Here is a 43,306-nt window from a genome sequence, read left to right as displayed (position 1 = left end):
TGACCACACCCGGTGTGGTCAGCCTCCCCAAGTTTTTGTTCAAAAATGAACAATTTCTTATGGGGAGAGGGGCTCAGTCACCGATGTCGGGGATGCTGGCGTCCACTTCGTCCACGCCCGGGATGTCCGTGGGAATCTTCTCCACGAATTCGTCGATGCCGGGCAGGTCCTCCAGGTCGTCGCCCTCCGTCTTGGCAAGCTTGACCTGTTCGCGCAGCCAGACGCGGGCCGCGGGGTTGATGTCCTGGGATTCCAGGTACTGCTGGTAGACGGGGAAGAGGGCATGCAGCCAGGGATACATCAAGTACAGGGTCCGTTCGGACTTGTGCTTGCGCCAATGCTCCGGATGTGCCTCGAAGGTGTTCTTGAAACGTTTCATGTACTTGCGGAAGGACTTGAAGGAGGTGTCCATGCGGCGTGCGGAGATGCCGCAGATCATGCGCTTCGAGTACACCGTCTTCATGCCGCGGCCCAGCAGGTGCAGGGAGACGTCGATGTCCTCGTGCATCACGTCCTCCTTGTCGAGGCACACCTCGTCGGCGATCTCATGCCAGGCGGAGGCGCGCAGGGCCATGTTCGAGCCGAAGAGCAGCACCAGACCGCCGTCCGCACGGTAGGTGTGGCGTCGCACGCGGTCGTCGCCGCGCAGCGCCATCTTGCGTGCGGGCATGTCATAGTAGGTCACGGGGCCGGTCGCGCCCATCGCCTCGGCATCCTCGGTGAAGATGCCGGCCACGACCTCCACCCAGTCGGGCTTGAGCATGCAATCGGCGTCCACGCGGCCGAGCACGTCGCCGGTGGCGGCGTTGAGGCCGAAGTTGCGCGTCGGGATGAGTCCCTGCTCCTTGTCCTGGTGGAACAGGCGGACCGGGGCGTCCGGATGGTCCTTCATGTACTGCTCGACGACGGCCACCGTGTTGTCCGTGGAGCGGTTGTCCACCACGATGACCTCGTACGGCATCACCGTCTGGCGCAGTGCGTTGTCCAGGCAGACGGCGATCCGTTCCTCTTCGTTCCATGCCGGGATGATGATCGAGACATTCAACATAGTTCACAAGGATATGGGCCCTCCCGTACAGTGTCCGTCCTGTTCGCAGGGCGGGAACCCGTGCCTGTTCGCTCAACGCGTGGCGTTTTCGGCGTGGTCGCAGCCAAGTCCGGTCCATGGGTAGGTAGAATGGGCCGCATGAGCAACCAAGCCAAGCAGAAACTCGACGTCTCGTCCCTCTTCCCGATGAAGGGCGACCCCCGCCGACCCCCCGAGTGGTACTCGCGTGCACTGTTCTACGCCGTCATCGCCGTGTTCCTTGGCTGGTTCTGCTTCAAGTCGTGGGGCAAGGTCAGCTTCATTGCGGTGGACATCATCATCGCGCTGTTCCTCGCGCTTGCCGTCGAACCGCTGGTCCTGCGCCTCATCCGCCACGGGTGGCGCCGCGGTGCCGCCTCCGTCACCTGCCTGGTGGGCCTGCTGGTCATCATCGTCGTGCTGCTGGCGCTGTTCGGCAACATGTTCGTACAGCAGATGATCTCGATGGTCAAGGGCCTGCCGGCCCTGTACGACCAGATCGCCACCGACATCGCCTCGCGCACCGATTTCAGGCTGCCCGAGATCAACAGCCTCGGCGGGGAGATCCTCAAGCACGTGCAGACCAGCTGGGTCAGCGACTTCGCCGGCCAGGCCCTGAGCACCACCTTCGGTGTGGTCGGCGGCCTGCTCAACGTCACCACCGCCATCATGGTGGCCTTCTACATCTCCATCGCCGGCCCGCGCCTGCGCCGCAGCCTGTGCCAGTGGGTGGCGCCCCAGTCGCAGCGCAAGTTCCTCATGGTGTGGACCGTCGTGCAGGGCCAGATCTCCAGCTTCCTGTTCTCCCGTTCCATCCTGGCCGCCATCAACGCGGCGTGCACGGGCATCTTCCTCATGTTCATCAAGGTGCCGTATTGGCTGCCGCTGGCCCTGTTCTGCGGCGTGGTCTCCCAGTTCGTGCCCACCATCGGCACCTATCTGGGCGGTGCGCTGCCCGTACTGTTCGCCTGGGGCGAGCGCGGCATCGGCTACGCGATCGGCGTGGTGGTGTTCATCACCGTCTACCAGCAGATCGAGAACCTGCTGCTGGCGCCGAAGATCTCCGAACGCACCATGGACATCAACCCGTGCATGGCCTTCCTGTCCGTGCTCTTCTTCGGTTCCATCTTCGGCGCGATCGGCGCCTTCCTGGCGCTGCCCATCGCCGCCAGCATCCAGGTGCTGCTCAAGGTGTCCATGAGGCAGTACCCGCTGGTGGATTCGCCGCTCATGAACGACCCGAAGGTCAAGAAGAAGTCGAAGATGGTCGAGGCGGCGGACGCCCTCAACGACCATGTGATCAAGCCGGTGAGCGACCACATGCCCATGCCGCGCCAGGCCAAGGGCTCCAGCGCCCATGTCTCCTTCGACGAGGAGATCCAGAAGCTGCAGCAGGCGACCTACGGCACCACGGACGAGGCCGCGTCCGACCCCGAGTCGCCGACCATGGCGATCCCCAAGCATGTGCTCGACGCGAACGTCTCGGGCCGCGGGCTCAACGCCTTGCGCAAGGGCGAGGACTTCGCCATGGAGGATCCCGGCCCCATGCCCGTGTCCCCGGACGGCGACGCCAAGTCGTCGGATGCGTCCGGCGACCCGTCGGCCGAGAACCCCAGGAGCCAGTGGCACTGATGGTCCTGCTCGACATCCTTGACATCCTGCTGACGGTCACCGGCGGGTTGAGCATCGGATACCAGGCGCTCTGCATCGTGGTATCGCTGTTCTCCAAGCCGGTCACCTTCCCCGCGGCGTCCATGGACCGGCGCTATGCCGTACTCATCTCCGCGCGCAACGAGGAGAACGTCATCGGCAACCTCATCCGGGACATCCAGACGCAGACGTACCCTGCGCGCCTCATCGACATCTGGATCGTGGCGGACAACTGCACCGACGACACCGCCGGCGTGGCCCGCGAACTGGGCTGCCACGTGGTCGAACGGCATGACTTGGAACGCATCGGCAAGGGCTACGCCCTGACCTACCTGCTCAACAGGATGCTCGACTCCCATGATGCCGACCGCTACGACGCCTTCTTCGTCTTCGACGCGGACAACCGCCTGGACCGGCATTACTTCGCCGAGATGAACAAGGGCTTCCAGGCGGGGTTCCACATCCTGACGAGCTACCGCAACGCCGTCAACCTCTCCGAGAACTGGGTGTCCTCCGGTGCGGCCCTGTGGTTCATCCGCGAGTCGCGCTTCCTGACCGCCTCCCGGATGGTGCTCGGCAACAGCTGCCACGTGGGAGGCACCGGTTTCATGTTCTCCCAGCAGGTGATGCGCCGCAACCGCGGCTGGAAATTCCACCTGCTCACCGAGGACCTCGAGTTCACCATGGACTCCGTGCTGCACGGCGACCGCATCGGCTACGTGGGCACGGCCATCCTCTACGACGAGCAGCCGGTGACCTTTGCGCAGAGTTGGCGCCAGCGGGTGCGCTGGAGCAAGGGCTATCTGCAGGTGTTCCGGTACTATGGGGCCGCCCTGCTGCGCCGCGGCATCAAGGAACGCGATTTCTCCACCATCGACTTCATGCTGTGGATCTGCCCCTTCATGGTCATCGCCGTGATCCGCATCGCCATGGGCATGCTGTTCGCCGCCTGCGGCTTCGTCAGCTGGGCCAGCCAGATGGCGTCGCTGCTCAACTGGACCACCGGCATCGTCAACTCCGTGATCGTCATGATGGCGCTGGCGGCACTCACCGCCGTCGTGGAACGCAAGAACATCGGCGCCACGAACAAGGAGCTCTTCGCCTACGTGCTGAGCTTCCCGATCTACATGCTCAGCTACGTGCCCATCTCCTTCATGGCCATCTTCGCCAAGGCCGAGTGGAAACCGATCGTGCACCGGGGCGCCCCAGCGGGGGACCCGGCCGCCCTGACAGTGTGATCAACGAGGAATTACGCGGCATCCGTGCATGATGTGTTGCATGGAATGACAACAGTTGCGAAGGATTGCGCGCTTTGTTATCGTTGGGAGGCATGAGCCAACAACCCATGCCGGCGCCGGTTGCGGTGCCATCGCCCGCACCGCCCGCATTGCCCGCACCCAATCCGTCGGCCGCCGTGTCCGTCCGCGGCCTGTTCAAGCGTTTCGGGGACAAGGTGGCCGTCAACGGCCTGTCCCTGGACATTCCCGTCGGTTCCTTCTACGGTCTGGTCGGCCCCAACGGCGCCGGCAAGACCACCACCCTCAACATGGTCACCGGCATGCTGGTGCCCGACGCGGGCATGGCCATGATCCTGGGCCATGACGTCTGGCAGGACGTGGACACGGCCAAGCGCCTCATCGGCCTCATGCCCCAGCCGGACCAGATCTTCCCGACCCTCACCGGCATGCAGATGCTCGTCTATTCGGGCATGCTGCGCGGCATGCCGCGCGCCGAGGCCTCCAAGCGCGCCATGGACCTCATGGGCGCCTTCGACCTGGCCGCCGCCGCGAACACCATGGTGCGCGAATACTCCGCCGGCATGACCAAGAAGGTGTGCCTGGCCTCCGCCATGATCGCCTCGCCACGCATCCTCGTGCTCGACGAACCCTTCGAAGCGGTCGATCCCGTCTCCAGCGCCAACATCAAGGACATCCTTGTCGAATACGTGCGTACCGGCGGCACCGTCATCATCTCCTCCCACGTCATGGCCTTGGTCGAGCGGATGTGCACGCACGTCGCCATCGTCAACCACGGCCAGGTGGCTGCCGCCGGCACGGTTGCCCAGGTCGCCGCCGGCGAGGACCTCGAGGAACGCTTCCTGCAGCTGGTCGGCGGCCGCCACGGCGCCGCCCACCTGGGCTGGCTCGACGGCGGCGCCGAGCCGGACACGGCAGGGGTGGCGCAATGACGGCCGCCGTGAAGCCACCGTCCGCCGTCGGCACGCTCGTACGCCTCAAGTGGGCGCTCACGCTCAGCGGCCTCAAGACCTCCGCCTGGCAGGTGGTCGCCATGGTGCTCGCCGCACTCATGGCGCTCGGCACCGTCGTCGGCACCGTCGTCGGCGCCTTCGCCGTCGGCACGGCCGGCCAAGAGTGGCGCCCCCTCCTGTGGGTCGCGATGGTCGTCGGCGGCACCGTCGCCATCCTCTTCGTCATGCTCATGCAGGCCATGGTCTTCGGCGAGGGATCCACCATGAGCATGGGCAAGTTCGCACCCTTCGGCATCCCCGACCGCAGCCTGCAGCTGGGCATCATCCTCTCCTCGCTGAGCGGCGTCGCCTCGCTGGCCGCCACCGCATGCCTCATGCTGTGGTCCATGGCCTACCGCGGTTACGGCGCCGGCGCAGTCCTCGCACAGATCATCATGGCCCCCTGCATCGTCATCCTCACCGTCTGCTTTTGCAAGGCGGCGCTCGCGCTCATGGACACGCTCATCGGCACCGCCGGCGGCAAGAGCGTGGTCTACGTGGTGGTCATGCTGCTGGTCGTTACCGTGTCCCAGCTGCCCAGCATGCTCATGAACGGCAGCGTCACCATCGGCATCGACGCCCTGCTCGGCCCCACCGAGGTCTTCTCGTGGCTGCCGCTCGGTTGCCTGTTCGCCGTGCCCTTCGACGTGGCCGCCGGCGCCTGGTGGGCGGCCCTGGCGCGCGTCGCCATCGCCGCATTCACCGTCGTCGCCTGCTTCCTGGTCTCCAGCTGGTGCCTGCACCGCCAGCGCCGCACCCTGGGGGAGCAGAACGGGGCGCGTTCCATCAAGGGCATCGGCGCCTTCGCGCGCACGGCCGACTCGCCGGCCGGCGCGATCTGCGCACGCGTGCTCAGCCTGCTGCGCCGTGACGTGCGCCAGACGATGTTCCTGCTGCTGCCCGTCCTGTTCGTTGCCCTGTTCTTCCTGCAGAGCGGGGACGTCGGCCCCTGGTTCCCCTTCCTGGGACTGCTGATCGCCGGCTGGATCATGCTGATGGGCGAGGCCAACGGACTGGCCTACGACGGCATGGGCTTCTCCATGGAAGTCATCGCCGGCGTCGACGGCCGCACCGACCGCCGCGGCCGCGTCATGGCCTACGTGACGCTGTTCGTCGTCTACTTCGTGGTGCTCGGCCTGGTCACCTATGCCGTCACCGGCGTCTGGCGCGATGCCCAGGACTCCCTCCTCGCGCTTGTGTTCACCGTCACCGGCTTCTCCTGGTCGCTGGCCAGCCTGGGTGCCGCCGAGGTGTTCAACTGTGCCATGATCTACCCCGTGCCCTCGATGGACAAGCCCTTCGCGAACCCGCAGGGACGCATGGTCGCCCAGGCCTTCATCCCCTTCCTGTTCATGGGTGCCTCCGCCCTGGTGATGGCCCCGACCATCGGCGGCACGCTCTGGCTGCTGTTCGGCGCGGGACTGGAATACTACCCGTGGATCATGGCGATCGCGCTCGCCAACGGCATCGCCATCTGTGCCCTTGGTGTATGGTTGGGCGCGAAGCTGCTGGACGTGCGCATGCTCAAGGTGCTGCGCACGTTGGAAAGGAATGCAGCCTTGCAGCAATGACGGGAAGGTACCGTGGAGGAACTGACGGACGAACAGCGCGGGCAATGCCGCAGGAGGCACGTGCGCCGCGTGGCGACGGTCATCGTGTCCATGCTCGCCAGCGTGGCCTTGGCGGCCGGCTACGTGGTCGCCGACGGCAACGACTGGGTGGACGGCGCGCTCACCTTCGCCGCCGTCGATGGCACCACCTTCGCGGATGCGCGCACCGTGCGCGCCGGCACGCCGCTGGTGGCGCCGGCGGACCGCGACAAGGCCATCGACGCCGCGGCGGCCGCAAAGCTCGTGGACCGGCTGTGCGCGGACAAGGCCGTCGGCAAGGACGTCTCCGTGGCCGTCATGCAAGCCGACGGCACCGTCGTGTCCTCCCACCAGCCGGACACGGCGCGCGAGCCTGCCTCCACCATGAAGACCCTCACCTCCCTGGCCGCCGCCTCCGTGCTCGACATGGGCTCGACCCTCGAGACGCGTACGCTGCTGGCCACCGGGTCCGACGGCTCCTCGACGGTAATCCTCAGCGGCGAAGGCGACATGCTCCTGGGCGCCGGCGCCAGCGACGCCGCACACGTCAACGGACGCGCCGGCCTGGCGACCCTGGCGCAGGACACCGCCCAGGCGCTGCGCAAGCAAGGCGTGACGAAGGTCACCGTCGACTACGACGACTCGCTTTTCGGCGATGAACGCTACCCGGCGCGCATCAGCGAGAACAACGGCGACCAGCTGTACTACACCGGCGTCTCCTCCATGGCCATCGACGGCGGCCGCCAGCGGGTGCGGCCGCTGGACGACCCCGACACCTTCGAGGACTACCCGCAGCTGTCGCAGACCACCGCGCAGGACACCGCCGCCACCTTCCGCACCCTGCTCGCGGCACAGGGCATCACCGTGCAGGCCGCCGCTCCCGAACAGGTCGCCGTGCCGGAACACCGCACGGCGCTCGCCTCCGTCAGCTCGGCGCCGCTGAGCGCCGTCATGGCCTTCATGCTGCAGCATTCCGACAACACGCTGGCCGAGCTCTTCGGCCGTCTGCTCGCCCTGCACGAAGGCGTCGCCAACTCCCCGCAGGGTGCGACCCAGGCGGTGCTCGCCCAGCTGGACAAGCTCGGCGTGGACACCGACGGCGTGACCATGGCCGACTGCTCCGGGCTCTCGCCGGGTTCGCGGCTGACCGTGTCCACGCTGGCGCAGGTGCAGCAACGCAACCTCGAGATCGGCATCGCGCCGGCCGCCGCCGAGGGGCTGTCGATGGCCGGTCTCGTCGGCACCGCCGCCACGCGGCTCGCCGACGCCGACGCCTCCGGGCTCCTGCGCGTCAAGACGGGCAGCCTGGGCACCGTCACCTCCATGGCCGGCAACGTCTCGCGCGAAGGCGGCGGCGTCGCCGCCTTCGCCGTCATCGTGAACAACCCGTCCGACATGGCGGGGGCTCGCACCGCCGTCAACCGCTTCGTCGCCGCCCTGGCCAGGCTGTGAGGGCGGCCATGGCATACTCCCCGCAGATGAGGCGCGCCGTCGGCGCCATGGGTGCCGCCCTCGATAAGGCGGGACTGGGGCGCCAGGACCGTCGTTTCGCCGCGCACGGCGAGCATGAGCCGATGCCCGGTGCGCCGCTGGTGCTCGTCGCCTGCTCCGGCGGCCGAGACTCCCTGGCCTGCGCCGCCGTCGCGCACATCGCCTGCGGCATGCGCGGCCTGCGCTGTGGCGCCGTCATCGTCGACCACCGTCTGCAGGAGGGCTCCGCGCGGGTCGCACGGCGTGCCGCCGACGATTGCGAGGCGCTGGGACTGGCTCCGGTGTCCGTGCGCGAGGTGGAAGTGGGGTCGGCGCCTGCGGGGCTCGAGGCAGCCGCCCGCACCGCCCGCTACGATGCGCTCGTCGACGCCGCCCGCGAACTGCAGGCCGCCGTGGTGCTGCTGGCACATACCCGCGACGACCAGGCGGAAGGCATCCTCATCGACCTCATGCGCGCGACGGGCACTGATGCCCTGGCCGGCATGCCCGCCATGCAGGTCGTGCACGGCGTGCGCTTCCTGCGGCCCTTCCTGGACCTGTCCCGCGCGGACACCACCGCCATCTGCGGACAGCTGGGCCTCGACTACTGGGACGACCCCACCAACGGTGAGGCATGGCCGGCCGACGAACCGCTGCCCGACGGCTATCCGCTGCGCTCGCGCGTGCGGCATACCCTGCTGCCGCAGTTCTCCCGCTTCGCCGGGACCGACATGGCGTGCCGCCTCGCCCAGGGCGCACGCATCGCCAGGCGCGACGTGGAGTTCCTCGACTCCCTGGCCGCGCAGGCCGAGGCGCGGGCCGTGCAATATGCGGGGGGACGGCGCGCGATTGGATGCGCGCCTGCTCGCCGGCGAACCCGAGGCGATCCGCTGGCGTGTCATCGCGCATGTCCTCGCCCGGTGCGCCCCCGGCAGCGGCGAGCGCCACGTGCGTGCCGTCGAAGCCCTGGTCTCCTCGTGGCGTGGACAGGGGGCCGTGGAACTTCCCAGAAAACATTCAGCGATTCGCAAGAAACACGTCATTGAGGTGTGCGAAGATGTAACGCATGCAAATCGTCGACGTGCAAGAAGAGATTGACCACGAACTCATCAGCCATGACCAGATCATGGCGAAGATCAAGGAAGTGGCGGCACAGGTCAGTGCCGACTATGCAGGCAAGGTCCCGCTGCTGGTCTGCGTGCTCAAGGGTGCGGTGAACACGCTCACCGCCTTCTCGCAGGCCATGTCCATCCACTTGGAGATGGACTTCATGAGCCTGTCGAGCTACGGCTCGGGCACGAGCACCAGCGGCCACGTCACGGTGCGCAGCGACCTGACCACGGACGTGCGCGGCAGGGACGTGCTCATCGTCGAGGACATCGTGGACTCCGGCGTCACCCTCTCCTGGCTGGTGGAGGAGCTCAAGCGCCGTGGGGCGGCCAGCGTCGAGATTTTCGCGCTGTTGGAGAAACCGGCACGCCACCAGGTGCAATTGGATGTGAAATACAAGGGATTCATCATCCCCGATGAGTTCGTCGTCGGTTTCGGACTCGACTTTGACGAGGAGTACCGCAATCTCGACTCGATTGCCGTGCTGAAGCCGGAAGTGTACGAAGGAGCAACAGCATGAGCGTGCCTCAGGGCCCACAACAACCCAAGGGCGGTCCGAACCGGCAGGACAACCCGTTCACGAACCCCTTCGGCGGTTCCGGCAGCCCCAACACTAACAACAACGGCGGCAAGCGCCCGGTCTGGAAGTCCCCATGGCTGTGGGTCGTCGTCATCATCGCCTTCGGCGTGCTGCTGTTCCAGATGTTCAACGCCGGCGGACCGCAGACGATCGACACGAAGGACGGCATGCAGATCCTCGAATCGCGCAGCCCGCAGATCGAGTACGCCACCATCGTCGACAACACGCAGCAGGTGCAGCTCAAGCTGAAGGACGACTACAAGGCCACCGACCCCACGTCGCAGCAGGAACGCAACTACGGCAAGGAAGTGCAGTTCTACTTCACCACCGCGCAGGAGGATGACGTGGTGAAGGCCGTGGAGGACGCGCAGGCCACGAACGGCTGGACCGTGGAGATGAAGCAGTCCAGCACCTTCATGTACCTGCTGAGCTCCTTCCTGCCGCTCGTCATCTTCTTCCTGTTCGCATGGTGGCTGCTCTCGCGCATGGGCAACGGCAGCAACATGCTGGGTATGGGCGGCAAGAAGAACAGCGGCAAGCTCTCCGACGGCCAGATCCCGAAGACGAAGTTCTCGGACGTGGCCGGCGAGGAGGCCGCGGTCCAGGAAGTCGAGGAGATCAAGGACTTTCTGCAGGATCCGTCCAAGTACAAGGCGCTCGGCGCGCGCATCCCGCGCGGCGTACTGCTCTACGGCCCTCCCGGCACCGGCAAGACGCTCCTGGCGCGCGCCATCGCCGGCGAGGCGGGCGTACCCTTCTATTCGATGGCGGGCTCCGACTTCGTGGAGATGTTCGTGGGCCTCGGTGCCTCCCGTGTGCGTGATCTGTTCGACGAGGCGAAGAAGAACGCACCGGCCATCATCTTCATCGACGAGATCGACGCCGTCGGCCGCAAGCGCGGCAACGGCATGGGCGGCGGACACGACGAGCGCGAGCAGACCCTCAACCAGCTGCTCGTGGAGATGGACGGCTTTGACAACGACACGAACCTGATCATCATCGCCGCCACGAACCGTCCCGACGTGCTCGACCCGGCACTGCTGCGCCCGGGCCGTTTCGACCGCCAGGTGGCGGTCGAGGCGCCGGACCTCGAAGGCCGCGAGGCCATCCTCAAGGTGCACGCCAAGGGCAAGCCTTTCGTGCCGGACATCGACCTGCACGCCATCGCCGTGCGCACCCCCGGCTTCACGGGCGCCGATCTGGCGAACGTGCTCAACGAGGCGGCCCTGCTGTGTGCCCGCGTGGGCGCCCAGCTCATCGACAACCGCGCTATCGACGAGGCTATCGACCGTGTGATGTCCGGTCCGCGCCGCCGTTCGAAGGGCATGGCCCTCGACGAACTGCGCAACACCGCCTACCACGAGGGTGGCCACGCCCTGGTGGCCGCGGCCCTCAACAACACCGACCCGGTGACCAAGGTGACGATCCTGCCGCGTGGCCGCGCCCTCGGCTACACGGCCGTCATGCCCACCGAGGACCGCTACTCGCAGACCCGCAACGAGCTGCTCGACCAGATGGCCTACGCCATGGGCGGCCGCACCGCCGAGGAGATCGTCTTCCACGACCCGTCCACCGGCGCATCCAACGACATCGAGAAGGCCACGAAGATCGCGCGCCACATGGTTGGCGAATACGGCTTCACCGACCAGCTCGGCGCCATCAAGTGGCTCGACTCCGACGACGACCAGGGACTCGACGGCCTGCGTCCGCGCGCCTACTCCGACGCGACCGCGCAGATGATGGACGAGCAGGTCATGAACTTCGTGGAGACCGCGCACACCGAGGCCTGGCAGATCATCATGGACAACCGTGAGATCCTCGACGAGCTGGTGCGTCAGCTGCTGGTCAAGCAGACGCTCAACGAGAAGGAACTCAAGGAGATCTTCGCCAACATCAAGAAGGCGCCGCAGCGCGAGGTATGGCTGAGCAACCCGCACCGTCCGGATTCGCAGCTGCCGCCGGTACCGATCCCGGAGTCGCTCAAGAAGTCGGCAGGCATGGACCAGCAGTAAGGCCGGTCGAATATGCAGGGGCCCGTCGCGCGGCATCGCCACGCGGCCGGGCCCCTGTCGTCAAAGGAGGCATCGTGACCAGTCATACCCTGAGCTTCACCGGGGTCGACATCCCCAACACCACCTGGCACGTCGAGGTGACGTGCACCGGGGAGGATCCCATCGACAGCGCACTGGCGGCACAGGTGGTCCGCCAGGTGCTCGCCACCATGCGCGACGCCACGGCCGAACGCATCGCCGCCGACCTCGCCGAGGAAGTCGCGCTGAGGGTTCCCTGCGGACACGTCGAAGTCGTCGTGGACTTCGCGGTGGACGACATGCCCGGACGGTACGCCGTCGCCACGGATCGCGACACCGTCGGCGAGGCGCTGCCGGTGGAACACGTCAGCCGCGGCGCCGTCATCGCCATGGAAAGCGCGGTCCCCAACGCCGAGGACGTCATGCGGGCCGCCATCGTCGCCATCGACGGCATCCCCGGCACGCAGGTCGAAGGCATCTCGCCGCTCTACCATGTGACGGCACCGGACGGCCGTGCATCCCACAGCGCCGTCATCGCCCTGCACACCACCATGAGCCTGCGTCAGCTGAACAACATGCTGCAGGCCCTGCACGGAACCCATGAAGGGGCAGTGGGCCTCGGCGTGGTGGCCATGGACGGCCTGCAGTCGCGCGAACGCGCCGGCCTGGACCTCCAGGGCGCCAAGCGGGCGGCGTTCCTGGCACCTTGGATGGACATGGATCCCGATGCCACCGTGGACGGCGACCCCGTGGCCTTCGCCCTGGCCAATGCGCCCGACGCGCCCTTCGTGGGACTCGCGTCCGACCATTGGATCATCGGGGGAGGGCACTGATGGCACATCGCACCAGGCCATGGGTCTACGTCGTCACCTGCGTGGTGGGCGCCGTCCTCGGCGGCCTGCTCGGCTACGTGGCGCAACGGCGCAACATCGGTTTCCTCGGCACCTCGTGGCTGGTGTCGGCACTCATGGTGGCCGTCGGCGTCGTCGTCACGGTGCTGGCCTGGCAGGTGCACCGCTGGGCGACCGCGGATGCCCGCAAGAAGCTCGAGCTCAGGACCGTCACGCCCGAGCGCGCCCTGCAGACGCTGGTCTACGCCAAGGCGCTCGCCGTGGCGGGCGCCTTCCTCCTGGGCTGGTACGGCGGCCAGATCGTCACGCTCATGCCCAGGTTCGAGGCTTCCTACTATCGCGGCGTCATCGTCGAATGCGCCATCGCCGCCGTGGCCAGCCTCATCGACCTCGTGCTCGGCATCGTCAGCGAGGGACTGTGCAAGCTGCCGCCCACGGACGGCCCCGAGCATCCGACCGCCACGCAACGCAAGCAGCAGGGTCTGGCATAGCTCAGTCGGCCTGCGGGACGCGCACCATCGCCTCCTGCGTCATGGCCGCAGCCAGGACGCCGTCGCGCGTATACACCTTCGCGGTGCTCAGACCGCGGCCATGGCCGGCGGTGGGGGTGTCCTGCACGTAGAGGTGCCACTGGGTGACGTCGATGTCCCGGTACCACCACATGGAGTGGTCGATGGAGGCGAAGGAGATGCCCGGCGTCATGACGGTCAGGCCGGCACGGCGCAGGATCGGTTCGAGCATGATCTGGTCGCATCCCAGCGCCAGCAACGCACGGTGGAGCGTCTGCGGGACGTCCAGTTCGCCGTCGGCGCGCATCCACACCAGCTGCCTGCCGCTGTCGGCGGTGTGGCTCTCCTCGTCGGGGCCCATGAGGATCGGCTTGGAGACGTACCGGATGTCGAAGGGGGACTTCTGCGCATAGAACTCGGCGAAGGCAGACTTGTCGGCGAAGGGGGCCATGAGGTCCTTCGAACTGGGCAGGTCCTCCGGGGCGGGCAGGTCGCCGGGCATCGCATCGGAGTATTCCACGCCATCCTGGCCATGGCTCTGGAAACTGGCGATTGCCGTAAGGATCGGGCCCTGGGACTGCGTGACGTTGACGCGTCGGGCGGAGAAGGAATGGCCGTCGCGCAGGGTCTCCACATCGAAGAGGAGGTCTTGGTGGATGTCGCCCGGGGCGATGAAGTAGCCATGGATCGAATGGGGCAGGCGTCCCTCGGGCACCGTTTTGGAGGCGGCCACCAGCGACTGGGCGATCACCTGTCCTCCGTAGACCCGTCCGGTGGGGAAGTACATGCTTTCCCCGCTGATGTAGGTATGGTCGCGGTAGGAGGAGGGGGTGCCCAGCTGGAGCACCTTCACCAACCGCTGCAGTGGCGTCTCGCTGTCGCTCATGTCTTCGATCCTTTCACCAGGGGGGCAAGCTACCGTGCAGTGTAACCAAGCCGTGTTACGTGCAGCCGACTATGCTGCCGGCGTGGGGTGGAAGGGGATTCGGGTGTGGTTGCATTCACATGCATGGAAATCTTTCGTTTTTTCGTGATATTTCCAGGACGCGGGCTGCACGTGCAGCCCGCGTCCTGGAAATATCACGAAAAAACGAAAGATTTCTCAGGAGCATATGCCCTAGCGCGTCAGCTTGCGGTGCAGGCGGTGCGGACGGGGAGGCCTCCTCGCCCAGGCGGGCGATCTTGTTCTCCTGGTAGGCCTGGAAGTTGCCCTCGAACCAGTACCAGTTCGCGGGGTTCTCGTCCGTGCCCTCCCACGCGAGGATGTGCGTGGCGATGCGGTCGAGGAACCAACGGTCGTGGGAGATCACTACAGCGCAGCCGGGGAACTCGATGAGTGCGTTCTCCAGGGACTCCAGGGTCTCCACGTCCAGGTCGTTCGTCGGTTCGTCGAGCAGCAGCAGGTTGCCGCCCTGCTTGAGCGTCAACGCCAGGTTGAGGCGGTTGCGCTCGCCGCCGGACAGCACGCCGGTGAGCTTCTGCTGGTCGGAACCCTTGAAGCCGAAGCTGGCCACGTAGGCGCGGGTCGGTACCTCGATGCCGCCGACCTCGATGAAGTCGTTGCCGTCCGAGACCGCCTCCCACAGGTTCTTGTTCGGGTCCAGGCCGGCACGGTTCTGGTCGACGTAGCTGATCTTCACCGTCTCGCCGATCTTCAGGTCGCCGCCGGACAGCGGTTCCAAGCCCACGATCGTCTTGAACAGCGTCGACTTGCCCACGCCGTTGGGGCCGATCACGCCCACGATGCCGTTGCGCGGCAACGTGAAGCTCAGGTCGTCGATGAGCACGCGGTCGCCGAAGGCCTTGTGGATGTGCTCGGCCTCGAGCACCGTCGAGCCCAGACGCGGTCCCGGCGGGATCTGGATCTCGGAGAAGTCGAGCTTCTTGGAGTTGCGTGCCTCCTGCTCCATCTGGTCGTAACGCTCCAGACGGGCCTTGTTCTTCGCCTGGCGGGCCTTCGGCGAGGAACGCACCCAGTCCAGCTCGCTCTTGAGGCGCTTGGCCAGTTTGGCGTCCTTCGCGCCCTGGATTTCCATGCGCTTCGCCTTGGTCTCCAGGTACGTGGTGTAGTTGCCCTTGTACGGGTAAAGCTGTCCGCGGTCGACCTCGCAGATCCACTCCGCCACGTTGTCCATGAAGTAACGGTCGTGGGTGACGGCGATCACGGCGCCCGGGTACTGGTGCAGGAACTTCTCCAGCCACAGGATCGACTCGGCGTCCAAATGGTTGGTCGGCTCGTCCAGCAGCAGCAGGTCGGGAGCCTCGAGCAGCAGCTTGCACAGCGCCACGCGGCGGCGCTCGCCACCGGAGCACACGGATACCGGGGTGTCCGGATCGGGGCACTGCAGCGCGTCCATCGCCTGCTCGAGCTGCGAGTCGAGGTCCCAGCCGTTCGCGGCGTCGATCTCGGTCTGCAGCGTGCCCATCTCCTCCATGAGCGCGTCGAAGTCGGCATCCGGGTCGGCCATCTCCTCGCCGATCCGGTTGAAACGCTCCACCTTCGCTGCGATGTCGCCGAAGGCCATCTTGATGTTCTCGCCGACGGTCTTGTCCTCGTCCAGCGGCGGCTCCTGCTGCAGGATACCCACGGTGAAGCCGGGGGTCAGCTGCGCCTCGCCGTTGCTCACGGTGTCCAGGCCGGCCATGATCTTCAGGAGCGTCGACTTGCCCATGCCGTTGGGGCCCACGACGCCGATCTTTGCGCCGGGCAGGAAGCTCAAGGTGACGTTGTCAAGGATGACGCGGTCGCCGTATGCCTTACGGGCGTTGATCATCTGGTAAATAAACTCTGCCAACGATGTTCCATTCTGTCGGAAGGTTGAAAAGTGGTCGAAGTGCGCTGACCATTATTCCAGTCTCAAATGACAATGCCGTCGCAATGGTCGATCTCGTGCTGGATGACCTGCGCGGCATACCCCGTGAAGGTGGCGTGGCGTGCGCGGCCGGTACGGGTCAGGTAGTCAACCTCGATGCGGTCGTGGCGGATCGTGCGGCGCTCGCCGTGCAGGCTCAGGCAGCCCTCGGCAGTGTCGTAGGCGCCGTCGGCGGCCGTGATGCGCGGGTTGAACATCACGCTCACCGCGCCGCCCATCGCCTCGTCCACGAAGACGATGATGCGCCGGTCCTCGCCGATCATGTTCGCCGCCATGCCCACGCAGCGGTCGCGGTTGGCCTTGAGCGTGTCCGCCAGGTCGTGGGCGATGGCGCTGTCGAGCGGGTCGGTCGGATCGGCCGGTTGCGACGGCTTGGACAGGAAGTCGACGGATGTGGTGATGTCGCGGATCATGGTGGTCTTTCTGCTCTTCTCGGTATCGGGACCATCCAGTCTATCCACATTTCCACATTTTCAGAATCCCGATTTGTCATTCGCGCCGGTCCATGGCAGTCTCATGCGCATGGGATCGATGCAATTGCAGGAACTGATGGAAGCCAAGCGCTCCATGGAGGCACGGTGTCTTGCCGCGGCCGGAGAGCTGAAAGGGCCGGTGGCGTTCAGCGGCAGGACTGCAGTGGTGCTGCTGGGAGCCGAGCTGCCCCGGGAGTTGCGGCTGGTACCTGACAGGCTGGAGCGCGTGGTGAACGATGTGCGTAAAAGGAACGACACGGACGCCATTGCGTGCCGCATGTGGAACGGCCTGATAGAGATGAACCGCGTGAAGGCGAACGTATGGCGGGTGACGGCCGAATGTGCCTGGACGATGATGGGGGCCGAAGCCTCCTTGGAGGAATTGGTGGTGCTGGGCGAGTGCCTGATGCGGCGTGACCGGCGTCTCAAGAGGATGACCTTGGAATCCCTGCAGGAGTATCTGCACCGTCTGGAGGAGTGGGGCAGCGAGCATCGCCGTCGGCAGGTCCGCGGCTGGGAAAAATGCCACAAGGCCCTGCGAATCATGCGTGAGGATACGGATTCCTCGCAGGAGAGCCGCATGAGGCTGCTGTTGCTGCGCCGTGGCTTCGGCAACGCTGAGGTGAACGTGAGGGTGGAGAACTCCCTGCGCGGCGGCCACTTTTACTTGGATGCGGCATTCAAGGAGCTGGGGATCGCCCTGGAATATGACGGCAGGCACCATGCCGCACAATGGGCGGCGGATGTGAACCGACGCAAGGACCTCGAGGACATGGGATGGATCGTCATCCAAGTGACGCAAGAAGACCTGGAAAACCCCGAGATGATTGAACGCCTGGTCGATCGCGTGGCGAATGCGGTGCGGGAACGCAGTGGCTGTGATTTTCACCCCGTGCCGCCGCTCACGGATGCCCAGCTGTTCGATGGCCGTCGCTGGCGCCGGCAGCGCGCTTGGTGGTCCTGCTGAGTGAGGTTGGGCATTCGGGGTCGTTGTTCTTGTCGTGGCCTATCTGCCTTAAGTGCGTGTTTCGGGCCCCGCTCGGGACTCTATCTGCCTTAAGTGCGGTTGCGCCTGCGACACCTTACTTACAAAACCAATTATCCTTGCCTATCTGCCATTGTTTTAATTGAAGAAGTGTTTATTTTGCTTATAGATGGCATTTCGTCGTTCATGTGCTCTTCTAGGCAACCGCACTTAAGGCAGATAGAGTCCCGAGCGGGGCCCGAAACACGCACTTAAGGCAGATAGGTCCACCGGGAAGAGGTGGCGCCATCGAGGCAATGGACCGATACAGGGTGCCGCAGCGGCCAACGTCGTCACTCGCAGCACGCGTCAGGGGGTCGCGAGGCCATCCGGCATCGCAACCCCCCTGACGCAGGAAAACACCTACGCCTTCACCGGGCCGAACACGGCGTCCAGTGCCTGCTTGAGGTCGGCGATGATGTCGTCCTGGTTCTCGATGCCGCAGCTCAGCCGCACCAGGTCGATGCCGACGCCGGCCTCCTCGAGCTGCTGCTCGGTCAGCTGGCGGTGGGTGGTGCCGGCAGGGTAGAGCACGCAGCTGCGTGCGTCGGCCACGTGTGTGGCGATGGAGATCATCTTCAGGTGGTCGAGGAAGGCGGAGACCTTCTCGCGGCCGCCGGGCACGCCGAAGGAGATGACGCCGCAGGTGCCGTTCGGCATGTACTTCTCGGCGAGCGCATGGTATTTGTCGCCGGGCAGGCCGGGGAAGTTCACCCAGGAGATGCGCGGGTCCGCCTGGAGCGTCTCGGCCACGGCGAGCGCGTTGGCGCAGTGGCGTTCGATGCGCACGCCGAGCGACTCGAGGTGCATGCCCATGATCCAGGAGTTGACGGGGGAGGGGGTGGAACCGAAGTCGCGCATGAGCTGCGCGGTGGCCTTGGTGATGAAGGCGGCCTTGCCGAAGTCCTTCGCGTAGACGACGCCGTGGTAGGAGTCGTCGGGGGTGGTCATGCCGGGGTACTTCTCGGCATGCGCCATCCAGTCGAAGTTGCCGGAGTCCACGATGGCGCCGCCGACGCAGGAGCCGTGGCCGTCCATGTACTTGGTGGTGGCGTGGGTGACGATGTCGACGCCGAACTCGATGGGTCGGCAGTTGACGGGGGTGGGGAAGGTGTTGTCGACGATGAGCGGCACGCCGTGGCGGTGGGCGGCGTCGGCGAACTTGGCGAAGTCGAGCACGATGAGCGCGGGGTTGGCGATGGATTCGCCGAAGACGGCCTTGGTGTTCGGCTGGAAGGCGGCCTCGAGCTCTGCGTCCGTGCAGTCGGGGCTCACGAAGGTGCAGGCGACACCCATCTTGCGCATGGTGACGTTGATGAGGTTGAAGGTGCCACCGTAGATGGCGGAGGAGGCGACAATGTGGTCGCCCTCGTTGCAGATGTTGAACAGGGCGAAGAAGTTGGCGGCCTGGCCCGAGGAGGTGAGCATGGCCGCGGCGCCGCCCTCCATCTCGCAGATCTTCGCGGCGACGGTGTCGTTGGTGGGGTTCTGCAGGCGCGTGTAGAAGTAGCCGGATTCGGACAGGTCGAACAGGCGGCTCATCTGCTCGCTGGACGTGTACTTGAAGGTGGTCGCCTGGATGATCGGCGGGGTGCGGGATTCGCCGTTGCCCGGCTGGTAGCCGCCCTGTACACAGATGGTGTCCACGTGTTCGCTCATGCGTTGCGCTCCTTGAGATGGCATGCGTTGGTCTGACAGACAGCATTTAAGCATGGCGGCGCCGTGGCAGGGAGGGATGTCCACCTATGTGGACGGGCGGCGTTCAGGAGACCTTGTACTGGCCGGCGTGCACCTGGCGTGCGCCGGTTCGTGGCGGATGTCGGCGGCGTAGTAGGGCGAACGCACGTCGTTGGCGTCCTGGTTGCTGTCGGTGTTCAGGTAGATGACCTGCGGGGTGAGCGGGCAGTAGGCGCCGAAGGTGTTCGGGTCACCCAGCCTGCCGTCCATGGTGCAGTGGCCGTAGATCGACTGGAAGTCGTAGTTCATGGTCGGTCCCACGGATGCCGCCAGCTGTTCGCCGACCTGCGTGTAGGTGCCGTCGGCACTAGGCGTGTCGGGCACGGACGTGATGGCCTGTTCCCATTTCGCGGTCAGTGTGGCGACCGTATCCTGCGTGGCCGGCCGGTCGGGCTGCTGTTCCTGCTGGCTGACTGCGTCCTGGTCATCGGTCTGCAGGATGTTCCAGGTGCCGTCCTCCTGCTTGGCGCGCACGGTGAACCCGAGGTCCTCGCCCTTGAGGAACTGCTGCTCCATGTCATCGAGTGCGGCGATCTGCGCGTCGTAGTATTTCTCGATCTCGTTGGGGTCGCTGGTCACGCGGTCGTCGCCGAAGTACTGGGCGGCGTGCTGGTCGGTCAGCCAGGTGATCCAGACGTGGTAGTAGTCGGCGCCACGTCTGCTTTTCTCGGGCGGGATCTCCAGGATCCGGTCGACGTCCATGTGCAGGTGTTTGTCCCGCATGGCGACCAGCGCGTCGGCGTACCGGCTGAATCCCTCGGACTGGGCGTAGTAGTAGACCTGTTCGTCCTTGACGCGGCCGTCATCGTCGACGTAGTCGTCCGGTTCGTACCCGCGGGCGCGCAGGGAGTCGATGGCGCCTTGGCTGGCGGAGGCCGTACGGGCATGCGACTGCCTGGCCATCACGATGGCGTAGGTGCCCCCGAAGACGAACGCGAACGCGAAGATGCCGATGATGAGCGCCGCGAGTGTGCGGCTGCTCATGGTGCGCGCGGGACGCCGGCGGGTGTACGTGGCCTGTGGCTGCGGCATGGGGGCGACGTACTGCGGATGGCGCGGGGCCTGGTAGGGCGACTGTTGCGTCTGCTGCTGCGGCGCGCCTGCCGCCGGTGCATACGGTTGCTGCCGATATGGCTGCTGGCGGTAGGGCTGCGGGTTGCCGTAAGGATTCGTCACGGTGTTCCCCCGTCGGAAACGATGATGCCAGTGCGCCGTCTCCGCCCCACGGACTGCCGCGACGGCGATTCGCGCCCAGCGCAACGGGGTGCGGCGACGGCGTTACAGTGGAAGCGGGCCTGCTGTGTCGCGGACGGCGGGCGACAGTGAGGCATAGGAGGCACACGATGGCGACTTCGGTCATGGTATTCCACCCGCATATGGAACATTCGCGCGCGAACCGTGCGCTCATGGACGCGGCGGCGCAGGTGCCGGGTACGGTCGTGCGCGACATGTACGCGCAGTATCCCGATTTCCGGATCGACGTGGCGCGCGAACGTGCGATCGCCGCCGACGCCGACCTCATCGTCTTCCAGTTTCCGCTCTACTGGTACAGCGCGCCCGCCCTGCTCAAGGAGTGGGAGGATGCTGTCTTCGAGGTGGATGGCTCCAGCCTCGAGGGCAGGCGCATGCTGTTGGCGGTGACGGCGGGCGGCAAGCTGGAGGACTATGCCGAGGACGGCAAGCAGGGCGCCACCATGGCGCAGGTGCTCCAGCCCTATCGCATGACAGCGAACTACCTGGGCATGCGTTTCGAGGAGCCGCTGCTGCTGCACCACGCGCACCGCATCGCCGACGACGACCTGGCGGCGGTCGCCGGGCGGTACGCCGACCTGCTGCGCTGAGGGCCGATGATGCGATCGGGGCCGGTGACGGACGATGTCCGTCACCGGCCCCGATCGCATTCCCGAGCTTTCCGTCGATGCACGGATGCCTTGGAAACCCTCACGACACGCTCTTAGTTCGACGATTTGACAAATATAGTTTGGCCGTTTTACTATATCGATCAAGACGCAACACAGAACGTCGCCGCAACATCAACACAAAGGAGTGAACCATGGGACTGTGGGACATCGACAAGATCGAGTACGTCGGCCGCAAGGGCGGTGAGAAGGAAGGCCTCGGCTTCCGTTATTACGACGCGGACAAGGTCGTCGCCGGCAAGACGATGAAGGACTGGCTGCGCTTCGGCGTCGCCTGGTGGCACAGTTTCGATGCACGGCTGACCGACCCCTTCGGCGACGGTACCGCCCAGCGTCCGTGGGACGGCAAGTACTCCGACCCGATGGACAACGCCCTGGCCAAGGTCGACTACGCCTTCGAGTTCCTCACCAAGCTCGGCGCCCCCTTCTTCTGCTTCCATGACCGCGACATCGCCCCGGAGGGCGAGACGCTGCGCGAGACCAACGCCAACCTCGACCGCGTGGTCGACAAGATCGAGGAGCAGATGAAGGCCACCGGCATCAAGCTGCTGTGGAACACCTCCTCGCTGTTCACCAACCCCCGCTTCGTGGCCGGCGCCTCCACCTCGCCCTTCGCCGACGTGTACGCCTACGCCGCGGGCCAGCTCAAGCACTCCCTGGAGATCGGCAAGCGCCTCGGCGCCGAGAACTACGTGTTCTGGGGCGGCCGCGAAGGCTACGAGAACCTGTGGGTCACCGACATGAAGCGTGAGCAGGAGCACATGGCGAAGTTCTTCCACATGTGCGCCGACTACGCCAAGGAGATCGGCATGGACGCCCAGTTCCTCATCGAGCCGAAGGCCAAGGAACCGATGACGCACCAGTACGACTTCGATGCCGCCACCGCCGCCAACTTCCTGCGCGCCTACGACCTGATGGACACCTTCAAGCTCAACCTCGAAGGCAACCACGCCAACCTCGCCGGCCACACCTACCAGCACGAGATCCGCGTCGCCCGCGACAACGGCATCCTCGGCTCCCTGGACGCCAACCAGGGCGACATGCTCCTGGGCTGGGACCTCGACGAGTTCCCGACAAACCTGTACGAGACCACCTCCGTGATGTGGGAAGTCCTCGACGCCGGCAGCATCGGCCCGCGCGGCGGCCTGAACTTCGACGCCAAGCCGCGCCGCACTTCCTTCAGCGCCGAAGACCTCTTCCGCGCCCACATCGCCGGCATGGACTCCTTCGCCGCCGGCCTGCTCGTGGCCGCCAAGATGCATGAGGACAAGTACATCGAGGATCTCGTGGCCAACCGCTACGCCTCCTACGACTCCGGCATCGGCAAGACCATCGACGACGGCACCGCCACCCTGGCCTCCCTCAACGACTACGCCATCGACATGCCGCAGTCCGAGATCATCGCCTCCACCAAGCCCGACCACCTCGAGGACGTGAAGGCCACGATCAACAACTACATCGTCGACGCCCTGGCCGAAGCCTGACGCCCGCCCCTCCCGTCCGCCGCGGCGTTCCGCATGGCCGCGGCGGACGGCCCAGCACCTCCGTATCGTGCCCCGATGCGCACACCCCGGTCCTTTCCCTTTCCTTCCACGGGTGGCGCACCTGACGCCCGGTCCCGGTCGCCCATGCCCGAAGCGACCGGGGCCGGGCGTCCCTTTGTATCCGAAGTCTTTCCCCGAGGAGCGCCATGTCCATCACCAACCCCATCCTCACCGGCTTCGCCCCGGATCCCGCCCTCATCCGCGTCGGCGACACCTACGTCCTCGCCAACTCCACCTTCGACTGGTGGCCCGCGGTCAACCTGCACGTCTCCCGGGACCTGGCGAACTGGACCGCCGTGCGCTCGCCGATCCGCGAAGCACGCCAGCTGGACCTGCGCGGCGTCGCCAGCTCCTTCGGCGTCTGGGCGCCGGACATCTCCTACGCCCATGGCCGGTACTGGCTGGTGGCCACGAACGTGAAGAGCGTGCACGCCTCCTTCACCGACCGCACCACCACCTACCTGTGCGGCAGCGTGCCCGTGCCCGAAGGCACGCGCACGGTGCGGCTGCGCACGCGCATACGCACTTCCCGCTACACCTACGACTACGCCTTCGACGACGGACCGTGGCAGGAGACCGGCACATGGCCCGACGCGCGCATCCTCTCCGACGACTACGCGTGGCAGCATGGCCGCGGCTTCTTCACGGGCGCCACCGTGGGCCTGTGCACGGTCGACATGTCCGGCTACCGCGCGTCGGCGACCTTCACCGGCTTCGACTACCGACCCGAGGCGGGGGAGGTGCGCCCATGAGCGGGATCCTCAACCCCGTGCTGCGCGGCATGCATCCCGACCCCAGCTGGATGTGGGACGAAGGGCACGACCGCGTGGCCCTGGTCAACTCCACCTTCGAATACGTGCCCGGCCTGCCGATCCACGTGACCGACGACCTGGCACACTACCGGCTGGTCGGCCACGCCGTCGACGAAGCCATGGCACACGAGCTGCTCCTCGATTACGTGCTCGACTCCGGCGGCCTGTACGCACCGACCCTGCGCATGATCCACGGACGCTACGCCATCGCCTGCACCGTGGCACGCATGGACGACCAGGCGGCCCGCGACGCCGGCGTGGACAGGAAGAAGCTCGACCTCTTCCTGGCAGCCCAAGGCAACTTCGTGCTCGTGGCCGACGACCTGGAAGGCCCCTGGGAGGGGCCGTACTGGATTGCCGGCGCCGAAGGCATCGACCCCGACCTCTTCGAGGACGCCGACGGTATCGTCTACTGGACGCAGACACACGGTGCGCCCGACCCGCGGGTGGAAGGGCAGGGCGAGATCTGGACCCGGCCCATCGACCCGGACGCCTGGACCTTCGTGGCCGGCAGCGCCATGACACCCCTGTGGCAAGGCTACGGACTGGACGCCGTCTGGGCGGAAGGGCCACACCTATACCGGATGGGGGAGTGGACCTACCTCATGACCGCGGAAGGCGGCACCGGATGCGACCACGGCGAGATGGTCATGCGCGCCCACACCCCACACGGCCTAGGCGAGGCCCTGACCGAGGCGCAACCGGGGAGGCTGTTCCGGCCCGACCCCAAGAACCCCTTCCTCACCCACCGCATGCTCGGCAACGGCGAACCCGTCCAATGCGTGGGACACGCCGACCTGCTGCACCACCCGCGCCTCGGCTGGTGGCTGGCATGCCTGGGCACCCGGCAGACACCCACCCAATGGGGACCGGCGCTGAACTTCCTGGGACGCGAGACTTTCATCGCACCCATCAACTGGGAACACGAGCCGACCCCACGGAACGTCGACGTCGATGGCACTCCCGGCTGGCCCGTGCTGTCCGGGGACGTGGGACGGCTGGTCCGCCATCTCGAGGCGGACGGGGAAGGCGTGCGGATCCTGCACGTCCGCTTCGACCGCACGGACACCCAGTTCCTGGACGTGGAGGATCTGCTGGCCGAAGCAGGCGCACTCACGGTGCGCGGACGGGAAGGCATGCGCTACCACCGGATCCAGGAGGAACGGTGTGTCATCACGGTGCCGGCCGAAGGTCACCTCCGCATCCGTCAGGACGATGCCCACCGGCTCGACCTCTTCAGCGGACCGGGGTACCTGCGGTGGTCGATGCACGCCGACGGACGCGTGGACGAGGGGAGCGTGCAGGGAAACGGCCCCTGGAAGGCAATCGTCGCAGGCGGCGTGGTGCGGCTGCACGGCGACGGCACCGCGAAGCCGGCCGCCGAAGTGGACATTCGTGCCCTGAGCACGGAATGGGCGGGCGGCTTCGTCGGCTGCACCGTCGGCATCGAACTGCCGGCCTAGGGCAGCCGCTGCGTGGAATTGCGCACGACGAGCGTGGTCGGCAGGATCACGTGACGCTGCGGGTCGCGGCCGTCCACGGTGTCGATGAGCATCCCGGCGGCCGCGCTCGCCATGTCCTGCAGCGGCTGGCGCACCGTCGTCAGGGCGGGGCCCAGGAAGGCGGCGGTCTGCACGTCGTCGAATCCCACGACCGACAGGTCCTCGGGGATGCGCAGGCCGTTCTGCCGGGCTGCCTCGTAGACGCCCATCGCCTGCAGGTCGCTGCCCGCGAAGATCGCGGTGGGGCGGTCCGGCTGGGCCAGCAGCTCCATGGCCTGCGCGTAGCCGCCGTCCGTGGTGAAGTCGCCTTCGGTCACCAGCGCGGGGTCCAGGGGCAGGCCCTGTTCCGCCAGGGCGGCGCTGTAGCCGTCCAGGCGGGCGCGCGAACACATCATCTCCTCGGGGCCCGTGATGATGCCGATGCGTCGATGCCCCAGCTCCAGCAGGTGTCGGGTGGCGATCACGCCGCCCGTCCAGTTGTCCGCCTGTACGGACATGTCGTCGACCGACGGCTGGCCGGACGGGTCGAAGACCACGTAGGGGATGGTGTTGCGGTCGAGCTTCGCCTTCTCCTCGTCGGTCAGGTTGGAGAAGATCAGGATCACGCCGATCGGCCGGCGCCTCAGGACGCCGTCGACCCACGAGGCGTCCGGGTGCTGGCGGTCGCCGCTTTCCGTGGTGATGACGCTGACGTCGTGCGCCTTCGTCTCGCGCAGCACGCCACGCAGGACCTCCAGGGCCCAGAGCGTCTCGAAGTCCTGGAAGACCACTTCGATCATGCGCTGGGCGCGCGGTGCCCGGGAATGGGCGGTGTAGCCGCTGGCGCGCAGGGCCTGTTCGATCTCGCGGCGCGTCGACGAGGCTACGTCGGTGCGGCCGTTGAGCACCTTGGACACGGTGGCCAGGGAGTAGCCGGTCGCCGCGGCGATGTCGGACAGCCGGACCTTGGGGGCGGAGACGGGGTCGGTCATGGTCAGCTCCTTTGCTGGGAGAACGTAAGGTTTTCGAAGTCCCGTGCATCATGCGGCCGCTGGGCCGTTGCTGCTGACAGTATATCGAAACTTTCGTGATGTTGGCAATCTCTGCGCGTGGCGAAACATACAGCTTTGTTAAGTATTGTGCGAATTGGTGAACAGAAACAAACGAAACGCCGTGAGCGAACTTTAATTTGACAACCGAACTAAGTGGTTTTACGATAGTTTTCACCGAAAACAACGATAGTTTTCGAAAAGTTTCAGTCTTCTCCCCTGGGGCATCGCTGCCCCGGTACCCACCATCCACTGCAATGGTACGGGAGGAACGGATCCAGGCGGCACGCCGACGACGACGTGTCCCGCCGGCAAGGAGGAAACCATGAAGATCAAGCCCATACTGGCAGGAACCCTGGCCCTGGCCACCCTCATCGGCGCATCCGCCTGCGGTGGCGGCGACGGCAAGACGGCGGACGGCAAGACGGAAGTCGTGGTGTGGATGAACTCCACCACCGGCGACGGCAAGAAGTTCTGGGAGGATGCGGCCGCCGCCTTCGAGAAGGAACATGCGGACGTCGACATCAAGATCGAGGCCATCCAGAACGAGGACATGGACGGCAAGCTGCAGACGGCCCTGCAGGATCCCGCCTCCGCGCCCGACATGTTCCTGGCGCGCGGCGGCCAGAAGCTGCGCGACGTGGTGGAGGCCGGCCAGGTCATGGACCTGACCGACAAGATCTCCGACGAGGTCAAGACGCAGATGGCGACGGCCCTGGACACCACGAGCATCGACGGCAAGGTCTACGGCGTGCCCCAGTCCGTGCTGCCCGGTGGCATCTGGTACTCCAAGGACCTGTTCAAGCAGGCCGGCATCACCGACACGCCCAAGACCTGGGACGAGTTCAAGGCCGACGTGGACAAGCTCAAGGCGGCCGGCATCACGCCCATCGCCCTCGGCGGCAAGGACGCGTGGCCGGCGGCTCACTGGTACTACTGGTTCGCGCTGCGCGAGTGCTCCCAGTCCGCCTTCGACGAGGCCTCCAACGACATGAAGTTCACCAACGAGTGCTGGGTGAAGGCCGGCGACGACGTGCAGGACCTGCTCGATCTCGACGGATTCAACGACGGCTTCCTGACCACTTCCGCGCAGCAGGGTGCCAGCTCCTCCGCCGGCCTGCTTGCCAACCACATGGCCGCCATGGAGCTCATGGGCGGCTGGGAGCCGGGCGTCGTGCGCGACCTGACCCCCGACCAGAAGGACATGGCCGACCTGGGCTACTTCACCTTCCCCGAGATGGAGGGCGGCGAAGGCAGCCCGACCGCGATCCTCGCCGGCGCGGACGCCATGTCCATCGGCGCGTGGGCGCCGCAGGAGGCCGTGGACTTCCTCAACTTCATCTCGCAGCAGGAATGGCAGGAGAAATACGCCGAGGCCTTCGTGACCATCCCGGCCGCGAAGAACGCCCAGTCCGCCGTGACCAACGAGGCGCTCAAGCAGGTGCTCGGCGCCTATGACCAGGCTTCCTCCGTCTCCCTGTGGCTCGACACCGTGTTCGGCCAGAACGTGGGCAACGCGCTCAACGAGGGCGTCGTCAACATGATGGCCGGCAAGGGCAACGCCGAGGACATCGTCAAGGGCATCGAGGCGGCGGCCGCCAAGGGCTGACCGGACCGTTGCCCGGTGGAGGGGCGGCGACGCCGCCCCTCCACCGGATCCCATCCATCACACAGACATATCCACGAGGTGCATCAATCATGTCGGAGGCAACCACCAGCAATGCGCGGCCACGCAGCGACCGCGCCCGCAGGCGCTTCGAAGTCGGCGTCCTGTCCGTCCCCGCGCTCGTCATGTTCATCGGATTCGTCATCCTGCCGGTGTTCATGGCCGCGTACTACGGCTTCTACAAGTGGAAGGGATTCGGCAAGCCGAACGTGAACGGCACGTTCGTCGGCCTGGACAACTACAGGGTCATCCTCACCGACCCGAGTTTCCAGCAGGCGCTGGGCCACACGCTGTTCATCGCCGTCATGTCCCTGGTCATCCAGGGGCCGCTCGCCATCCTCTTCGCGCTCCTGCTCAACCAGAAATTCAAGGGCCGCGGCCTGATCCGCACGCTCATCTTCGTGCCCTACGTGGTCTCCGAGGTCATCGTCGGCACCGGCTGGAGCCTTATGCTGCAGCCCACCGGCGCCGTCAACGCGGTCCTGGCCAAGTTCGGGCTGCACGGCGTCGACTGGATCGCCAACCCGAAGATCGCCATCTGGACCCTCATGTTCATCATCTCGTGGAAGTACATCGGCTTCGCCGTCATCCTCATGATCGCCGGCATGCAGGCCATCCCCGAGGAGCTCTACGAGGCGGCGCGCGTCGACGGCGCCGGCTTCTGGCGCCAGCAGTGGAGCATCACCCTGCCGCTACTCGGCCCCACCATCCGCATGTGGGCCTTCATGTCCATCATCGGCTCGCTGCAGCTCTTCGACCTCGTCTACATCATCTGGGGCCAGTACGTGGCCTCCACGGCAGGCACCTCCACCATGGCGACCTACATGGTGCGCGAGGGAAGGCTCGCCAACAACTATGGCTACGGTTCAGCGGTCGCCGTCGTCATCTTCGTCATCTCCCTGGTGATCGCACTGTCCTACCAGAAGTTCGTGCTCAACCGCGACCTCGACGGCGCCGTCGAAGGCAACCGCGGCGGTTCGGGCAGCAAGCCGCGCCGCAAGGCACGCATCCGCGGCGCAGCCGTCGAACGCACCGCGGCGGCCGTCGAAGCGGCCGACACCATGGAACGCACCGCAGTGGAAACCATACGCAAGGGCGCGCGTGCAGCCGCCGCACCCCTCATGGCAAAGGAGCTGGAAGCATGAGCTCGGCAACCAAGGACCCCTACGCACTCAAGCGCTCGGCAAAGACACCCTGGGGCCATCCGATCGTCTACGTCCTGTCCTTCATCCTCGTGCTCATCTGCGTGGTGCCCGTCCTCTACATCATCCTGGGCGGCTTCCGCACCAACTCGCAGATCACGCAGGACCCTGCCGGGCTGCCCAATCCGTGGAACGTGGGCAACTACCTGACCGTCATCGCCTCCGGCACCTTCTGGACCGAGCTCGTCAACTCGCTCATCGTGTCCGTGGGCACCATGGTCGGCGTCGTCATCCTGGCGCTCATGGTCAGCTTCGTCATCGCCCGCTACCGCATGCGCTTCGGCAAGGTGCTGTACACGCTGTTCTCCGCGGGCATAATGTTCCCCATCACCGTGGCCATCACGCCGCTGTATCTGCTGCTGCGCAACCTGCACCTGATCAACAGCCAGCTGGGCATCATCCTGCCGCAAATCGCCTTCGGGCTGCCGCAGGCCATCATCATCATGGTGCCCTTCCTGCAGTCCATCCCCATGGAGCTGGAGGAGGCGGCCGAACTCGATGGCTGCTCGCGCCTCGGCTTCTTCGTGCGCATGGTGCTGCCGCTGAGCGGGCCGGGCGTGGCGACCATCGCCATCCTGTCCTTCGTGGCCAGCTGGAACGCCTACATGCTGCCGCTGTTCCTGCTCAACGACTCCACGAAGTACACGCTGCCGCTGGGCGTGCAAATGTTCAGCTCGCAGCATTCCGTCGACACCGCGCAGGTGCTCGCCTTCACGTCGCTGTCCATGATCCCCGCACTCATCTGCTTCACCATCTTCCAGAAGAAGATCGTGGGCGGCCTGGCCGGTGCAGTCAAGGGCTGAGAAAGGAACACGACCATGAAGATCGTCAACCCCGTGCTCGCGGGTTTCCACGCCGACCCCTCCATGATCCGCGTGGGGGACACCTACTACATCGCCAACTCCACCTTCGAATGGTGGCCCGGCGTGCGTCTGCACGAATCCCGGGACATGGTGCACTGGCGCACGTTGCCCGGCCCGCTGCGGCGCACTTCGCAGCTGGACATGCGCGGCAACCCCTCGTCCGGCGGTGTGTGGGCCCCCGACCTGAGCTACGCCGACGGCAGGTTCTGGCTCGTCTATGCGGACGTCAAGATCGTGGGCGGCGCGTTCAAGGACTGCACCAACTACCTGGTGACCGCCGAGGACATCGAAGGCCCCTGGAGCGAGCCCGTGCGCCTCAACGGCGTGGGTTTCGACGCCAGCCTGTTCCATGACGACGACGGCCGCAAGTACCTCGTGCAGCAGACCTGGGACTTCCGTGAATACCACCATCCCTTCGACGGCATCACCTGCACCGAGTTCGATCCGCAGGCCATGCGCCTGAAGCCCGAGACCACGCGGACGCTGTGGCACGGCACGGATGTGAAGCTCGTGGAGGGGCCGCACCTGTACAAGGTGAACGGACTGTACTACCTGTTCTGCGCCGAAGGCGGCACAGTGTGGACCCACCAGGAAGTCGTGGCGCGTTCGGCCACGCTCGACGCCCTGTCCTTCGAACCCAGCCCCTACAACCCCTTCGTCACGAACTTCGACACCCCGCGCAGCCCGCTGCAGAAGCAGGGGCACGGCGCGCTCGTGGACACGCCGTCGGGGCAGTGGTACTATGCCTCGCTGTCCGCGCGGCCCTGGCACCATCCCGACGAGTCGGTCACCGACCCCCGCGGCTGGTGCACGCTCGGCAGGGAGACCTCCATCCAGCAGGTCGAATGGACCGACGATGGCTGGCCGGTCATCGTCGGAGGTCACGGCGGCCAACTCGTCGTCGACGCGCCCCGGGACGCCATCGAGACGGATGTGCCCATGGGCCACAGCCAACGCGACGACTTCACCGCCCCCGAACTCGGCCTGGACTGGAGCACCCTGCGCGTGCCCTTCGACGATGCGATGGGCAGCGTGGGCGACGGCGCCCTGACCCTGCGCGGCCAGGGATCGCTGTGCAACCTGTTCGACCTGTCGCTGGTGGCACGCCGTTGGCAGGCCTTCGATTTCGACGCGCAGGTCGCCGTGCGGTTCGACCCCTGGAACTACATGCAGATGGCGGGCCTGACCAACTACTACAACGACCTGTGCTGGTCCTGGGCCTTCGTCACGTGGGACGAACGGCGCGGCTGCCGCGTCATCGAGGTCGCGCAGAACGACTTCCATGACTACACCTCGTTCCTCAAGGACGACGCCGTGCCGGTGCCGGACGACGTGGACACCGTGTGGCTGCGCACGAAGGTGCGTACCGACACCTACACGTACGAGTACTCGTTCGATGGCGAGCGCTGGATCGGACTGGGCGTCGAACTGGATGCGCGCATCCTCTCCGACGACTACGTGAACCAGCGGTACGGCGGCTTCTTCACCGGCGCCTTCGTGGGACTGGCTGCCGTGGACCTGTCCGGTTACGATGCGACCGCGAGGTTCTCCGACTTCGAGTACCGGGAACTGGACTAGTCCGGCTCGCGGAACGGCCCCTGCCGTTCGCCGCCGCCTCTGGGATACTGCACGACAAGGCCGGTGCGGGACACCACGTCCCGCACCGGCCTTGTCATGAATGGTGAAGGAGAAGAACGTGACGAATCCCCAGAACGACTACGATCCTCGGCAGTCGTATGGCGAGGTGCCGCCATACGGCCAGCAGTCTTACGGCGAGGCGCAATACGGCCAGCAGCCCTATGCTCCGGCCTATGAAGCGCCGCAATACCAGCGGCCCTACGCGGCGCAGCCCGTGCAGGCATACGCATCCCAGGGGTATGCGATGAGCGACAGCGACCGCACCCTGCGTCTGGTCGCCTTCATCTTCATGCTCATCTCGACCGTGGGCCTCGGCTGGGCGATCATCCCCTTGGCGTGGATGATCCCGATGACCGTGGTGTCGTGGGGCATCTACAAGGGCACCCGTCCCAATTCCGTGGCCTTCGGCGTGTGCTCGCTGATCTTCTGCTCCCTGGTTGCGGGCATCTGCCTGCTGATCTCCACCAAGGAGAAGTAGTGCTTTAGTACCCTATAAGAAATTGTTCATTTTTTTGAACAAAATCTTACAGGAGAGGTGGCGAGGGGGTGTCACCCGCGCGCCTTCACATAGGCCTCGTAGACCTGCGGGGTAGGGGTGCCGGTCTGCACGGCGTCGATCGAGACCTTCCAGTCGGGGGCGTCGTCCACGCCGGACAGGACCCAGGCGGCCTGGCGGGCGGCGCCGATCGCCACGTACTCGTCGGTGGCGGGGCAAGTGACGTCCATGCCCAGGATCGACGGTGCCAAGGTGCGGATGGCCAGGGACTTCGCGCCGCCGCCGATGAGCAGCACGCGGTCGATCGCGGCGCCCAGGGAACGGATGAGTTCCATGCAGTCGCGCTGCGAGCACAGCAGCCCCTCCACGAAGGCGCGGGCGATGTCGCTGCGGTTCGTGTTGCGCAGGGTCATGCCGCTCAGGGTGGCGGTCGCGTCGGGACGGTTGGGGGTGCGTTCGCCCTCGAAGTACGGCACCAGCGTCAGGCCGTCCGCGCCGGGACGGGCATCCAGGGCCAGGTCGGTCAGCTCGTCGTAGTCCACGTCCAGGGCGGCGCGTGCCGCGTCGAGGATGCGCGAGGCGTTGATCGTGCAGGCCAGCGGCAGGAAGTGCCCGGTGCAGTCGGCGAAACCGGAGACCGAGCCGGTCAGGTCGTGGACGGGAGCCTCGCTGACGGCGGCCGCCACGCCCGAGGTGCCCAGGGAGACGGAGACGTCTCCGACGGCCATGCCCAGGCCCAGCGAGGCCATGGCGTTGTCGCCGCCGCCGGGGGCGATGATGCAGCCGCCGTCCACGTCGGCGCCCGCGATCGCGGGGTCGGCCAGGGCAGGTGCGACCTCGTTGGGGCCGAGCACCTTCGGCAGCACGATGCGCTGGGCCATGTCGAAGGACGCGCCGTCGGGCTCCGCGGTGGCGTCGCTTCGCAGGCCGAGCGCGAGCAGTTCGGGGCGGTACTCGTTGCGCGCCGCGTCGAAGTACAGGGTGCCGGAGGCATCGGAACGGTCGGTGACGAGCATGTCCAGGTGGGCGTCCTCGCCTTCGGCCACCGGCCCGTAGCCGGCGATGCGCCAGGTCAGCCAGTCGTGCGGCAGGCAGATCGCCGCGATGCGTGCCGCATGGTCCGGCTCGTGCTCGGCGACCCACTTGACCTTGGTGAGCGTGTAGGAGGCGACGGGGGAGGAACCGACGGCCTTCACCCAGCGCTCCACGCCGCGTGCGCGCACGTCCTGCGCTTCGCCGTCGGCGGCCGGCGCGGCGCCCAGTGCCATGATGAGCTCTTCGGCCTGGGGTGCCGAGCTCGTGTCGTTCCACAGCATGGCGTCGCGGATCACCGCACCCTGCGCGTCGAGCAACACCATGCCGTGCTGCTGTCCGCCCACGGCAATCGCGCTCACGTCGGCCAGGCCGCCTGCCTGTTCGGCGGCCTGGAGGAAGGCGTCCCACCAGGCCTGCGGGTCCACCGTGGACCCGTCGGGATGCTTGGCCTGGCCGAAGCGCACCAATGCGCCGGTCTCGGCGTCCGTGACGCGCACCTTGCATGACTGGGTGGAGGTGTCCACCCCGGCAACGAGTATCCTGTCCATTTCGCGGCTCCTTGGGTTCCGTGCGCGGGCGGCGGCCTGGGCGCCCCATTGCGCGTCCGGCGCTGCCCCGCGTAATATAGTTAGATGATTAAACTATACCACATAGTGTAGCATACCTAGAACCGGACGCCGCCCGAGGATACGCGGATGGTCGGGAACCATACATAAGAAGGTGGGACCATGGCAGCGATGAAACGGATCAACCAGGACGACCTGCGCAACCACAACCTCTCGGTCGTGCTTTCCGTCATGCTCGGCTCCGTCACCCCGCTCAGCCGCGCCGAACTGGCCAAGGCCACCGGATTGACCAAGGCCACCATGTCGCTGCTCGTCTCCCTGCTTCTCGACAGCCACGTCGTCAAGGAAGGCACGCCGGTCGTGCAGTCCGCCTACGGCCGGCCCAGCACCCCGCTGAGCGTCAACGGCGGCGTCATGTGCGGCATCGGCATCCAGGTGAACACCGACGGATACGGCTACCTCGTGCTCGACCTGGACGGCGCCATCGTGGCGGAACGCTGGATCGCCGCCGACCTGCACGACGCCGATGCCCAGGAGATCTTCGCCGGGCTCGACGGACTCCTGCAGGGCCAGGAGCGTCTCCTGCGCGACCATGGCTACACCGTCGCCGGCACGGGCCTGGCGCTGCCCGGCCTGGTCACCGGGGACGGCCACCTCATCATGGCGCGCAACCTCGGCTGGGAGGACCTCGACCTCAATGGCTTCGACCTGGTGCGCAGGCTGGATGTGGCCGCCGGCAACGAATCCGACATGGCCGCCATCGCCCTGCTGCCCGGCTATGCCACCCAACGCGCCGACGAGGGCCTGGTCAGCCCCGGCAGCTCCTTCGTCTACGTCTCTACCGACATCGGCATCGGCGGCGCCGTCGTGCGCGGCGGCCGCGTCTCGCGCGGCGAGCACGGATTCGCCGGCGAACTGGGGCACCTGTCCGTGCAGATGGACGGCCCGCTGTGCGTCTGTGGTCGCCGAGGCTGCGTGGAGGCCTTCGCCGGGCGGCGCTCCATGGTGGAGCTTGCCGGCATCGCCACGGGCGACGCTGCGGCCGGCGTGCCTGCCATCGAGGAATTCATGGACCGCTTCCGCCGGGGTGACCCCCGGGTGGTGGGCGTGGTCGAACAGGCCGAGCGCGCCATGGAGTCCATGATGGTCTCCGTGGTCAACCTGACCGACGTCGACACCATCGTGCTCGGCGGCGGCTGGGCACATGCGGCGACGGACACCCTGCGCGCCATGCGACGGCACGTGCAGGAGCGCATCCTGGCGCGCGACAAGGTCCAGGTGCGCCTGCTGGACGCAGGTACCCAGGCCCGGCACGCGCTGATGGGCGCCGCCGCAGTCGGCCTGCGTCAGTTCATCGACAATCCGCTCGGCTACCTGCAATCCACGGATTGACCGGTCGGGGGAGGGGGTGCCGGGCAGCTGGTAAGCTGTCGTGCGGCATCCCCGCCCGGGCTGCGCAGGTCAGGGGTTGTCCGCGTGCCTCGCACAGCGTCCCCACACTGCGCAGCACCGATCCGAAGGAGGCCGCCATGGCCGACCGCACCACCAACCCCACCGTTTCCGCCCGCCTGCGCTGGCGTCCCGCGGACATCGCCGTCACCGCCGCGCTCGGCATCGCCGCCGGCCTGGTCTTCTGGGGATTCAACTTCGCATACATGGGCGTCAGCCCCATCCTCGGCGGCCTGCTGCCGGGATTCGCCAGCATCCTGCATGGCGTGTGGTACTTCTCGGGCACGCTCGCCGTGCTCATCATCCGCAAGCCCGGGTCCGCCGTCTTCGTCAACCTCGTCGGCTGCGCGGCGGAGATGCTGCTGGGCAACCAGTTCTCCTTCGGCTTCGTCTTCCTGTCCGCCGCCCTCCAGGGCGTTTTTGCGGAACTGCCCTTCGCCGTCACGCGCTATCGCGTCTTCAACCTGCCCATGTCCTTGCTTTCCGGGCTGTGCGTGGGGCTGGAGTACGGCGTCTATCTCATGCTGTTCCGCTACCAGGGCGTGGCGTGGCTCAGCCCGCGCGGCATCGTGCACATGGTGTGCGAGGCCGTCAGCGGCGTCCTCATCGCCGGCCTGCTCAGCTGGCTGCTGTACGTGGCGATTGCGTACACCGGCGTGCTCGACCACTTCGCCTCCGGGCGTGCGGTGCGCCGCCGCGGCTAGCGGCCGCGTGTCGCACTGTCGTTCCAGAACGTAAGACGGCCCCGTCGGCTGGTACCATGGACGCGCCTACACTGGAAGGGCGTGGGAAGCGCCGCGCCGATGACGATGCCGATACCACGGGAGAGAGGCGATCCATGGTCACCGATGACCGTTCCAATGCCGAGGTCGGCACCCAGACGGAGTTCATCAATGCGCAGGAAATCGCGAAGCTGACGGCTGCGCCGCCGCCGGGGCGCGATCCGCAGGGCGACCCCGACCACCGCATGTACGTGCGCATGGTGGTCGCGTCCCTGGCGGCGCTGATCGTGATCGCGCTCGGCATCGGCGCCGTGGCCATGGTGCACCACCGCAGCCAGGAGCAGCTGTCCGCGCACCGTGCGCAGTGCGAGCAGGCCTTGGCGGACCTGCACGGGCGGGCGGCCCAGTACGACCAGCTGGTCGGCGGCGACGCGCTGGAGGCGGCGAAGATCACCGACATCCAGGTGGCGGACACCAAGACGGTGGTCGCCCTCGACGAGCAGCTCCATGCCCAGATGCCCGAAGCGGTGACCTGCTCGGCGGTCTCGATCGACGGTTACGACGACCTCATGGCGCAGATCAGCGACAATGGCGAATGGTACGACGCGCACATCGAGTCCCTGCAGTCGGCCGTGGCCCAGGTGCAGGCCTCCAAACAGGAAAAGGACGTCAAGGATGCCCAGGGCGCCCTGGGCGACAAGATCCGCGAGGCGCGCACCGAGCTCGACTTGGGCCGTGACAAGGTCCTGGACGCTTCCACCTACACGGCACTCGAGGCGTTGATCGGCCAGGCCGAGACGCTCGCGAAGGGCAACGACATCGAGGCCATGGAAGCCATGGCCCCCAGGCTCGCCGACGCCATGGCGAAGGTCCATGCCTCCCGCGAGGCCAAGGTGGCCGATGACGAGCGCAAGGCCAAGGAGGCCGAGGGGAAGAAGAAGGCCGAGGAGGAAGCCAGGAAGAAGGCGGAGGAAGAGGCCAAGGCCAAGGAACGGGCCGCCAAGGAGAAGGAGTCGAAGGACGCCCGGTCCAAGGACCGGTGAGCGGGGTGCGTATGTCGCCGTGTTTGCTACAATTTAGCGAGTCGCGTGGCCTTGCGCCCGTGCGACGGGGAGCCTTAGCTCAGTCGGTTAGAGCATCGGACTCATAATCCGCCGGTCCAGGGTTCAAGCCCCTGAGGCTCCACTCCTTGAGAAATCTCTCGTTTTTTCGTGATATTTCTCGATGGGGAGGCAACACGCTGAACGCCGCTGGTGGGGAATAATGCGCGTGGTCGCCTGTTGTACGCAGTGGTGCGGTCAACACCGGACCATACAATGCACGTATCCGGTTCACGCCTGCCATAGGGGCATGGCGACCCGGGTCCCCCGTATCTTTAGGAGACGAATTATGCAGCAGGGTATCCATCCTGATTACCACAAGGTTACCGTTACTTGTTCTTGCGGCAACACCTTCGAGACCAAGTCCACCGCCAAGGGCGATCACATGACCGTTGACGTGTGCTCCCAGTGCCACCCGTTCTACACCGGCAAGCAGAAGATTCTCGACACCGGTGGCCGCGTGGCCCGCTTCGAGAAGCGTTACGGCAAGAGGAAGTAAGTTCCAGTCTTGCGGTACGGAAAACGCCAGCCCCCGGGCTGGCGTTTTCCGTTGTCGTCCCCTCCATGACCGCACGGTTGGGTAGGATGGACCCGTTTGAACACAGGACCGCCTGGGCGCGTCGGCACGCGCCCGAATCATTTGAGGGACGCACTCGCAAGATGGCAGACGAACAGTTCCCCGCGGCACTCACCGCGCTCGAGGAATACCGCAACATTGAACAGCAGATGGCCCAGCCGGACGTGGCATCCGACCCGAACGCCATGCGCAAGCTCGGACGGCGCCATGCCGAACTCGGTTCGATCGTGGCCGCCTACCGCGCGTACGCCCAGGTCCGCGACGACCTCGAGGCCGCCCGCGCCATGGCCGGCGAGGACCCCGACTTCGCCGACGAGGCCAGGCAGCTCGAAGGCCGGCTGCCGGCCGTCGAGGAGAGCCTGCGCGCGGCGCTCGTCCCGCGCGACCCTGACGACGCGCGTGACGTGATCATGGAGATCAAGGCCGGCACCGGCGGCGAGGAAGCCGCCCTGTTCGCCGGCGACCTGCTGCGCATGTACACCCGATACGCGGAGAAGCGCGGCTGGAGCGTGACCATCCAGTCCGAGAACTCCACGGAGCTCGGCGGCATCAAGGACGTCCAGCTCGCCATCCGCGCCAAGGGCACCCCGGCGCCCGAGGACGGCGTCTGGGCCTCGCTCAAGTACGAGGGCGGCGTGCACCGTGTGCAGCGCATCCCCGTGACCGAATCCCAGGGACGCATCCAGACCTCCGCCGCCGGCGTGATCGTGTTCCCCGAGGCCGACGAGGATGACGACGAGATCGAGATCGACCCCAAGGACCTCAAGATCGACATCTTCATGAGCTCCGGCCCCGGCGGACAGTCCGTGAACACGACCTACTCGGCCGTGCGCATGACGCACATCCCCACCGGCATCGTGGTGAGCATGCAGGACGAGAAGTCGCAGATTCAGAACCGCGCCGCGGCGCTGCGCGTCCTCAAGAGCCGCCTGCTGGCCATGAAGCACGAGCAGGAGGCCGCCGAGGCCGCCGACATGCGCCACTCCCAGGTCCGCTCCCTCGACCGCTCCGAACGCATCCGCACCTACAACTTCCCCGAGAACCGCATCGTGGACCACCGCACCAACTACAAGGCCTACAACCTGGACGCCGTGCTCGACGGCGACCTGCAGGCCGTGATCGACTCCGACGTGCAGGCCGACGAGGCGCAGCGCCTCGCCAAGCAGGAGTGAACGGAACCATGACGACGGCGCACACCACCGACACGGTGGAGGCGGTGCTGGCCTCGGCCGCCGCCATCCTCGCCGACGCGGGCATCGACACGCCCCGCCACGACGCCAAGCTGCTGCTGGCCGAGGCATCCGGCACCACGGCGTCCGACGTGGACAAGGCCGCCCTGCTGGGCGACGGGACGTCACGGCTGGCGGACGACGACGCACTGGCGCGCTTTGCGCACGACGTGCGCCGGCGCGCGGCCCGCGAACCCCTGCAATACATCGTCGGGCACGCTCCCTTCCGCTACCTCGACCTGGCCGTCGGACCCGGCGTCTTCATCCCACGGCCGGAGACGGAACTGCTCGTCGACGAAGCCATCCGTTGGATCACGCAGCAGGGCCTGGCCTCGCCGCGCGTGGTCGACCTGTGCGCCGGCAGCGGCGCCGTGGGCCTGGCACTGGCCACCGAGGTGCCCGGCGCGCAGGTGTGGGCCGTGGAACTGCAACCCGAGGCCGCGCGCTGGGCCGAACGGAACGTGGCCCGCGTCGCTGCGGCACACCCCGACCTGACGATGAACTACCGCCTGGAAATCGGCGATGCCACCTGCCCCATCACGCTGGCACAGCTCGACGGCACGGTGGACGTGGTGGCCAGCAACCCGCCCTACGTGCCGCAGCGTGCGGTTCCCGAACAGCCGGAGGTGCGCGACTGGGATCCGGACAGTGCCCTGTACGGGGGGTCGGCCGACGGCATGATGGTGCCCGAGCGGATCATCCTGCGCGTCAGGTCCCTCCTGCATCCGGGCGGCCTGTTCGTCATGGAGCACGACATCACGCAGGCGGACCGCACCGTCGCCTTCGCACAGGCCAACGGCTTCGCGTCGGCACGCACCGGCATGGACCTGACGGGCCGGCCCCGCTACCTCGTGGCCATGAGGTGAGCGGCGGCACGGGTGCACCGCATACAATGGACGAATCCGACGCGTGAAGGAGGGGCGATGAACGAGGTACGACCCATCGACGACGAATCGATGGCACTGGCACGGCAGGTCATCCGCTCCGGCGGCCTGCTGGTGCTGCCGACGGACACGGTGTACGGCATCGCGTGCGACCCGCGCAACGCCGACGCCATCGCGCGCCTGTACGCGGCCAAGGACCGCCCCTCCGACAAGGCGCTGCAGGTGATCATGGCGGACGTCGACGACCTCGACGAGCTGGGGCTCACCCTGCCTGCGCCGCTCGGCCGCTTGGCACGGGCCTTCCTGCCGGGCGGGCTTTCGCCGGTGGCCGAAGCGCGGCAGGACTGCACGCTGGCCACCCTGCGGGTGGACGGCGACGGCCAACGCACCCAGGCGATCCGCGTGCCGGACAACGCGGACTTGTTGCGTGTGCTGCACGTCACGGGACCGGTGGCGGCCTCGAGCGCGAACCGTTCCGGCGAACGGAGTGCGCAGACCGTGCAGGAGGCAGTGGAGGCCTTTGGTGACCGGGTGGATCTCTACCTGGACGGTGGCCCCACGCGCAGCCACGTGGCGAGCACGGTGGTCGCGGCCGACCCCAAGGCGGACGACGGCGTGGCCATCCTGCGCGAAGGGGTCATCGGCGCGTCCCTCGTCCACGCCGCCCTGCACGGCGACGGAGGCGTGCTGGCATGAGGGTCTACCTGTTCATCGCGGTGGTCGCCATCTGCGCCACCTACCTGTTCACCCCGCTCGTGCGGCACCTCGCCATCCGCTGGGGCGCGGTGGGACGTGTCCGTGCACGCGACGTGCACATCGTCCCCACGCCGCGCATGGGCGGTCTGGCCATGCTCATGGGCTTCGTCACCGCCATGCTGTTCGCCTCGAAGACGGCCTTCCTGCGCGGCGTCTTCCAACAGAACCATCAGGCATGGGTCGTCATGGTCGGGGCGGTGCTCATCTGCCTGCTCGGCATCGCCGACGACATCTGGGACCTCGACTGGATGCTCAAGCTGTCCGGGCAGCTGCTCATCTCCGTGTTCGTCGCCTGGGGCGGCCTGCAGATCATCTCGCTGCCGATCGGTTCGCTCGTCACAGCGTCACCGACCATCTCCATCGCGCTGACGGCACTGCTCATCGTCGTCTCCATCAACGCCGTCAACTTCGTGGACGGCCTCGACGGGCTGGCGGCGGGCATCGTCGCCATCGGCGGCGTCGCATTCGCCATTTACTCCTACATCCTGGCGCGTACCTCGCCGAGCTACGCCTCCATGGCCACGCTCATCGACGTCGCCATGGTCGGCATCTGCCTGGGCTTCCTGCTGCACAACTGGCATCCCGCGAAGCTCTTCATGGGGGATTCAGGCTCCATGCTGCTGGGCTACCTCATCACCTGCGCGTCCATCGTCATGACCGGCCGCATCGACCCGGCCACCGTGCGCGCCTCCATCTACCTGCCGGCCTTCATGCCCATCCTGCTGCCCGTCCTCGTACTGTTCCTGCCCGTGCTCGACATGCTCATGGCCATCTCGCGGCGCCTGTGCAAGGGACAGTCGCCCATGCACCCCGACCGCATGCACCTGCATCACCGCATGCTGCGCATCGGCCACAGCGTCCAGGGGGCGGTGCTCATCCTGTGGGGATGGGCCGCGCTCATCGCCTTCAGTTCGATCATGCTGCTCTTCTTCACGTCCTGGCACGTGCTCGTGGTGTTCCTGGTCGGCGTCGTGGCGCTGACCTGCGCCACCATGTCCCCTTACCTGCAGCGCCGGCTCGCCAAGGGCGCCCCCAAGGGGCACGAGGACGAACCGCTGCCGCACTGTGCCGGCAGCCGGTACACCGCCCGGCACACGCGACGTCGCTAGCCGGGGACCGTCGCACGTCCGGCGGCGCAGGCGGCACGGCGTGGCGATTCGTCTTCTCGAATCCCTATAGTGGTGCCATGGCTACAAATCCTGAATTCACAGAACAGTCCCCGTACGCCCCCCTCCCACCCATCTTCGCCCAGCTTGGCCTGGCCTATGATGACGTGCTGCTGCTGCCGAACGAGACGGATGTGATTCCCTCCGAGGTGGACACCACCACGCACCTGACCAAGAACATCACCATGAAGATCCCGGCGATCTCCGCCGCCATGGACACCGTCACCGAAGCCGAGATGGCCATCGCCATGGCCCGCAACGGCGGCATCGGCGTACTGCACCGCAACCTGTCCATCGACGACCAGGCCGCCCAGGTGGACGTGGTCAAGCGCTCCGAGTCCGGCATGATCACCGACCCGCTGACCGTGAACCCGGATGTCACCCTGGCCGACCTGGACAAGCTGTGCGGCAAGTTCCACATCTCCGGCCTGCCGGTCGTGGACCGCGAGAACAAGCTCGTCGGCATCATCACCAACCGTGACATGCGCTTCATCCCCTCCGAGGATTATGACCACCTGCGCGTCAAGGACGTGATGACCAAGGAGAACCTGATCACCGGGCCGTCCGACATCTCCAAGAGGGACGCCCACGACCTGCTGGCCAAGCACAAGATCGAGAAGCTGCCGCTGGTCGACGCCGAGGGGCACCTCACCGGCCTGATCACGGTCAAGGACTTCGTGAAGACCGAACAGTACCCGGACGCCACCAAGGACGAGCAGGGCCGCCTGCGCGTCGCCGCCGGCATCGGCTACCTGGGCGACGCATGGCAGCGCGCCTCCGCCCTCATGGAGGCCGGCGTCGACGTGCTCGTGGTGGACACCGCGAACGGCGAGGCCAAGATTGCGCTCGACATGATCCGCCGCATCAAGTCCGACTCCGCCTTCGACGGCGTGGACATCATCGGCGGCAACATCGCCACCCGCCAGGGCGCGCAGGCCATGATCGACGCGGGCGTCGACGCCGTCAAGGTCGGCGTGGGCCCCGGCTCCATCTGTACCACCCGCGTGGTCGCCGGTGTCGGCGTCCCGCAGCTGACCGCCGTGTACGAAGCCGCCCAGGCCTGCCGCGCGGCCGGCGTGCCCTGCATCGCCGACGGCGGCATCCACTACTCCGGCGACATCGCCAAGGCCCTCGTGGCGGGCGCCAGCTCCGTCATGCTCGGCGGCACCCTCGCCGGCACCGAGGAAGCCCCGGGCGAGAAGGTCCTGCTGCACGGCAAGCAGTACAAGCTGTACCGCGGCATGGGCTCCATGGGCGCCATGGCGCCGCGCGGCAAGAAGAGCTACTCCAAGGACCGCTACTTCCAGTCCGACGTGACCAGCACCGACAAGATCGTGCCGGAAGGCGTCGAGGGCGAAGTGCCGTACCGCGGACCGCTCAACGCCGTGCTCTACCAGATGATCGGCGGCCTGCACCAGTCCATGTTCTACATCGGCGCGCACAACATCGCCGAGATGCCGGAACGCGGCCGCTTCATCCGCATCACGGACGCCGGCCTGCGCGAAAGCCACCCGCACGACATCGTGATGACCGCGGAGGCCCCGAACTACACGAGCCGCTGAGCATAAGAATGTTCATTTTTTGAACAAAAACTAGGGGGCGGACAGGCCCCGATACCGATCGGACACGCCACCACGCCATCGGACAGCCGAAATCGGCTGTCCGATGGCGTGGTGGCGTGTCCGATCGGTATCGGGGCCTGTCCGCCCCCTAGTTTTTGTTCAAAAAATGAACAATTTCGGGTTACCGGCCAAAAAGTGTGTAAAAGGGTCAGTGGTCGTGGAATGCGTTCCAGTCGATGCCGGTCCCGTAGCGTGCAGGCATGCTGTCGGGGTCGCGTAGGTCCTGCGGCGCGTATTGCCACGCATGCTGGTACCAGTCGGCCAGGTCCTGCTCGGTGAGTGCGTTCGCGGCCAGCCACGCGTCCGATTCGGGGTGCGCG

35 protein-coding genes, 1 tRNA gene and 2 pseudogenes are annotated in these 43,306 nt (G+C 66.6%); 30 read left to right on the top strand and 8 right to left on the bottom strand.

What is annotated here, in order from left to right:
- Positions 1–73: 73 nt before the first annotated feature.
- The gene (locus BCUN_RS10005; RefSeq protein WP_051921031.1) at positions 74–1,048 is read right to left on the bottom strand and encodes a glycosyltransferase family 2 protein; all 975 of its coding nucleotides are present in this window, start codon (positions 1,046–1,048) and stop codon (positions 74–76) included.
- Between the two features lie 138 nt (positions 1,049–1,186).
- Here BCUN_RS10005 and BCUN_RS10000 point away from each other — a divergent pair, with 138 nt between their 5' ends.
- From BCUN_RS10000 to BCUN_RS09955, 10 genes and pseudogenes are all read left to right on the top strand, one after another.
- Positions 1,187–2,698, top strand: coding sequence for an AI-2E family transporter (locus BCUN_RS10000; protein ID WP_033516130.1), 1,512 nt, complete (start codon positions 1,187–1,189; stop codon positions 2,696–2,698).
- Complete coding sequence (locus tag BCUN_RS09995; protein WP_033516103.1) at positions 2,698–3,954, top strand: glycosyltransferase family 2 protein; 1,257 nt, start codon at positions 2,698–2,700, stop codon at positions 3,952–3,954. The genes BCUN_RS10000 and BCUN_RS09995 overlap by 1 nt, the downstream gene beginning before the upstream one ends.
- Before the next feature lie 92 nt (positions 3,955–4,046).
- Positions 4,047–4,904, top strand: a complete 858-nt coding sequence (locus BCUN_RS09990) for an ABC transporter ATP-binding protein (protein ID WP_051921030.1) — start codon at positions 4,047–4,049, stop codon at positions 4,902–4,904.
- 8 nt (positions 4,905–4,912) lie between these two features.
- Entirely contained in the window at positions 4,913–6,535 is a 1,623-nt protein-coding gene (locus BCUN_RS09985; RefSeq protein ID WP_152598090.1) for an ABC transporter permease, read from the top strand.
- Between the two features lie 90 nt (positions 6,536–6,625).
- Positions 6,626–8,005, top strand: a complete 1,380-nt coding sequence (gene dacB / locus BCUN_RS09980) for a D-alanyl-D-alanine carboxypeptidase/D-alanyl-D-alanine endopeptidase (protein WP_152598091.1) — start codon at positions 6,626–6,628, stop codon at positions 8,003–8,005.
- An 8-nt stretch (positions 8,006–8,013) separates the two neighbouring features.
- Positions 8,014–9,121: pseudogene (gene tilS / locus BCUN_RS09975) on the top strand (tRNA lysidine(34) synthetase TilS).
- Positions 9,090–9,653, top strand: a complete 564-nt coding sequence (gene hpt, locus BCUN_RS09970; RefSeq protein ID WP_033516097.1) for a hypoxanthine phosphoribosyltransferase — start codon at positions 9,090–9,092, stop codon at positions 9,651–9,653. The pseudogene tilS and the gene hpt overlap by 32 nt, the downstream one beginning before the upstream one ends.
- Complete coding sequence (ftsH, locus tag BCUN_RS09965) at positions 9,650–11,725, top strand: ATP-dependent zinc metalloprotease FtsH (protein ID WP_033516095.1); 2,076 nt, start codon at positions 9,650–9,652, stop codon at positions 11,723–11,725. Before hpt ends, ftsH begins: the two co-directional genes overlap by 4 nt.
- A 74-nt stretch (positions 11,726–11,799) precedes the next feature.
- Positions 11,800–12,576: a hypothetical protein gene (locus BCUN_RS09960; RefSeq protein ID WP_051921028.1), complete on the top strand. Its 777-nt coding sequence runs from the start codon at positions 11,800–11,802 to the stop codon at positions 12,574–12,576.
- Positions 12,576–13,085, top strand: coding sequence for a DUF3180 domain-containing protein (locus BCUN_RS09955; RefSeq protein WP_051921027.1), 510 nt, complete (start codon positions 12,576–12,578; stop codon positions 13,083–13,085). Before BCUN_RS09960 ends, BCUN_RS09955 begins: the two co-directional genes overlap by 1 nt.
- 1 nt (position 13,086) lies before the next feature.
- Here the strand turns inward: BCUN_RS09955 and BCUN_RS09950 are convergent, their stop codons facing one another.
- The 3 genes and pseudogenes from BCUN_RS09950 to BCUN_RS09940 form a co-directional block, all read right to left on the bottom strand.
- Positions 13,087–13,989 carry an acyl-CoA thioesterase gene (locus BCUN_RS09950; RefSeq protein WP_033516093.1) on the bottom strand — a complete coding sequence of 301 codons (903 nt, stop codon included), beginning with the start codon at positions 13,987–13,989 and terminating at the stop codon, positions 13,087–13,089.
- A gap of 231 nt (positions 13,990–14,220) precedes the next feature.
- Positions 14,221–15,898: pseudogene (ettA, locus tag BCUN_RS09945) on the bottom strand (energy-dependent translational throttle protein EttA).
- 62 nt (positions 15,899–15,960) lie between these two features.
- Entirely contained in the window at positions 15,961–16,389 is a 429-nt protein-coding gene (locus BCUN_RS09940; protein WP_033516089.1) for a peptide deformylase, read from the bottom strand.
- On the opposite strand from BCUN_RS09940, the gene BCUN_RS09935 reads away from it, so the two are divergent.
- The gene (locus tag BCUN_RS09935) at positions 16,376–17,416 is read left to right on the top strand and encodes a DUF559 domain-containing protein (RefSeq protein WP_160257634.1); all 1,041 of its coding nucleotides are present in this window, start codon (positions 16,376–16,378) and stop codon (positions 17,414–17,416) included. The genes BCUN_RS09940 and BCUN_RS09935 overlap by 14 nt on opposite strands.
- 420 nt (positions 17,417–17,836) lie before the next feature.
- Here the strand turns inward: BCUN_RS09935 and BCUN_RS09930 are convergent, their stop codons facing one another.
- Positions 17,837–19,132, bottom strand: coding sequence for an O-acetylhomoserine aminocarboxypropyltransferase/cysteine synthase family protein (locus BCUN_RS09930; RefSeq protein ID WP_033516087.1), 1,296 nt, complete (start codon positions 19,130–19,132; stop codon positions 17,837–17,839).
- An 84-nt stretch (positions 19,133–19,216) separates the two neighbouring features.
- Entirely contained in the window at positions 19,217–20,386 is a 1,170-nt protein-coding gene (locus BCUN_RS09925; protein ID WP_033516085.1) for a hypothetical protein, read from the bottom strand.
- A 167-nt stretch (positions 20,387–20,553) separates the two neighbouring features.
- On the opposite strand from BCUN_RS09925, the gene BCUN_RS09920 reads away from it, so the two are divergent.
- The 4 genes from BCUN_RS09920 (at position 20,554) to BCUN_RS09905 (ending at position 24,948) form a co-directional block, all read left to right on the top strand.
- On the top strand, positions 20,554–21,051 hold the full coding sequence (locus tag BCUN_RS09920) for an NAD(P)H-dependent oxidoreductase (protein WP_033516083.1): 498 nt from the start codon (positions 20,554–20,556) through the stop codon (positions 21,049–21,051).
- Between the two features lie 212 nt (positions 21,052–21,263).
- Complete coding sequence (gene xylA / locus BCUN_RS09915) at positions 21,264–22,613, top strand: xylose isomerase (RefSeq protein ID WP_033516081.1); 1,350 nt, start codon at positions 21,264–21,266, stop codon at positions 22,611–22,613.
- Positions 22,614–22,819: 206 nt separating this feature from the next.
- A complete protein-coding gene (locus BCUN_RS09910; RefSeq protein WP_033516079.1) occupies positions 22,820–23,425 on the top strand; it encodes a family 43 glycosylhydrolase in 606 nt (201 codons plus the stop codon).
- Complete coding sequence (locus BCUN_RS09905) at positions 23,422–24,948, top strand: glycoside hydrolase family 43 protein (RefSeq protein WP_033516117.1); 1,527 nt, start codon at positions 23,422–23,424, stop codon at positions 24,946–24,948. The genes BCUN_RS09910 and BCUN_RS09905 overlap by 4 nt, the downstream gene beginning before the upstream one ends.
- Here the strand turns inward: BCUN_RS09905 and BCUN_RS09900 are convergent.
- Entirely contained in the window at positions 24,945–25,958 is a 1,014-nt protein-coding gene (locus BCUN_RS09900; protein WP_033516077.1) for a LacI family DNA-binding transcriptional regulator, read from the bottom strand. The genes BCUN_RS09905 and BCUN_RS09900 overlap by 4 nt on opposite strands.
- A gap of 382 nt (positions 25,959–26,340) precedes the next feature.
- Here BCUN_RS09900 and BCUN_RS09895 point away from each other — a divergent pair, with 382 nt between their 5' ends.
- The 5 genes from BCUN_RS09895 to BCUN_RS11635 all read left to right on the top strand — a co-directional run bounded on the left by BCUN_RS09895 (position 26,341) and on the right by BCUN_RS11635 (position 31,862).
- On the top strand, positions 26,341–27,624 hold the full coding sequence (locus tag BCUN_RS09895; protein WP_033516075.1) for an ABC transporter substrate-binding protein: 1,284 nt from the start codon (positions 26,341–26,343) through the stop codon (positions 27,622–27,624).
- Between the two features lie 89 nt (positions 27,625–27,713).
- Entirely contained in the window at positions 27,714–28,826 is a 1,113-nt protein-coding gene (locus BCUN_RS09890; protein ID WP_081895669.1) for a carbohydrate ABC transporter permease, read from the top strand.
- On the top strand, positions 28,823–29,686 hold the full coding sequence (locus BCUN_RS09885) for a carbohydrate ABC transporter permease (RefSeq protein WP_033516073.1): 864 nt from the start codon (positions 28,823–28,825) through the stop codon (positions 29,684–29,686). Before BCUN_RS09890 ends, BCUN_RS09885 begins: the two co-directional genes overlap by 4 nt.
- Positions 29,687–29,701: 15 nt before the next feature.
- Positions 29,702–31,324 (top strand): glycoside hydrolase family 43 protein, encoded by a 1,623-nt coding sequence (locus tag BCUN_RS09880; protein WP_033516070.1) that lies wholly within the window; start codon positions 29,702–29,704, stop codon positions 31,322–31,324.
- Between the two features lie 118 nt (positions 31,325–31,442).
- Complete coding sequence (locus BCUN_RS11635) at positions 31,443–31,862, top strand: hypothetical protein (protein WP_051921025.1); 420 nt, start codon at positions 31,443–31,445, stop codon at positions 31,860–31,862.
- Positions 31,863–31,933: 71 nt separating this feature from the next.
- Here the strand turns inward: BCUN_RS11635 and BCUN_RS09870 are convergent, their stop codons facing one another.
- A complete protein-coding gene (locus BCUN_RS09870; protein WP_033518430.1) occupies positions 31,934–33,463 on the bottom strand; it encodes a xylulokinase in 1,530 nt (509 codons plus the stop codon).
- Between the two features lie 180 nt (positions 33,464–33,643).
- Here BCUN_RS09870 and BCUN_RS09865 point away from each other — a divergent pair, with 180 nt between their 5' ends.
- The 10 genes from BCUN_RS09865 to guaB all read left to right on the top strand — a co-directional run bounded on the left by BCUN_RS09865 (position 33,644) and on the right by guaB (position 42,926).
- A complete protein-coding gene (locus BCUN_RS09865) occupies positions 33,644–34,873 on the top strand; it encodes an ROK family protein (RefSeq protein WP_033518431.1) in 1,230 nt (409 codons plus the stop codon).
- Positions 34,874–35,010: 137 nt separating this feature from the next.
- Complete coding sequence (locus BCUN_RS09860; protein ID WP_033518432.1) at positions 35,011–35,634, top strand: ECF transporter S component; 624 nt, start codon at positions 35,011–35,013, stop codon at positions 35,632–35,634.
- A gap of 134 nt (positions 35,635–35,768) precedes the next feature.
- Positions 35,769–36,695, top strand: a complete 927-nt coding sequence (locus tag BCUN_RS12475; protein ID WP_033518434.1) for a hypothetical protein — start codon at positions 35,769–35,771, stop codon at positions 36,693–36,695.
- Positions 36,696–36,763: 68 nt separating this feature from the next.
- A tRNA-Ile gene (locus BCUN_RS09850) sits at positions 36,764–36,837 on the top strand.
- A 204-nt stretch (positions 36,838–37,041) separates the two neighbouring features.
- The gene (gene rpmE / locus BCUN_RS09845; protein ID WP_033518227.1) at positions 37,042–37,251 is read left to right on the top strand and encodes a 50S ribosomal protein L31; all 210 of its coding nucleotides are present in this window, start codon (positions 37,042–37,044) and stop codon (positions 37,249–37,251) included.
- Positions 37,252–37,412: 161 nt separating this feature from the next.
- The gene (prfA, locus tag BCUN_RS09840; protein ID WP_033518229.1) at positions 37,413–38,501 is read left to right on the top strand and encodes a peptide chain release factor 1; all 1,089 of its coding nucleotides are present in this window, start codon (positions 37,413–37,415) and stop codon (positions 38,499–38,501) included.
- Between the two features lie 8 nt (positions 38,502–38,509).
- On the top strand, positions 38,510–39,424 hold the full coding sequence (gene prmC, locus BCUN_RS09835) for a peptide chain release factor N(5)-glutamine methyltransferase (RefSeq protein ID WP_033518231.1): 915 nt from the start codon (positions 38,510–38,512) through the stop codon (positions 39,422–39,424).
- A gap of 57 nt (positions 39,425–39,481) precedes the next feature.
- The gene (locus BCUN_RS09830; RefSeq protein WP_033518233.1) at positions 39,482–40,138 is read left to right on the top strand and encodes an L-threonylcarbamoyladenylate synthase; all 657 of its coding nucleotides are present in this window, start codon (positions 39,482–39,484) and stop codon (positions 40,136–40,138) included.
- On the top strand, positions 40,135–41,307 hold the full coding sequence (locus BCUN_RS09825) for an MraY family glycosyltransferase (RefSeq protein WP_051921024.1): 1,173 nt from the start codon (positions 40,135–40,137) through the stop codon (positions 41,305–41,307). The genes BCUN_RS09830 and BCUN_RS09825 overlap by 4 nt, the downstream gene beginning before the upstream one ends.
- Before the next feature lie 77 nt (positions 41,308–41,384).
- The gene (gene guaB / locus BCUN_RS09820; RefSeq protein WP_033518236.1) at positions 41,385–42,926 is read left to right on the top strand and encodes an IMP dehydrogenase; all 1,542 of its coding nucleotides are present in this window, start codon (positions 41,385–41,387) and stop codon (positions 42,924–42,926) included.
- The last annotated feature ends 380 nt before the right edge of the window (positions 42,927–43,306 follow it).

The organism is Bifidobacterium cuniculi (genome assembly GCF_000741575.1).
Taxonomy (GTDB): domain Bacteria; phylum Actinomycetota; class Actinomycetes; order Actinomycetales; family Bifidobacteriaceae; genus Bifidobacterium; species Bifidobacterium cuniculi.
This window is presented reverse-complemented; position numbering and strand designations above follow the sequence as displayed.

Bases quoted from the DNA above. Each gene is read 5' to 3' on its own strand.
- dacB (WP_152598091.1), top strand. From the start codon at position 6,626: ATGCTCGCCAGCGTGGCCTTGGCGGCCGGCTACGTGGTCGCCGACGGC.
- BCUN_RS09860 (WP_033518432.1), top strand. From the start codon at position 35,011: ATGGCCGACCGCACCACCAACCCCACCGTTTCCGCCCGCCTGCGCTGG.
- BCUN_RS09865 (WP_033518431.1), top strand. From the start codon at position 33,644: ATGGCAGCGATGAAACGGATCAACCAGGACGACCTGCGCAACCACAAC.
- BCUN_RS09935 (WP_160257634.1), top strand. From the start codon at position 16,376: ATGTCGCGGATCATGGTGGTCTTTCTGCTCTTCTCGGTATCGGGACCA.
- prfA (WP_033518229.1), top strand. From the start codon at position 37,413: ATGGCAGACGAACAGTTCCCCGCGGCACTCACCGCGCTCGAGGAATAC.
- BCUN_RS09910 (WP_033516079.1), top strand. From the start codon at position 22,820: ATGTCCATCACCAACCCCATCCTCACCGGCTTCGCCCCGGATCCCGCC.
- xylA (WP_033516081.1), top strand. From the start codon at position 21,264: ATGGGACTGTGGGACATCGACAAGATCGAGTACGTCGGCCGCAAGGGC.
- BCUN_RS09825 (WP_051921024.1), top strand. From the start codon at position 40,135: ATGAGGGTCTACCTGTTCATCGCGGTGGTCGCCATCTGCGCCACCTAC.
- BCUN_RS09940 (WP_033516089.1), bottom strand. From the start codon at position 16,389: ATGATCCGCGACATCACCACATCCGTCGACTTCCTGTCCAAGCCGTCG.
- BCUN_RS09950 (WP_033516093.1), bottom strand. From the start codon at position 13,989: ATGAGCGACAGCGAGACGCCACTGCAGCGGTTGGTGAAGGTGCTCCAG.
- BCUN_RS12475 (WP_033518434.1), top strand. From the start codon at position 35,769: ATGGTCACCGATGACCGTTCCAATGCCGAGGTCGGCACCCAGACGGAG.
- BCUN_RS09905 (WP_033516117.1), top strand. From the start codon at position 23,422: ATGAGCGGGATCCTCAACCCCGTGCTGCGCGGCATGCATCCCGACCCC.
- BCUN_RS09930 (WP_033516087.1), bottom strand. From the start codon at position 19,132: ATGAGCGAACACGTGGACACCATCTGTGTACAGGGCGGCTACCAGCCG.
- BCUN_RS09920 (WP_033516083.1), top strand. From the start codon at position 20,554: ATGGCGACTTCGGTCATGGTATTCCACCCGCATATGGAACATTCGCGC.
- ftsH (WP_033516095.1), top strand. From the start codon at position 9,650: ATGAGCGTGCCTCAGGGCCCACAACAACCCAAGGGCGGTCCGAACCGG.
- BCUN_RS09830 (WP_033518233.1), top strand. From the start codon at position 39,482: ATGAACGAGGTACGACCCATCGACGACGAATCGATGGCACTGGCACGG.
- BCUN_RS09990 (WP_051921030.1), top strand. From the start codon at position 4,047: ATGAGCCAACAACCCATGCCGGCGCCGGTTGCGGTGCCATCGCCCGCA.
- BCUN_RS09880 (WP_033516070.1), top strand. From the start codon at position 29,702: ATGAAGATCGTCAACCCCGTGCTCGCGGGTTTCCACGCCGACCCCTCC.
- BCUN_RS10005 (WP_051921031.1), bottom strand. From the start codon at position 1,048: ATGTTGAATGTCTCGATCATCATCCCGGCATGGAACGAAGAGGAACGG.
- BCUN_RS09885 (WP_033516073.1), top strand. From the start codon at position 28,823: ATGAGCTCGGCAACCAAGGACCCCTACGCACTCAAGCGCTCGGCAAAG.
- BCUN_RS09995 (WP_033516103.1), top strand. From the start codon at position 2,698: ATGGTCCTGCTCGACATCCTTGACATCCTGCTGACGGTCACCGGCGGG.
- hpt (WP_033516097.1), top strand. From the start codon at position 9,090: ATGCAAATCGTCGACGTGCAAGAAGAGATTGACCACGAACTCATCAGC.
- BCUN_RS09870 (WP_033518430.1), bottom strand. From the start codon at position 33,463: ATGGACAGGATACTCGTTGCCGGGGTGGACACCTCCACCCAGTCATGC.
- guaB (WP_033518236.1), top strand. From the start codon at position 41,385: ATGGCTACAAATCCTGAATTCACAGAACAGTCCCCGTACGCCCCCCTC.
- BCUN_RS09955 (WP_051921027.1), top strand. From the start codon at position 12,576: ATGGCACATCGCACCAGGCCATGGGTCTACGTCGTCACCTGCGTGGTG.
- BCUN_RS09895 (WP_033516075.1), top strand. From the start codon at position 26,341: ATGAAGATCAAGCCCATACTGGCAGGAACCCTGGCCCTGGCCACCCTC.
- rpmE (WP_033518227.1), top strand. From the start codon at position 37,042: ATGCAGCAGGGTATCCATCCTGATTACCACAAGGTTACCGTTACTTGT.
- BCUN_RS09900 (WP_033516077.1), bottom strand. From the start codon at position 25,958: ATGACCGACCCCGTCTCCGCCCCCAAGGTCCGGCTGTCCGACATCGCC.
- BCUN_RS09890 (WP_081895669.1), top strand. From the start codon at position 27,714: ATGTCGGAGGCAACCACCAGCAATGCGCGGCCACGCAGCGACCGCGCC.
- BCUN_RS10000 (WP_033516130.1), top strand. From the start codon at position 1,187: ATGAGCAACCAAGCCAAGCAGAAACTCGACGTCTCGTCCCTCTTCCCG.
- prmC (WP_033518231.1), top strand. From the start codon at position 38,510: ATGACGACGGCGCACACCACCGACACGGTGGAGGCGGTGCTGGCCTCG.